Consider the following 57,671-nt stretch of genomic DNA (forward strand, 5'->3'; position numbering starts at 1 on the left):
TGTTTTAATAAACTTAACGCTGCTGACACATTCTTTAAAAGAACCCAATTATAAAGAACATGACGTTGGTAGTATTCTAAATGTTCGTGAAACCGTAGTAAGTCATGATAATAATGTGATGCCGTCTCAACTATCCGAAAAGAAAATAGATTTAACATCACTTGATATGGAGAATTATAAAAACATTTTGCTGGATACCCAGGTTCATATTTATGACGACATCTGGTTATACAGAAATGAGTCTTCACTTACAATACCATTTGAAATGAAATTAGAAAAACCTTCAGAATATAATTCTATTATTTTCACATATTACCTGGAACCTGAAGTGGAGTTAAAATGTAGGTTTGAGTGATTTTAGATCGAGCCATTATATAGCAATGATTATCAAATAAAACTCTGTAATAAAGAGTGATTTTAATCATTTTAGGTTAATTTTTTCTTCATATCATTTCTAAATATTGTATCAAGAAACCCTTATAAATCGCCTTTAAAATCAAAAAGTGCAAGAAGTGGCGTCTTTTCTATATCTAAAAATCAGCGTTTTAGATGCAACTTTGTAATGTAATATTAATGATCAAAAATTAATTGTATTGGTCATTTATTAGTAATCATTTAAAACATTAAAATTATGCGATTTATCACCCAAAAAATTCACGCTTTTTTAGACTATCCTGTTGCGATAGCATTAATAGCACTTCCTTTTTTATTAGGATTAGGAAACTCTAGTTCTCTGGCATTTTCGATCTCTCTTGTCGTAGGAATAGCAGCTTTTATTTTAACGTTACTTACTGATCATGAATTAGGAGCGATCCGTGTTATTCCTTATAAATTTCACCTGATTGTAGACCTTCTGGTAGGTATCTTATTTGTATTAGTTCCTTTTATTCTTGCTTTTAAAGGAGTGGATGCCTACTATTATTGGATCATTGGTGGATCAGTTCTACTTGTAGTAAGTATGCATAAACCAGAAACAGCAAGCTAAGTTTTATATTGTTTAAATATATTTATTAAAAAAACAATCTAAGAGCTAGTTGCTCTTAGATTGTTCTATCATTATTTTAATTACTTCTTTACTAAATGAAAGTTCGTCTGTATCAGACCTTTCCTTTGCCTTTTGATCTAAATAATCTTTACGTTTTTTATTGAGTTCTTTCATCTTTGTAACATTAGACTCTCTTTCTTTTAATAATTGTTTTAATATTTTTTCTTTTTCTGTAATCGTTTTCCCTTTTAATTCTGTGGGTAGTTCATCATCCTTGACAGTATCCAACTTTACTTTTCCTGTTTTATAGTCTTTAATGATTTCTTTTGAACCCATCCAGGAATTCTCTCCTGATTTACTCATTTTATAAGAAGCTCTTGCACTATTCGCAGTTAATGAACTTTTATCATAAACTTCCATAGACTTTGCTTTTTTAGCATTGTTTAGTCGTTGCTCATTTTCGTTACCATAGTATAATCGAGAATCATCTATTTTTTTGGACACCTCATTTATTTCTTTATCATACGGCGTATCAATTACATAATCTGTTGCGTTTTGATCGAGTTGTAAAAACTCACCATTACTACAAGCTGCCATTTTCTTAAAATGTGTAATCGCACTTCTGCAGTCTGTTCCTAACTTAATAGTATTAATAGTAATTCCTTTTTCTGCTGCCTGAGTACAACTGATTGTATAAGGCACATCATCTTTATAATCCATATGCGGGGGACAATCTCCCACTACAAAAATAGTGCGATAGGTATTTTCATTACTTGACCAGGCCATATCATTTACAGATTCGTTCAATGCTTGATTAACACTTTCTGGAGAATCACCTCCTCCTCCTGCTCCAATCTCTAAAAGATCTGCATATACGCTATCAAGATCTGTGGTTAATGGTATTTGCCTTGTTATAAAAGCATCACCTCTATCTCTGTAAAATATCATTCCCATTTTTAGAGTATCCACATCATTACTAGCAGCTAGATCAGAAACGATATCCCATATTTTTTCTTTAGCCGTACCGATAAGTCCACTCATACTACCAGTAGCATCCAAACAAAATACTATTTCTACATTTCTATTTTTTGTCGTTGTAGCCGAAACTAACTCTGCAAGTTCGGTAAAATCGCTATTTCTAAGTTCTGTCGAATATGCTTTACTGTCTATACAGTTAAATACAATTAAGATAACAAGGTAAAATGTGATACGTTTATACATGATTTTTTGTTTAAAACTACATCAGATCAAAGATGGGTTCAATCATAATTGAGCGAACCCCTATTTTTAAATGAGTGAAATACCTCTTACATTGAGTGAATAAGAAATCCTAATTGTACTTATTCATTGATAAAAGAAAAAACCATCCAGTTCTTTTAAACTTGTTTCGATCTGATTCAATACATTACTAAAATTTAATTATATTTAATCTCCCCACTTTTTATAATCTTTATTATTATAAACTTGTAGTTTTATCGATCAAGCATCGGTAACTCTTAATAGAACCTGATTAAAAAACATACCATGATTCAAAGTGCAACGACTACACAACATAATGATCGAATTAAATTACCCTTCTCCTTTGATGTTGAGAAAATGTCAAAAGAATATGAAGCTCTAAAATTGAAGAAATTTGAATATTACAGTGTACTTCCGTTAAGAGCTCCGGCACATATTGTTGATCCTTCATTGCCTTTCCCTCCTCCTGCAGGTGATTATGCAGATGGTTCCTGGACAGAATGGTCAGATACTCCAGAACTTAAAGATTCTCCTTACCTAATGAGTATTGTAGATATGTTTCGAGAGCATACTAAGGTTACTTTGGTTAGATTATTACGCTTAGCACCAGGAGCTGTAGTAAAAGAACATACAGATCCTACACTTGCTCTTGAGATAGAAAGATCTGTTATTAGACTCACCATTCCTGTTCTTAAAAATGATAGTGTTGAATTTTTTCTGAACGGAATTCCAGTACCAATGCAGCCAGGAGAATGTTGGTATTTAAAACTTATCGATCCACATAAAATACATAATTTGGGAGATACAGAACGTGTTAACCTAACTATTGATATGATTCCTAACGATTGGGTAAAGAAAATGATTGAGGATAGCCAGCTTATAAAGTAAACCTGTTTAAGCAATTAAAAATCTTCTTAATTTTAATATAACCTATTGAAAGCCCAAAAAACATATCTAAAAGGAAAATCAATTTTTGTAGTCTCTTTACTGGTAATTGGAGTTACTTTTTTAACAGTTTACCTAACCGGGTTACAAGCTCACAGAAGTTTAACCATAAACCTATATGTTTCTCTAACAATAATTGCATCTTCTCTTTTTATATTCATGGTATATGGCCTTTACAAAGGAGTTGGATTAATTGATGATTTTCCTAAGTTTATGAAGTTTAAAAAAGGAGACTATATTGATCCAGGAGAAATTAGTACTGAGACAGCAAATCTTGATATTGATGTAGGTGATGGAATTGGGGCATTAGTATTATCCATACTCTTATGGATTGCCGTAACGATATTGTTTGTGTTTCTTTTAATCTTATTAGAAGCGATTTTATGGTTTTCCTTTTTTATTATTCTTGGAATGTTATACTGGTTATTTTTCAGAGCGTTAAAATTTGTTTTTAGTAAATCATCTGACACCAAAGGGAAAATAAGGGTTTCTGTCTTGTATTCTATTAGTTATACAACGTTATACATAGGTTGGATTTTTGGAATCGTATACATAACTCAGCTTATAAAATAAAAAACTTAAAGAGGTTTTCTCAACAAATGTAAATGAGATAGTAGAATACGGTTTATAATTTTACAGCATTAATTTAAATCAAAAAAATGCAAAACCATTTCGACCTTTCAGACCCTATTTTTGAACAACAATTTGCAAATTGTCAATTAGATCCTACGCTGTTTAGTCACGAAGCACATCTTAGATTGGCCTGGATACATATTGATAAATATGGTATCAGAAAAGCTGTAGAAAATATAGGATCACAACTTAAAAAATTTGTAGTTCACGTGAGGGCAACAGATAAATATCACCAAACCATCACTATTACTGCCATACAAGCTGTGAATCACTTTATGAAGCAATCAAAATCTGATAATTTTAAAGATTTCATTATTGAATTCCCACAACTTAAAAATGATTTTAAGTCTCTTATTAATTCGCATTATACAATGGACGTTTTCAATTCAGAAGTAGCTAGAAAAGAATATATAAAGCCTGATCTTATCCCTTTTTAAATGATTCATCATCTTTCTTAAGGTAAATTTAAATTCGGTTCCTTTATTTCTGTTATAATAAACAAAGTTTTTAAACCTGATGATATCATCATTAATCAATGTATTTTGCACAAAGATTTACTATATTTATCCCAGCTTTAAAAAAGCATTCATCATCATAAAAACAATCAAATCATGGCTATTAAACTTCCAATTATAGTCCCAGTATTACCTACTGCAGATTTACAGAGAGATCTCGAATGGTATAGTGCCAAAACTGGATTTAAACCTCTTTTTGTTCACGATATGTATGCAGGAATTAGAAGAGGAGATCTTACAATACACTTACAGTGGCATGCCGATACTGAGGATGATCCTTTGCTAGGAGGATCTGTTATTAAAATTTTTGTAGACGATGTGCAATCAATCTTTGATGAATTTGTAGCTTTGGGCACTGTGCCTCAAGATAAACTCAGACGTAATACTCCCTGGAATACTCATGAATTTGGCTTCTATGATTTAAATAAGAATGCTATTTTCTTTGTACAAGGCGCGGATTAAAATAATAGTAAACCTAACCCCCCATACCTAAAAATAATTAAATGAAAAAAACCATCGCCCTATTGCTTTTTTGTGCAGCTTTTGTTTCTGTACAAGCACAAGAAAGTACAGATAAATTTGCAGAGAAAGTTTCCACTTTGGATAGTACTATAGAGACATTATATGGAGTTATCTCTGGAGAAAAAGGAGAAGAAAGAAATTGGGAGTTATTCAAATATCTTTTTAAGCCAGATGCAAAGTTGATTCCTTCTGGAAAAGCTAGTAAAGGTGGATATCAGGTAAAATATTTGTCGCCAGATGATTATATCAACTCTTCTGGACAATGGTTAGTACAAAACGGATTTTTCGAAAAAGAAATTAATAGAACTGTAAATACCTTTGGCAACATTACCCAGGTTTTCAGTACCTACGAATCTTTTCGAAGCGAATCTGATAAAGAACCCTTTATGAGAGGGATTAATAGTATTCAACTACTCAATGATGGTAGTAGATGGTGGGTTATTAATATCTATTGGACCCAAGAAAGTAAAGAAAACCCAATTCCTGAAACATATTTACCTAAACAATAATAAGAATGTCGAACAGTTCGAATATGAATGCCGTTTCGGTTATTCTTATCCTTTTAGGAATTATTACTTTTACAGTAGGATGTTTATTTAAAATTATGCATTGGCCAGATATGTTTAAAGGAATTATTTCTGGTGTAATACTCTTTACCATAGGAATTTTAATCCGAACCCTTAAAAAAAAGTGAATTTATGAATTTTAGAGAGGCTACTCAAAAAGATCTATCTACAATCATTCGTATGATTGCAGATGATGATTTAGGTAAGACTCGAGAAAATTATCAGAATCCACTACCTGATTCATATATAAAAGCCTTTTTAAATATCAGTAAAGATCCTAATCAGGAGTTGATTGTTGTAGAAAATGATGACCTGAAAATTATCGGGACCTTGCAGCTATCCTTTATTCAATATCTCACCTATCAAGGAGGAATCCGTGCGCAAATTGAGGCAGTCAGAATACAAAAAGATCAGCGTGGCAAAGGCATAGGTCTGCAAATGTTTGAATGGGCAATTAATCGAGCCAAAGAACGAGGAGCACATCTTTTGCAACTCACTACTGATAAAAAACGACCAGAGGCTCTTAATTTTTATAAAAAGCTTGGTTTTAAGGATTCTCACGAGGGTATGAAATTGCATTTTTAGTGTTTTTTATAATTATAATAGCTATTTCAGTACAAGCAAACATCCAAAATATTACAGATATTGTTATAGGAAAAAAGATAACTACCAAAGTAACAAAATGACAAAATAAAAACTCACTCTCAGATAAACCTCTCAATAATGAAAGTACTAAATATTCATAAGAGAATAATCAATCAACCAAAACAACAAGTAGCAAATCTACTTGGCACATTAGCTTCTCGTGAGGATAAGATATGGCCTTTTGAAAACTGGCCAAGAATGAAATTCAAAGAAGGGATACAACCAGGAGCTAAAGGAGGTCATGGTCCTATTAGATATAGTGTAGAAACCTATGATCCCAATGTTCTAATTCAATTTCGGTTTTATAAGCCTAAAGGATTTAATGGTATTCACAAATTAGAGATCTCAGAGATAGATGAAACTCATACAATGCTCAAACATACAATTGATATGCAAACCTCAGGAGTAGGCATTTTCTCTTGGTTTTTTGCCATTCGATGGTTACACGATGCATTGATTGAGGATGCTTTTGATAAAGTCGAAAACAATTTTGGTACCACTTCCAAAAAAACCAATTGGAATCTATGGGTTCGCTTTTTAAGAAAAGTACTTAAATAACTAAAGATTATACCAGTGCTTAAATGGTATTAGGCTTTTTTAAGGAATATTTAATACAACCACAAGCTTACAATTTCTATATTTCAGAATCGTCAATCAATAATTACTTACAAATGAGAAGAATTACTCTATTGCTGTTTCTAGCTTTTCAAATGGCTATTGGTCAAGAAACTTCTAAAGTTCTTCCAGCTTTCTCAGAAATCATATCTCAATTTCCTACCGTAAGAGATTTTACCATTTCTCCCAATCAGGATGAAGCATATTTTACGATTCAGGGATATATGGGAGATCTATCTACAATAGTTAAAATTACAAAAGAGGGTACTACGTGGTCTACTCCCAAAGTTGCTCCTTTTTCAGGTCAGTACAGTGATCTGGAAGCGATGTTCTCTCCAGATGGATTAAAACTGTTTTTTGTATCTAAACGTCCAGAAAATACGACATCGACCAAACCCAAAGATCACGACATTTGGTATATCCAAAGAGTCAATACTACTTCTGCCTGGTCAACTCCTATAAATATAGGAAGCCCTATAAATACTGAAGGAGATGAATTTTATCCTTCTATCGCCAAAAATGGAAACCTATATTTTACCAGTACAGGTCAAGGCACCAAAGGGAAAGATGATATTTTTATAAGTAGTTTAGAAAACGGAAAATATACAACTCCCAAATCTTTAGGCAACGCTATTAATTCTGTAGGATATGAATACAATGCTTATATCGCTCCAGATGAATCTTTTTTGATCTTTGGAGGATATAAAAGAAAAGACGGATTAGGAAGTGGTGACTTATATATATCCTATCATAAAGACAATACCTGGTCAGAAGCTAAAAACCTTACTAAGGCGGTGAACTCTGATAAAATGGATTACTGTCCTTATTATGATCTAAAAACCAAAACGCTATACTTTACAAGTAAACGTTATAATATGCCTCAAGGTTTTGAACAACCTCAAGACCTAAAGCAGCTTTTAAAGCATATGAATTCTTATGAAAATGGATTAAGTAGAATCTATAGTACCTCGATAAAATTATAGAATTCAAAAAAAGCGATTAATTACCCCTTATTTTTAAGCAAACTAGTAAAGGATAAAACAATACAAATCCCTATTTTTGCACAAAATTTGTAGATCTAGGGTGAGAATTCTGTTTTCCATATTATTATTTACTGCTTTTGCTCTTAGACCAGCTATGGAAATCAGTACCATTATGTATTACCAACTCAATATCGATTATATTGTAGAGAAATACTGTGTAAACAAAGAAAGACCAAGTCTTAACTGTAACGGTAAGTGTTATTTAATGAGTCAGATGAAAGGACAAACACAATCATCAGACGATTCTGATAAAACAATAGTGATTACCGAAGCTTTTGTCCCTCTCTTTTTTCAAGATCAGGATATCACCATAGAAAACAAGAACAATTTTATTCTTAATACACAACATAACTGGAGACATAAATACTTCCTTATTTCTGGTTTTGAAAAGAATATCGATCACCCTCCTGAGTATAAAGAATTCTCATAAAATGATTGCAGGCAATTCTTAGGCACTGCTCAAATACACTAAAATCAATTTAAATAAACAATCTCTTTTTTTGATAGAGAGGTTAATTGGTGTGGTTATATTTTTTTATAAAGTGAAGTAAACTCTTTTGATTCAGACAAGATCAACCAAAAGAAGAAGCCAGTTAATTGTGCTGGTTAGTTTTTTTGATCAATTGAAAAAAGTGTAAAACCACTTTCATAAAGAATATGGCTATTACTCATATTAATTATTTTCAAAATGAAAAATATTTTTGTAGTAGTACTGCTCCTATGTTTTGGAGGTACTATTTACGCACAGCAATCCTATACAGGAAAAATAATCGATAATTTTAATAATCCACTTCCCGGAGCAACTATAGTTGATATCAGTGACAAAAATAACGGAGTGATGAGTGATTCTGAAGGTGTTTTTACAATCACCCTTCAAAATTCTAATGAAGTATCGATTCGTTTTATTGGGTATATCACTCAAAAAGTAAAACTAAATAGTTCTATTAATGTGATCAGGTTATCAGAGGACAATGTAACTCTCGAAGAAGTTCTGGTCACCTCTGCCAGTCGGGAAGTTCAAAAAAGATCAGAAGTACCAGGTTCAATAGCTACGATTAATTCCCAAACTATTAATGAAGCAAAAGCCTTTGGTCTGGACCAGTTAGTAAACCAGGTACCAGGCGTATTTATGTCAACATCCAGAGTAGCCAGTAACGAGCAGCATTTTATGGCCATCAGGTCTCCAATTTCTACAAAAGCTTTGTTTCTGTATCTCGAAGATGGATTACAAATACGACCTACATCGGTTTTTAACCACAATGCATTATTAGAGATGAACAACACCTCTTATAATCGTGTCGAAGTATTAAAAGGTCCGGCGTCCAGTATCTATGGTAGTGAAGCTATTGGTGGTAGTTTTAATTTTATCACCAAAAGCCCCACCGAAAACTTAATCGGAAGTATTGGTTTTCAAATCAATGACTTAGGGTTAACCAGATACGAGTTAGAAGTCGCTGATCAAACCTCTGATAACTTTGGTTTCTACATTGGAGGGCATTATATACAACGAGAAGATGGTCCGATTGAACATAGTGATTATGAGAAACTAGCATTTACCTTTAAAACAGTATATGATTTTAACGCTACTACACAATGGACTACAGTTCTGGATGCGATTCAATATCGCTCAGATATGACCGGTTCACTAAGTGAGAATGACTACAACAGCGGTAATTATGAAAGTGATCAAACTTTTACAGAAAGAGATGCCATCGCTTTTAGAGTAAGAACAACCCTCGATAAATTCTGGAATGATCAAAACAAAACCTCTTTTAATGCAATTATAAGAGACAATAGAATGGATCAAAACCCTTCGTACCGTATTCGTCAATTCAGAAATCAGGGGCAGCTCACCGGTTTTGGATCTGGAGAAATAAACTCTAATCAGTTTAAGAGTTATGTAGGTTTGATACAACATAAAACGGATTTCAATTTTGCGCAATCCTCTTTAATTTTAGGAGGAACCACAGATTACTCTCCACAAAATTATATAGCAGAAACAATCGATATCTTTGTAGATCCCGAAACCGGAAGAAACACAGGTTTCAATATCAATGCCGGAGAATTTATCCTTAACTATGAAGCAGATATCTTTAACTACGCAGGTTTCTTTCAATATGAAATCTCACCAATAGAAAAATTAAAGGTAACCGCAGCATTGCGTTATGATGGTTTTGAATATAAATATGATAATCAAGCAGATGGTATAGTAGGTGTAGAAGATTCTGATGACAGCTTTGATAATTGGGCTCCAAAACTAGGATTGAATTACAATTTTGATAAAAGTACTGGTGTCTACGCCAATTATTCTCAAGGGTTTACACCTCCACAAGTTTCTACGTTATATCGCAACAGAAATGAGTTAAGAGGTATCAAACCCAGTCAGTATGATAACTATGAAATAGGTGGATACTTTAACCTCCCGTCAAAATTAAAACTGGATGCTGCTATTTATCTTCTTGAAGGAAAAAACACTTTGATCACGCTGAGAGACGAAGATGATAATTTTTTTAATACCAATGCTGGTAAAACCAGGTCGTATGGTATTGAATATGGTATCACCTGGTATCCTTTAGAAGGGTTATCAATAACACATAACGGAAGCTACGCTAAGCATCAATATGTAGAGTTTTTTGATAGCGGAGTAGATTTCTCAGATACAGAAAGAGAAACCGCTCCTAACCTACTCGGGACCTCTTTAATTACCTATCGCCACAACATTAAAGAAGATTTTGGTTTTACCGTAACTGCAGAGCACGAACTGGTAGGAAGTTATAATACCGGTTTTGAAGGACAAGTAGAAAATGAGGATGGTACTTTTGGAACCGCAACTTATGACGGTCATAACGTATTTAATTTTAGAGCCACTGTTCAATATAAAAAGTTTGAAATCTGGGGACATGCACTCAATATTTTTGATGAGTTATATGCCGCCAGAGCTTCCTTTAATCGTTTCAGAGGTGAGAATAGCTATACCATCGGAAATCCTCAAGCATTTCATCTAGGAATAAAATACAATTTTTAACCAATAAAATCTTTATGCAAAAAATGGGCTGCCATCACCGTAAGCTATGCTGTATTGACGTTACACAAAGCTGTTTTTCTATTATGGGGTAATAGAAACTCATGATGGTGGCCCTAATGCATAATCCGGGTTTAAAATCAAGATATCTATACACATCAGAAAAACTTGATCATTAAAATTTTAAAAATGAAAAAAAATGAAAAACTAAATAAATGGCTCTGGAAATGGCATTTTATCGCCGGTTTGATTTCCTTGCCTTGTATTCTGCTACTATCGGTAACAGGTGCGATCTATTTGTTTAAAGCAGATTATGAGGCTCCCAGACAACAACATATAAAAAATGTTGTGGTTACCGGAGAACCTATTTCATATGAAAAACAACGAGAGATTGCTAATATCAATGCTGTTAAAAAGCCAAATTCCTTAGTCCTTCCACAATCAAAAAATCAGGCTACAGAATTTGTTTCAGGGCGATTTGGAGGAAAAAGTAGTATATACATCAACCCATATTCTGGTAACGTTTCTGGAGAGATCATATCTAAAAAAACAGATATGTTTAAGATCAGAAAACTACACGGAGAATTGTTAATGGGCAAATTTGGGACCAAAATAGTAGAACTCGTTGCCAGTTGGATGGTGGTATTGATTCTTACCGGTTTATATATCTGGTGGCCTAGCCGAGGCTGGAAACTCAAAGGATTCTTTATTCCCAGGATAAAAGAAGGTAAAAGAACGTTTTTTAGAGATCTTCATTCGATTACAGGATTCTGGTTCTCTGGATTACTACTATTGATTCTGGCAGGAGGATTTCCGTGGACCGATGTGTTTGGAGAAAATTTTAGGCAAGTTCAAAAAATAACTAATACCGGATATCCTGCTACCTGGCAAAAGTATCAGCTAGCGTCAAAACCTGAAGATAATACTTTATCTCTAGATCAGATCGTTGTTCAAACCAAAGCACTTAATCTTCCCGGTCAGGTGACGATTAGTTTTCCTAAAGGGCCAAAAGGCGTGTATAGCATATCTAATCAAAATCCATCAGATTTAGGATCACAAAAGAAAATACATATCGATCCATATTCTGGCGATCAGCTTCTAGCCCATAATTGGGAAGATGTGGGAGTTCTAATGCGTGGTCGTATGTGGGTGATGGCCTTTCATCAGGGAGAATTTGGGTATTGGAACTGGTTACTTATGCTTGTAATAGCAATAGCATTGGCGATTATGAGCATCTCAGCATTGGTATCCTATATCTTAAGAAAACGAAAGAACCATTGGGGTGTTCCCAAAGTACCTGCCACATTTAAGGTAGGATATGGTCTTATTACTATCATCCTACTATTAGGAATCATCTTCCCGCTTTTCGGGATCAGTATTCTACTCATATGGATGAATGAAAAAGTTAAATCATATCGTTTACCCCACTCATTAAAAACCCCTGAATAGTAAATAATAATATGGATTAATATAACAAATACAGTAATTTGAAACATTCAACAAAGTTTTATCGAGTGATTATACTGACGTTCCAAAGCAGAGCTTTGAAAATCTTTTTTCACCAGTGTAAGATTTGTTTTGCGTTAAAAATCTTGAAGCCTTGGAAAGATTTTAGCAAAACAAATCTGATTTTCAGTGAAACTGAAAAACACCTTGAAAAAAGCGCCTTTTCTTTTGTTTCGTTTTCTCTGGGCGAACAAAGAAAATGAAAAGAAGGTTAAATAAAAGCTGTTTAGTTTAAATCAAGTGTTTTTAATCCAATCTTGATTTAAGAAAATTCACGTCAGTTTAAGTGTTTTTGTAATAGCAAAAATATATCGAAAACAAGTAGTTGTTTCACCCCAAACTCAAGTCAAACAATAAAAAACATACAAATGTTAACATATATCCTAGTCATAGCCATTGCCTTTTGTTTCTATCAAATCATTCTACAAAGTCGTAAAATGAATAAAATCGGAGCGCAATTCAAAAATCAAAAAAACACCGCAAGCAATAAGATGAAATCAGTAGAAAATAATCTTTAAAAACACTAATTTTGAATTTATAAAAACCCTATATATGAAATGAGTATAAATAAATTTAATCATTAGTATAAGAACCAATATGATTAAAATTTTTTATGCGAATTCCTGAAAGTGCAGAAATTTTTAGTTTCTTCATTTTCAGCAAACTAAAAAAACTAAAAAGATGAAAACTATTCTAACAACCATAACAGCTTGTGTAACCATACTATTAATGTCATCCTGCAATCAACTTTCTCAACAAGAAGAAGAATTTGATACATTGATGCACAAGATCATAGGAGTGCACGATGAAGTCATGCCAAAAATGAGCGAAATGAGTACTCTTATTAAAGAACTCGAATCCAAAATTGATACTACCACTACCGGAAAATCACATGCAAATGCGCAGCAAGACCTTAAAGACTCTTATGATTTTATGATGACCTGGATGGGAGATTTTAGTACTAGCTTCCCTCACGGAGAAGAAAATACCTTTGAAGATGAAGAGAAGTTCAACTCCAAAATGAAAATACTTAAAGAAGAAGAAGTTAAAGTAAATAAACTAAAAGAACAGATCAATTCTAGTATCGATAATGCCAAAAAGCTTTTAGAAAAGTCATAACAGGCAATTATCTGGTAATTTGTAAAAAAGTTTTACTTTAGCACCGCAACAAATCATGAAACCGATGAAAAATATTATTTTATTAGCCGCTGTATTTGTGTTAACAATATCCTCTGTTCAAGGACAGAAAAAAAAGGATTTGCTGGCAGAAATTGATCAGCTAAGGCAAGAGTTAAAAGTGACCAAAGGAGAATTAAATGACTCTCGACAAAAAGAGAAATCTACCTTGGCTCAGGTGCAATCTATGGAGACACAGGTAAAAGATCTAAAAGAAACCAATGCCTCTCTTTTAACCAACATGAGTAATTTTACTCAACTCTCTAACCAGAAGGCAAAGAACATCCAGAAATCTCAGGAGATTATACAGGCAAAAGACAAACAGCTTAATACGATCAATGAATCGATTAGTAAAAGTGATTCTGTAAAACTGGCTGTGCTTACTGTTTTTAAAAACAGCTTAGGTAGTGAAGGTAGTATTGTTTTTAAAAATGGTGAAATATACATTACTGTTGCCAATACCCTATTGTTTGGAGAAGATGATAAAAACACTAAAGTAGAAGATAAGGCAAAAGGTATTTTAGGTAGAATTGCTAAGACACTTAATGACAATCCAGATATCAAAATTACGGTTGAAGGTAATAGCAACGCCTTAAAATTTGATGGTAAAACGATGATTGATAACTGGGATTTAAGTACCCGACAAGCAGCTGCCATTGTAAGAACCTTACAAACCGAATTTGAGGTAGATCCAAAACGTATGAATGCTTTGGGAAAAAGCGAATACGGTTCTCAAAGTATCGAAACTGCGACCAGGATAATTATCGATCCAAAATTTGATGATTTCTATGTTCAGATCAAAGAAACGATGAAAAACGCCTCCAAAGACTAAACAAAAAAGCGTTAATCTAAGTATCCTGAACTCGTTTCAGAAGATATCAAGAAGAGCTTTTTAATACGATAAAAATAAATTCCCTCCTTTGTAAAAAGAGAGGGAATTTTTATTTACCAAACCCACATCGGTTTTAGACCACAAAAAATTCATTTAAAGAATTTATTGCTGTTTCAAAGCAGAGCTTTGGAATCTTTTTTCATCAGTGTAAAATTTATTTTTCGTTAAAAATCTTGAAGCCTTGGAAAGATTTTAGAAAAATAAATTCGGTTTTGTTGAAAACAAAAACACCTTGAAAAAATGCCCTTTCTTTTGGTTCGTTTTCTTTGGGCAAGCAAAGAAAATGAACAGAAAGTTAAATTAAAGAAGGCTGAATGAAAAACTTAATAAACATTAAGCTATGAAAAACAAATTCCCTCCTCTATAAAAGAGAGGGAATTTTTTATAAGTAAAAAACACATCGGTTTGAGTGATTTTTTTGTAGCAAAGCGAAGAAAAATTATATCGAAAACTAGTGTTTTTACAATAGCAAATTAGCCTGTCCCCAACTCGATTGGGGTATCGAAGACTAGTGAATTTTCAAGCAAAGACTTCTTACTTTAAACTTATCAAAAAGCCTAATTCTCAAAAACCTTTACCTCTAGCCGTCACTACAACTTGTGCTTTCGAAGAAATTTACGTTTCTTTAAAATCGATTAATTACAAAGTAACCGCAGAATATACGTGTATTATACGTTTGTAAACGGTTAAATATGGTTCGGATATACTTAACGGTACGTATATTCCTAAGTTGTGCTTCATTCCCAAACTGAAAAAATAATGAGTCGAAAAAAATGGACATCTGAAAGAATATTCACTCGACTGCTGAATAATAAAACTGAACAAACTTTTTGGGACAACATATCTGAATTAAGGAAAAGACCCAATAAAGAAGTTTATAATCAAGCGTTCAATCTTGCTAAATCTGAAAGTGAAAAAGAAAAAATTATTGGAATTTATGTTTTAGCCCAATTAGGTTTTAACCCAAGATATCAACAGAATAAAACAGTTGACTTATATTTCGAATTATTGAACAATGAAAATTCCCCAAAAATTATTTCGGCAATTTTATCATCAATAAGCCACAATAATGAGAATCTTAGCGAAAAACAGATTTCAAAATTAATAGAATTTAAAGACCATAATGATTCAAATGTAAGATTTGATTTGACTCTCGCTATTTCCTGCTTAGAAAATGATGACGCCATAAAAACATTAATTGAATTATCTGATGATAAAGATTCAAATATAAGAAACTGGGCAATTTTTGGACTTGGAACCCAAATCGAAAATGATTCAGAAGAAATTAGAACTGCTTTGTGGAATAGAGTTAATGATAGTCACTTTGAAACTAAATCTGAGGCTATTGTTGGATTAGCCAATAGAAAAGATAAGCGAATTAAAGATCTTATTATTTCTGAATTAGAAAATGGAAATTATGGAAGTTTATTATTTGAGGCTATTTTGACTTTTAAAGACAAAGATTTTTTGCCACTACTAAATAATAATCTAAAAAAAGCAAAAACAAACGAGGTTGATATTAAGAACGGTTGGGTTTTGGCTTTAGAGGAAACAATAGATGAATTGAAAAAATAACGAACGTACAACAATTTGTATATTGCATATGCTGCTTTCAGCGGGTAAACGCAACATACAAGAGACGTTACTCACAATTTACGAAAACCAAAAAAATGCACAAATAGACTAAAGTGAAAGAACCTAAAAAAAACAATAATATCGAACCTTTAGAGAGAATTGATGGCAAGTACATATGGAATGAAATTAGTAGTGTTCTAAACTTTGAAAAAGGACTGTTTTACACAATAAGAGAATTATTTATTAGACCTGGTCGAACAGTAAGAGAGTTTATACAAGAAGATAGAAATCGATTAGTTAAACCAATCATTTTTATAATAATATGTTCATTAGTTTATTCCATTTTTCAACAAATCTTCAATTTTGAAGATGGATATGTTGGTTCCTCATTTGTAAAAGAATCAGCAATAAATTCAATTTTTGATTGGGTTTCCAAGAATTATGGGTATTCAAATATATTAATGGGAATCTTTATTGCATTTTGGATAAAAATCTTCTTTAGGAAGTATAATTATAATTTCTATGAAATACTAATCCTTTTATGTTTTGTAATGGGAATAGGAATGTTGCTATTTGCATTATTTGGAATTGCTGATAGCCTAATTGATTTAAAAATAATCGACAAGGGATACTTAATTGGGATTATTTACATTTTATGGGCAATCGTACAGTTTTTTGATAAAAAGAAATTTATGAACTATCCAAAAGCCATAGTTTCCTATTTTTTAGGAATGATAACATTTATGATTGGAATTCTTATTTTAGGAACAATCATTGACTTGATAATATAAAAACTGTGGCTAGCTAGCACAGTATAAAATTAATTGTTTATTGTAGTTTACCCCTGAAAATCCTCGTAACTTCTATCTGTGATTTATTCTCTGACTTTAATCATTAAACCACGTAACTAATCTTATACCAACCGTTAACAAACATGAAGTCAAACCTAAAAACATGTTAGTTTCTCAAAAACTTTTACTCCTACTCATCTCCATAACTTTCACTTTCAGAGAAATTTACGTTTCTTTAAAATCAATTAATTACAAAAATAGCCGTAGATTATACGTGTACTATACGTTTGTAAACGGTTAAGTATAGGTTGGATATACGTAATGGTATGTATATTCCTAAGTTGGCAGTAATAAAACAAAAAAATTATGACAACAAAAGAAATTCTAAAGGAGCTTCAAAAATATGGAGATGAAAGAACCAAAAATACACTAATGAATCATGGAGCTAGAGAACCCTTTTTTGGTGTAAAAGTGGCAGATCTTAAAAAGATACTCAAGAAGACCAAAAAGAATCATGAACTTTCATTAGAATTATACAGTACTGGAAATTCAGATGCAATGTATCTGGCTGGTTTGATGGCTGACGAAAAGCAAATCACGAAGGCACAACTGGAAGATTGGGTAGACAAAGCATACTGGTCTTATTTGAGTGAATATGTAGTACCTTGGGTTGCCGCTGAAACAGAATATGGATTTGAACTTGGCCAAAAATGGATCAAGTCAGACAAAGAGACAATTGCTTCTGCCGGTTGGGGAACATTGGCTTATTACGCAGCAGTAAATGAAGATGAAAAGCTGGATACCAAGGTCTACATCGAATTACTCAATACAGTTAAAAAGGAAATTCACGGTGCCCAAAACAGGGTTCGATATACCATGAATGGCTTTGTGATTGCTGTAGGGACCTATATAGAGACGTTAACTGAAAAGGCAAAGGAAGTAGCAAAGGAGATAGGTAAAGTTAGTGTGGATATGGGAGGAACTGCTTGTAAAGTGCCACTCGCAGATGAATATATAGATAAAGCTATTGACAAGGGCCGGATTGGTAAAAAGCGGAAAACAGCAAGATGTTGAAAACGAATACTACCGCCAACACCGTGTATAATTCATTGCTAGTACTCGCCTACTTAAGAGAGTCCTCGCGGACTTTCTATCTGTGTTTTATTTGCTAACTTTTATGCTTAAACACGCAACGAAATCATACACAAACAGGTTAACAAACATGAAGTCAAACCTAAAAAACATGTTAGTTTCTCAAAAACCTTTACTCCTACTCACCACCACTTGTGTTTTCGAAGAAATTTACGTTTCTTTAAAATTGATTAATTATAAAATAACCGTAGAATATACCTGTATTATACGTTTGTAAACGGTTAAATATCGTTTGAATATACGTAACGGTACGTATATTCCTAAGTTATCTACAATTATGAAAAAACGAATAAAAATACAATACTCCATTATAACTTTATTACTCATAGGCCTAAGCTGTAAAGGGCAGCAATCAACAAACGATAAAATTATTGAATTAAAAAAGGTTATTGCCTCTGATAAATATCCCAACATCGATGGCATTGTTGTTGCCAAAGATGATAAAATAATTATCGAAGAATATTTTAACGGTTTTGAAAAAGACAGTTTACACGATACACGTTCTTCATTCAAATCAGTGACAAGTTTGCTCGCTGGAATAGCAATTGACAAAGGGCTTTTCAAAGTAGAGGACGAAATACAACAGTTTATATCCGAATGGAAAAATGACCCAAGAGGAAAAATTACTGTTAAGAATCTGTTAGAGATGAAATCTGGCTTAGCGTGTGAAGGCTTTTTTGGAATTGGGCCTGATTGTGAATCCGAAATGTGGGAAACAAAAAACTGGTTGAAATATATTCTCAATATTCCGTTAAGACATAATGCTGGATTGAATTGGGCTTACACTTCGATGGAGCCTGAACTGGTTGGTATCATAATTTCAAGAACAAGCGGTATGACGCTAATGGAATTTGCCAAAACACACTTATTTAAACCATTGGGTATAGAAAATTACAAATGGTATATAACCCCAAATGGTGGAGGGTATGCCGCTGGCTCTTTTAATATGAAGCCAATCGATATGTTAAAAATTGCTCAATTGGTTTTGAATAAGGGGAATTGGGGAGGTCAACAGATTGTTAGTGAGAAATGGATAGATGAATCAACTAACTGTAAGATAGATGTAGAGATGTCCTTTGTGCGTTTTGCAAAAATACAGAATGCAAAATATACAACAGCCAACTACGGCTATTTGTGGTATCGTGAATTACTGCAATACAATGACATTAAAACTGAAGCTCTATTTGCTTCTGGAAATGGCGGACAGTATATGATGATACTTGATGATTATAATACAGTTATTGCTTTTACAGGTAGTAATTATGGAAATTGGAGAGGTAAATTACCATTTGAAATTGTGTTAAAATATTTAATTCCAATATTGAAAGAAAAAAAATAAAAGCAGATAACAATTTGTATAATGCATATGTGCCCTACGGGACGCAAACGCACCATACAAGAAACGTTCTCTCAAAGCATAAAAATTAACATCACATTAAACCTTTACATGCTTTCATAGTCTAAATGAGAACAAATAAATCTGAAATAACAATATAATATACTGATGGTGAATTTTAAATATTTCATAATCCCAATGGCGCTGTTACAATTCACATTAGTTTTTGGACAAACTGATGTCCAAAATAAGGCGACTTCTTCAAGTCCACTTGCTGAACAAAAGCAGTCACTGCCAGAGGCTCACAGTAATCTTATCAGAAAGAACGATTCCTTTTTGACAGGTAATCGTGAAAAGATATTCAGTCAAGAATTAGAGCACTTTAACTTAATAATTGATTCTTTGGAGCAAACCGTGCAGAAACTGGTCAAGAAGTACGAAGGGAATTTTGAAGAAATAGATTCACAAATAATTGATAGCCTATTGACTGAAACAAAATTCAAACACAGACGATATCGGTTGTTGTATCCACAAAACTATCATCGTTTCTCTGGTTTTAATAAAAAAGCAACCGTTTCCAGTGACTATTTTGAAAATGTAATGAAGGGAAGTTTTAATACCCCATCCTTATTGCTGTTTAAAGAATATCGAAAATGTATGAATTTTTATTTTGACATTCTTTCTGCTGGAGAATACAAGTTTTCACACCTTGAATATGTTCCTGTAAAGCGTTTGGACAACCGTTATGATGCCATAGTTGAGTTGGACGCTCAACAGAGCGTTAAAGATTTTTTTATCAAGGAGCATTTTACTTCCAATATCTGGACCTATCGTGTCGAGGCTTTTGATTACGCTTTCGCGAAAGTTTTGGATGATGTCAAAAATCCAGCGTATGTAAAGGAAATTAAGGATACCTACAAAATGGGTAAAGACAGAAGGAATGATGCCAGCGAAATAAAAGTGTACAAAACTGTAAATGGTATCACCCTTAATGCTCATATTTTTTACCCAAAAAATCACGATAAAAGTCAAGCAAAACCTGCGCATCTGTTTTTTCACGGTGGTGGTTGGGCGATTGGACTACCTGAATGGAGTTATGGCGCTTGTAAGGGTTCTGCAGAAGAAGGAAGAGTTGCTATCACCTTCGATTATCGTCTTAGGAATATTCACGGTACAGATGTGAAAGCTTCGGTAAGTGATGCGCTAACTGCGATAGCCTGGGTAAGGGAAAATGCGAAGGAATTAGGCATTGACCCAAACAAGGTTTTGGCGGACGGTTTTTCTGCAGGTGCACATTTAGCTTTGGTTTCAAGTATGATTGAAAACCCTGAATATTTTGGAGTGACTTCAAAATATAGCTCAAAACCTGATGCCATAATTTTGGGTTCTTGCCCATACGATATTGCAGGTAGAGATGTTTACAACATCAATTACGACACAAGAACAATCTCACCACTTTATCTTATGGATAAAAACCTTCCACCCATTCTCGCTTTCCACGGTGAGGACGATGGTATGGTCAAATTTTCTGAATTTGAAAAATTCAGGGATGCCATTCAAAAAACCAAGAATAGTTTCACTTCACGTTCATATGCTGGTGCAGGACATTTTTATTTTAGAGGAAGCTCTCAAAAGGATTCGGATGAAAGAAGAAGACTTACTGAAGAATTTTTGCTAAAAAATGGTTTTAAAGTGGAATAAAGCCTGCAGAGAACAATGTGTATAAGTAATAGCGGTTTAAAAGACAAAATACAAAACAAAGGTTAGTGCAAAACCTAAAGGTTGGTAAGTAGAAATCCGCTACTACGCATATGCAAGACCGTTAACAAACATGAAGTTAAGCCTAAAAAACATGTTGGTTTTTCAAAAACCTTAACCCTATCCTACTCCACAACTTGCATTTTTGGGGAAATTTACGTTTCTTTAAAATCGATTAATTACAAAATAACCGTAGAGTATACGTGTATTATACGTTTGTAAACGGTTAGATAAAATGTAGTTGTACAACATGTTAAAAATCAAGAAGTATGATGAATATTTTTAAAACAAAACGAAAAAAAATAACGGACGATACTCTTGGAACCCTAACATTTAAAAAGTCTAGCAGAATTGATGAATCTTATTGGAACCTTGATCGTAAAATAAATTCTATAAATGAATTAGTGGAATTTTATATTTACAACAATGTTGATGGAATTAATGACAAACAAAAACAACTTATCCTGTTAATTGAAAGTAAATACCCTGAACTAATTGACTCATTACAAAGTTTTTTAAATGAACAAATAAAAAAAATTGACTCTGACCATTCAAGTATATACATTGAAAAAGATTTGGATGTTAGCTTTATAAATATTCCTCAAAATCCAACGGAATTGAATAAATGGGAAATAAATTATGTGGAAAAAAAAGGATTTACTATTTACGGAATTGAAATTGAGAATTGGAGTCCTATTGATTTAGGAGTTTCCGCATAAAAAACGTTGTACAACAACATATATGTGTTCATAGCAGTTTAGTAATGAATAGAATGGTTGTTGTATTTTTGGTAAGGCGCAATGCCTGCAGAATGGAAAAGTTAGCAACCAATGCGCAGAAAAACCGAAAAGCAAGGTAACAATTTGCTCTGCTACGACACATATATTAAACGATATACCACATTGGTATATGCAATTGTTGGCTGGCATTAAATAAAACAAACAGATGAAAATAAATAAGATAAGTGTTGACAATCTTTTCGGAGTATTTAACCATTCAATTAAAATCAATAATGAAGTAGGAATAACAATTATTATTGGCGAAAATGGTTTAGGTAAAACTGTAATGTTAGAAATGATTGAAGCATTTTTCAAGGGACATTACCTCTATTTCACAAATGTCACGTTCGCAAAAATGACATTCGAATTTGAAGATAAAATTACTTGGGTACTTACCAAAGAAGAAAAAAATGAAGACCTTCCAATGTTAAGCCTAACCCAAATAAATAAAAATGGTAAAGAATATAATCCCATAAAGTTATTTGAATTTGGTCAAGACCATTTACAAATGTTAGCGAGGAGAATCAGTAGAAACTCACCATACTTAAGAAGAGTACATCCAAAATATTGGGAAGACCGCAGAACAGGCGAAAGAGTACATATCGAAGAATTAATATACCGATATGGTGATAGGCATCAATTAGAATTAAATTTTAATGATGATGATAAACCAAAATGGTTTACTGACAAATATGAAAATATAAATGTTAGCTTAATTGAAACCCAAAGATTAATATCCATTGAGAAAAGAGAAGATAATAATCAAGAAAAAACAGTAGAAAAATATTCTAAAGAATTAAGTCGATTAATAAAAAACTATCTAACAGAGTCCACCGAATTATCTTCCAAGCTAGACAGAACTTATCCAAATCGGCTAATTGAACGCCTTAAAAATTCAACAAATATTTCAAAGGAAATTTTGAATGAACAATTAAAGAAATTAGAAGAAAAAAGAGAAACACTTGATGTTGCTGGTTTAATCGAAATTGAGAAAGATTCAAATCTACTGGACATAGAAAATCCTGGAAATGAAATTATTGACGTATTAATGTTATATGTTGAGGATAGTTTTGAAAAGATTAAAATATTTGACACAATTTCAAAAAAGATAGAAATTCTTCTTGATATTATAAACAAAAGATTTAAGCACAAAAAGTTGATTATCGACAAGGAAGAAGGATTTCTTTTTAAATCAACAATTATAAAAGATGAAGAAAACAATTTTCAAACCATCAATGTAAATCAATTGTCTTCTGGAGAGCAGAATGAACTTGTACTTTTCTATTCTCTATTATTTAAAACTAAAAAAGATTCTCTGATTTTAATTGACGAGCCTGAAGTTTCACTTCATATATCTTGGCAGAATTCCTTTATTCACGACCTAAAAGAGATAACTAAATTAAACAATCTTGATGTTCTTATAGCCACACATTCACCAGATATTATTGCAAATAACTGGGATTTAAAAGTGGAATTAAAAGGTCTTGAATAATGGAAGAGTTTATCACACCTGAGAGAACAGCAAATGCTATAATGCAAGACAAAAGTTTTACTGGACATTATTTACTAGTTGAAGGAAATAAGGATGTCAAACTTTATGGAAAATTTATCAACCAAGACAATGTTAGAATAAAACCAGCATTTGGAAATGAAAAAGTAAAAAGCATCCTTTCGATTTTAGAAGATAGAGGCTTTGATAAAAAAATAGGGATTATTGATTCTGACTTCAATAAAATTCTTGAAAATGAAATAAGTATTGATGGTTTGTTTATGACTGATGACCACGATATTGAAGTTATGATAATAAAAACAACCGCTCTAGAAAATGTCATTAGGATTTTTTGTAGCAATGCTCAAATAGTCAAATTTGAAAAAGATAACAACACAACAATTAGAGACTCTTTGCTTAAAGTTGGAAAAGAGATAGGGTACTTAAAACTCGCAAATAGTATTCACGATTTAGGTATGATTTTTAAACCTAAGAAAGCTGATGGAAATTTAATAAAGTACTCAAAATTTACTTGTGACAAAACTCTTAACTACTTGGGAGACGATAAACTTATTGATACAGTAATTAATTACTCAAGAACAAAAAGTCCTTCTTTAAAACCTAAACCTGAAATTGAAAGTTCACTTACCAAAGTTAGACAAGATGAGTTTGATTTAAATCAACTTATCAACGGACACGACCTCTCTAACTTACTTTACCTATTAATGAAAAAGGTTTTGAAAAGTAGAAACAAAATGCTTGTAAACAGCAACAGTGTTGAAGATAGCTTGATTCTTTCATACGAATATGACTTTTTCAAAAAGACTGATTTATATGCTAGTTTGAAAAAATGGTCTGATGATAGAAAATTGGAAATATTAAATTAAAAAAACGCCAGCTAACAATGGCTATAAGTAATTGCTTATTCTCGTCTACTTCTGAAAATCCTCGCGGATTTTCAGCTTGGTGTATACTTGCAAAGTTAATCGCTAACCCACGCAACTACTCATAGCCGAGACCGTTGTGTGCAAGACCGAAAAAACCAAACTAACTGAATGGAATTTTTACAATTACATTATTTTTTAAAGGATGAACTTCATTCAGTTGATGCGTTTCTAAACAATAAAGCCGAATACGAATTACTTAGAATTTTTAAAGAAGTAACCTCAATTCTTGAACTCGAAGGACAATTACAATTCGAGACAATTGCAATCGAAGAAGGTGGAATAAAAGCTTTTTACAAACTAATTTCAAAGAAAAAGAATAAGCGAAAAATAAAAAACGCTTTGCTTTATTTGGCTGGAATTTTATCTGTAATAATTTCAGACGTAGCATCTGAGCAGATAAAAACTGACCACGAATATGAAAAGTTGAAAAAAGAAGAAATTCGTTTAAAAATTGAGCAACTTAAACGTGATTTAGAAGATGAAGAAACCGCAGAAAAAGATAAGACTCTAATTATTCAAAATCTTTCCGTATTTATTGCAGAAACTAATAAGGTCAAATTATTTAAATCCAACTTCTACTCTACTCTCTTAAAGGAAGAAAAAATTGAACAAGTATCCACTCAAAGGTTAAATGAAAACTTAGAACCGATAACTAATGAAAACGTTGTTCCGAGAAAAGACTTTGACAAATTCATTCTTCACTCTGTAGATATTGACCCTGATTTTAAAGAAAGTGAAATAATCGAAATTGTATCACCAGTTCTGAAGAAAGGAAATATGAAATGGAAAGGAATATATAATGAAAAACCTATTAGTTTCTATATGAGAGATGGAGAGTTTTTAACTTCAGTTATTAATAAAGAAATAAGTTTTTCGAACGGAACGAGTATAATAGCTGATATAGAGTTTGAACAAAAAATGAATGATGACGGAGATATTGAAATTGGAACTATATCAATTTTTAACGTTACTGACGTATTTGAGGACTCTAATAAAATTGAGACTAAACGTAAAAAAAGAAATAGAGAATTAAAAAATCAAACGAAGATGGACTTTGATAATGAAGATGAATAAAAAGTCCTGCACACAACAATGTCTATAGTTAATACAGGGTTTGTTGCTAAAACGAAAGTTTGAGTATATTTATTAAGCCCGCCAAATCTTTTTGATCTGGCTTTAAAATGAAAAAGATAAAACAAAATAAAAAAATTTGGCTAAGTGCTTAATCTGGAATTAATCACTTTTTAATCCGGTACTAATCATTGCTAAGCGTTAGTGACAATAAAAAATAATCAATTACGTAAAATAGCTGCGTAGCTTGAAAATAAATTTGTCGAAAAAACATGAAACTAATTCAAGAAAGTGCTTTTATATCAGAAATAATTTTCCAAGCTGATCTTGTATCATATGCTAATGATCGTTTAAAAAAATCCGTAGATGCATTTGAAAATATTGGAGTATGGTCAGCTATTCAATCTATTTTAATTTCATCAAGTAATATTTCCAAAATCCTATGGCCAAAAAGGAAATATGAAGAAAGAGGTCAAGAACTAAGGGATCTAATGAAAATTGATTCTGAATGTGTTCTAAAAAGTAGAAAGTTCAGGAATAAATTTGAACACTATGATGATTTCATAAGTGATTTTTTTGAAGACAAGGTTATTCACTCGTATTGCGATTTTGTTATGAATCCATCATTACAATCATTTGGTATAGAATCTTGCCATAGAGGATATAATTCTTATAATAATACTCTTCTTATTCAGGGTGAAATTCTAGATTTAAACAGCATAATAGATACTGTAAAAGAAATAAGACTTAAGTGTAAAAACTTATTCCTACAATAGGATAAAAATATTAAAGCTGGAAACACTATGTTTAAGTAATAGTGCTTTAATTAATAAAACTAAAGCAGGATAACAATTTACTCTGCTATGGCACATATATTAAACGTTAACTGTAATTAAAAGATGATTAGCATTAAATACGAATTAGAAAATGCCGGATGGGCATCTGTCACCATTGGAAATGGGACAACTCGTGAAAGATTTGGCGTTTCTTACTTACATGATAGTTTAAAGGAATTAGCAGTTTCTGCTATTAGCATAAAGGAAAAAACCGATGAATCTGTAATATTCATGGAAGAGCCTGGAGAAATTAAATTGCTATTGAAACGGTCACAGGAAACTAAATTGAATTTTGAATTGAGATGGTATAAAGATTGGGCAAGTTGGGATATTATCAGTGAAAACGATTACCAAGTAATAATGACCGGAGAAACAACTATTCCTTCATATTTCAATCAAGTGCGAAATATTTTAATAAAAATTCATGATGAGATTGGTCCTGATTTATATAAAGAGAAATGGATTGAACATGAATTCCCTATAACTGAATACGAAAAATTAAAATAAAAAACACAGCTAACAAGATGTATAAAATTATAATGGCTCCTCCACAACGATTCATACACGTAACGTTAACAAACTTGAAGTCAACCCTAAAAAACACGTTAGTTTCTCAAAACCTTACCCTTATCCGACCTCACAACTTGCATTTTCAGGGAAATTTATGTTTTTTTTAAAATCAATTAATTACAAAATAGCCGCAGATTATACGTGTATTATACGTTTGTAAACGATTAAGTATAGATTGTCTAAGGATACATATATATTCCTAGGTTAAATATCATTGAATGAAACGAAGTGTCAACATAGAAGATGAATTAAAAAGATTAAAGAATTCTTTCCCTAAGATTTTGGAGAATGAAATTGAAAATCTTTTATTGTTGATTAAAGTTAATTCGGAACATAATGCTCACTGGGGTTACGAATTTTATCTCAAAAACAATCCCCTTGAAATGCCTTCAAGAATTTATTGGGAAGAGCATAGATTGATGAGATCGTATAATTTATCAAAAACTGCAAGAAAAATTTTGGCCTGCATATTGACTAGACATCATAATGGTTATATAAGAGAAAAGTACCTAAAACAAATAATAGATAGTAATGAATATTGGACGTTACCATATTTAGTTCAATTGCTTGGAGAATATGTGGCTGAAATACTTGATTCTGTTTGGGACAATTTTGATTTGGTAAACTCAAGTCATTTAGTTGAATTTATTCAAGAAAATGAGATATACTGGCATAAGACGAAACAAAGAATTGCTAGTTATTGGGATTGTTATCATAGATATAAAAATCTTCCAAAAGAGGATTATGTAGGATTCAAGTTGATAAATAGAATTGATGAATTAATAAAAAAGAAAAACGATACCTAACACTGTGTAAAAATGTATTAAAACGCATTTTACACTAATCATTGACAAACATTTTTAAACTAAAAAGCTAAATACTTTGTATTTAATCTAAATTAGATAACAGTTTTTTAAGTAACATTTTGAGTTGCTCTTTTTCTTGACTATTCATTATAGAAGTAGAATTATTAGCCTCTTCAAAACGTAATTTGATTGCGTTATCTATAGTATTAATTCCTTTATTGGTTAATACTGCACGTCTAATCCTTTTATCTTTTTTATCGACTATTCGATAAATCAATCCCAGTTTAGTCAATCTATTCAACAAAGCTGTCATAGAACCAGAAGTTATTAATACAGATTTCATTAACTGTTTTGGAGTTAATTCATATGGTTTCCCAGAACGCCTTAAAGTAGCTAGCACATCTAAATCCGTATAATATATTTGACAATCTTGTAAAGCTTTTCCAGCACTCTTTTCTAGTAATTTACCTAACCTTATGACTCTACCCACAATTTCCATAGCAGACGCATCTAATTCAGGTCTTTCTTGATTCCATTCAAAAATTAAATGGTCTATAATATCATCACTTTGCTTTATCATTTGATAAATATATATAAAATATCTTTACATCAAGATAATTTATATATCTTTACATCAAGATAATATTAAAATTATGAAAACTAACTGTTCAATAATACTATTATTGCTTATTGTTTTGATGAGCTGTCGATCAACTAAACTGCATCAATTACCCTTAGATACTCAAAAGCAAATAGGTTCAGAAGGAGAATTGCCCATAGACATTCAACAACAAACTCAAAAGCGAATAGATTTAGGATATCATTTAAACACAATAATTGGAGTAGTAGATAAGAATGGAATGCGTTTTTATAGTTACGGGCAAATGTCATTGACTAATACAGCAAAACCTGATGAAAACTCATTTTTTGAAATTGCCTCTAATACTAAACCATTTACTACTACGCTTCTTGCGGATTTAGAACTAAATGGGAAAATTAAAATCAACAGTCCAATTGAACTATACTTACCGGTTTTTAAACAGGTATTGTCAAAAAGCAATAGAAAGGTTACTCTAGAAGATTTGATAAATCATACTTCAGGACTTCCACGAGATGCGTCCAATGTAACAATCAATGATTCCAATCGCTACTATGATTATACCCCAGAAAAACTAAATGAATTCTTATCTAATTATAAAATTAATTCTAAGAAAGAGTATTTATATTCAAACCTTGCATATGTAGCACTCGAACGTGCTATCGAAGTTAAGATGAATGAAAGTTATGAGTCTCTTACCAAGAAAAGAATCTTAGAAGTTTTAGATATGAATGATACTTATTTTAAAGTGCCTAGCAAAAAAAGAGGAAGATTAGTTACCCCTTTTAGAAAAGGAAAACATGTCACAGAATTGGATATGGGAATATTTCCTGCAGCTGGAGGCTTAAAAACAACTGCTAAAGATATGTTACGTTTCTTAGAAGCACAATTTGGTCAATATCCAACATCTTTAGATAATGCATTTCAAATTACTCATAAAGAGCGATATTCAAACAAAGAAGAAACATTAGGATTAGCCTGGAAAATTATGAAAAGAGAAGAATCTGGAAAAAAACTTCTTTTTCATAAAGGAGGATCTAATGGTTTTGTAAGTTTTATAGGGTTTAATCCTGAAGACCAAATTGGTGTAATTGTCTTTGCTAGTGGAAATGGTTGGTTTAGCGATTTAGGGTTTAAAATTTTGGATCCTTCTTATCCTCTAACCTTAGTAAAAAAGAGTAATCAAAAATAAAACAATTGCCAACACTATGTATAGTTAATTGCTTTGGCCGTTGTACGTAATTGAAGTCAAACTCTTAAAGTCTCATCTAGACACAGTTTTCTGCGTAAATGTCATAAGAATGTCGTATCAAATACATTACTTAAATTTGATAGAAATTAAAGATTGATTTAATCTTGCATCGAATTTGAAGAAATGAAACAACCACAATTAGGTAAAAAAATATCAGAATTAAGACTTGCCAAAGGGTTAACACAAACTGAACTCGCTGAAAAGTGTAATATAAGTTTAAGGACGATTCAAAGAATAGAATCTACAGAAGTTACACCAAGAAGTTATACGCTTAAGTTAATTTTTAAGGTTCTGGATTTTGATGGTTTTAGTTCGTCAAATAAAAACTCTTCCATAAGATCAGAAAACTCAAATAATTCGAGAAAAAATTTAGTTAGGACTATCCTTTTACTTTTAACGACTTCTATTGTTTCTATTCTTATTTCCAAACTTGTTTCTAACTCTAATAAACAATCAACCAAAGAAGTAACTGAAATCATACATAATAATCAATCAAACATAAAAAGATGGATGAACAACAAACAAGTTGATTCAGTACTCACAATATATGATGATAATGCTTGTATTTTAAATTCAGTGTGTGGGAAGATTCAAATTCGCCAAATGATGATTAACGTTGTGAATAATAATTATGAATTAATTGAATATAATTCTATATCCCTAAATGTTAGTGACAACATTGCTGTAGAAAAATATAAGAACACTTATAGGTACAAAGGAAAAGTTAGCAATCAAGTAGGTATTACAGAATGGCATTTTCAAAATGGAAAATGGTTGATTACAAATGATGTATTTCACGATTAACAGACTATTAAAACAAAAACATGAGAGTAAAACTAGTCTTTATATTATCCTTAATAATACTTACACAAAGTTGTAAAAATATAGATTATGAAAAGAATAAAGAATACTACTTGCAAGAACAATTAGAATTTGCGAAACCAATATCGAATTTTATTAAAGGAAATAAGTATTCATTAAATATTCTAAACCAAAATGATTTTACACAAAAGATAGATTCATTACAGTCCATCTTTACTAAATATCTTTACAGTAATAAAAATAAATTAGACAAGAAAACCTTTAATGAAGAAACTGTATTAATTAAATTGGCTTTCGACAAGTTTATTTTAGAATACCCTGAACTTCATAAAAGATATACAGGTGAGAATATTTCCTTATCTAAAACAAATGAATCTAAACTGAACGAGAACTTAAAAGTCTTTAATGACACAACATTTTTTTCAACTCGAGAATTAAAAGAATATATAACTTCATACATAAGAATTGAGGCTGACAAAAAATTAAGAAGTGGTGTTTTTATCAAATCAAATAATCAGCAATTACAAGCAGACTGGAATATTATAGATAAAATATTCACTAATAATAAAATTGGTGATTTTTGGAAACACAAATATCTAAACTACCACATTAACAATTTTGGAATAAAAAATATAGAAAAAATTTATTCAAGTTTTATGGCTTCTTGTAAAACAACTGAATATAAAGAAAGTATAAGCAAACTATATAATTCTCATAAATTGGGAAGAGAAAATCATGTTATAGAAACTTATAAAGAAGTAGATGGTTTTAAATTAGATATGCATTTGTTTATACCAAATCCTGAAGAATTCAAAGGAAAACGACCTACAATAGTAAAATTTCATGGAGGTAGTTGGTCAGAAGGTAAACCTGACTGGTTTTTTAGTACAGCAGAATCATACGCCAAACAAGGTTGGCTAGTTGCTGTTGTTGAATATCGAATAAAAGGAAGACATAATACTTATCCGTTTGAATCTGTTAAAGATGCAAAATCTGCAATGCGCTGGATAAGAGAAAATGCGGAAAAATATAACGTAGATTCTAATAAAATTATTGCTACAGGAGATTCAGCTGGAGGTCATTTATGTTTAGCAATAACACTTGTTGAGGATTGGAATGAGAGTACAGATAATCTTAAAATAAGTGCGACTCCAAATGTTATTATAGTGAATGCTGGAGTTTATGATTTAACTACTCGAGAAACTAATTGGATTACTGAACAGTACGAAAATAAAGAAATATCCAAAGAAATTTCACCAAACCACTTATTAAAAAAGAGTCCCGTTAAAATGCTTTTAATACATGGAGAAAAAGATAGAAATTGTCCCTATGACACCGCAGTATCTTTTCATAAAAAAATGAAAACTTTAGGAAATGATATTCAGTTTCATACTATTAAGGATGCTGATCATTGGATATGGTTTGGCAAACACTCTGCAGAAGTCTCAAATATCACAAGTGAATTTATAAAAAGTCTAAACTTTTAAAAACTACGTGCAACGGCATGTACAGTCAATTGTTACTGCTTGTTAAACGAAGGATTTTTTCCTACAATTTACTATATTGTATAACGGAAAAATAATCGCGTACTTGCACGCAACTAACTATACACGAAGACGTTAGCAGTAATACAATCTCTTACTGATAAATAAATGACAGAATTTGTCCGTTTACAGAACCTTACAAGGAAATAAATTACGCTTCTAAAATAATACTCGTTTTTGAAGCACCATACGCTGCAATTTTTTCAAGAAAGGAAATAAGATGCTTATTGTTTTTAAAATAACCTAAAACGCATAAGCAATCATCACCAGTAATTCTATGACAACTTTGCACTTCTTCCATTGCTTGTATTTGTTTTTGAACATCATTTGATCCCGTTGGTCCTCGGTGTATTACTAATGTTATATATGCTTTAGTCTCAATGCCTAATTTTTCATGATTCAATTTTAGAGCATAGCCTTCGATTATACCTTCTTCTTCCATTTGTCTAACACGTTTGCCTATGGCAGGAGCAGACAATCCTACTTCTTTTCCAATATTAGCGAAGCTTTCTCTAGCATTAATTTTTAGCATTTCAAGTATCTTTTTATCTAACACATCCATTTACAATCGTAACTTTAAAAACATTTATTTGATTATATCGAATTTAAATATACAATTATTAATTCGATTATAAACTAAAAATGAGATAATACATTCTATATTTACTTTACAGTATTTAAATAGGATAGTTTCCAATATAAATTAATCAAACACAGAAAAAGATAAAATATGAGTCCGTTTTTAATTGATAGTATTGGCTACGCAGCTCTGGTCATCAATTTATATTCTATGTCTACCAAAGGCGAATATAAACTACGTTTAATATCACTAATCGCAAATACAGGGTACATTTTATATGGCGCATTAATTAGTGCTACACCAATAATTCTAGGCTGCACAATTGCTGTATTACTTCATGGGTATCATATAAGAAGATTACGAATAAATAAAAATAATGATGATTAAAATAAAAATAGCTACAAAAGCAGATACAGAGGTTTTAGCACTTCTAGGTCGATTCACCTGGGCTGAATCTCATGGTCATTATATCGAAGATAAAAACGATGTATTAAAATACCTTAACGAGAATTTTTCGGTCTTTAAAACGAAACAGAATATAAGCAACCCCAATCAACTTTTCTATATTATTTATGCAGATGATTTACCTGTCGGTTATTCAAAATTAGTGGTAAATGCGTCAAACAAAAATATTACATCACAAAACAGTTGTCAATTAGAACGGATTTTCATCCTAAATGATTTTATACCTTTAAAAATTGGACTACAGTTACTAACTTTTGTTGAAGAGCAAGCCAAAAAAATGCAATTGGATACCATGTGGCTCTCCGTTTACATAAAAAACAATAGAGCCATTAGATTCTACGAAAAAAATGAATTTAAAAACGTTGGAGAATTAAATTTTATAGTTAATGGAAAAGGCTACAAAAATATAGTTTTCTCAAAAAAAATATAAATATGCAAGCCTACTGAAAATCCAGGAATAGAAGAAAAACTACTGCCAACAATACATAAAAAACAAGGGATTTTGGATTTAATTAAAAGGTCTGTATTGATATGTAAAGTCTCTGCTCCCTTCTGCCCTTTGTTAGTGGCACCAAAGATTTTCAGCAATAAAAAAGAGGATACCTATAAAGTCATTACATCCTATATGTCAGTCTGAGCTTGTCGAAGACATTTTTAGTGTCGGCAAGTTAAAAACTTCGACAAGCTCAGTTTGACATTGAAATTAGATTTTCCAGACATCCTCCGCTCTCGACAGCCTCTGGTTAGTGGCACCAAAGATTTGCAGCAATAAAAAAGAGGATACCTATAAAGTCATTACATCCTATATGTCAGTCTGAGCTTGTCGAAGACATTTTTAGTGTCGGCAAGTTAAAAACTTCGACAGGCTCAGTTTGACATTGAAATTAGACTTTCCAGACATCCTCTTTTCTTCACACCTATTTCTTACTTATTCCAATACACTGAAGTTTGTCCGTATTGAAAATGAATTGGGATTAGTGCTGGATCTCTTTGAAACATATATAATTCTTGTGGTGGTTTTTCAAACAACATAATGATATCAGAACCTCCGAATTTAAATTTTCCAAACTCTTGTCCTTTTACTACCGTTTGTCCCTGTAGTTCGGTATACATATCTACCCCAGATACCTGGCACATCCCGATCGGTAAAATAGCCACTTTTCCTACTTCTGACCCGGCATCCATAATCAACAATCCACGGGATTGTGTAAATTCGTACCCATCTTTACCTCCATCAGGCGCATCAAACTGTCCATTAGAAGCCATATCCACATTTAGATACACTTTTCCCTGAACAGGAAGAATCTCTAACACCTCGCCACTTACTGGTGTATGAAAACGATGATAATCAAACGGACTTAAGAAATAATGAATAAAGGTACCGCCATAAAAGCTCTCTCCGTATTTGCTATACTGCAAGAGTTCATCAACTGTACCAATCGTATGCGTACCTTTTAAGGTGATCTTTTCATTTACATTTCCATCTTTGTCGATAGGATAATACGCTTTAAACGTGCAATCTGCCGGAGAAACAATGGTGGTATTATCATCAGGATCTGCTATAGGACGCAACGGAGAGATTCCGGTTTTGGGATCTGCTTGATTAAATTCTCTGTAAAAGAACTGGTTGAACGTAGTCCAGCTTTTTTCATTATCTGCATACAAAGGAAAATTATATACACTTTCGCCATGCGCATTAACATCGTCTTTAAACGATTGCAAGCTTTTCTCCGTCAGGGAAGCTTCGGTATCTAAAAACGTTCCCCACGCAGTGGCAAAACTCACCAACCAATTGGCAAATTCAGGATAGCTTTGCATGGTGTTGCCATTGGTATCCGGTTGATCCACCAACCAATAGGACTGGCAAAGCAGGTCATATACTTTTTGGTTATATCCGTTTTTGGTTCCATCACTGGTCCAGGCCGTAGGGTATTCGGGGTCTCTACTTTCGTTCGGGACCATGCGTACATACAGATCCAAGTAGTCATAATAGTCTTCTACGGTTTTCGGCCATCCTTTGCCATTAAACTCTTTGTCAATAGCTTTATACAAGTCTTCGTTTAAAGGAGGAACATTGTCGTCAGGATTACCATTTTTTGCCAGATCTACCGCTGCTTTGAGGGATTCTCCCAGGCTATTTGCCATATCCGGATTGCCATCCAGAATAGTTTTTAGTTGTTCAACAACTGCTTGGTGAGTTTCCATAGTTGTTTGTGCTTCCATAGCTAATTGATTTTTTTAGATACCTCCTACTCTTTTACAACAGGCTTTTCGGATACCGCCTTTGCACACCACTATGGAGTGCCTAACAAATATCTGACGATCTGTTAAGTTTTACTAGGGTATAAATACCTGATTACAAAAAAAATAAGTTGAAAATTCCCTTAAATGATTAGAAATAACTGATAAAATTACTTGTCATTTATAGTATCACATTGTCATTCCGTACCTAATGTGGAACCCATTTTGCAGTACTTTGCATTATGGATTTCCGCCTACGAGGGAATGACATTGCTAAACAAAAGGTTCTCAGAGAATTGAATACTAACCTAAAACATATCCCTGCTAGCGACAGTTTGCAACTGGTGCTTGTATTATTTCGTCCTGACACATATTTCTAAGTTACTTCAAATAGCTAAAAAAACAGCGCATACTACAAAAACCAGTTCAGTAACAATGAATCATTGTTTTGTTTCTCACTCTTCTTAATTCTTCCTTAGTTTTATTAAATTTTTCCTGCATTCATAAGAAACGAGTTTTTTAAGGACTATAGTGGCTATAGTTTTGAGGTAACATTAAATCTATTTACCATGAAAAACGAAAAAAAAGAACTCCTGTTTTTAAGAACATTTGCCATTACTACATCCTTAGGTATATTAGCATTTGCTTCTATAGCCTTTAAGCAAGCAGGGAACAAAAGATTTGGAACCATTGATGTTGAACGTATTAATATTATTGAAAAAGATGGAACCACAAAAATGATCATTACCAATGTAGCCGAGTTTCCTAACGATAAAGACTCTATTAATCATAGACCTACAAATGTAAAGCGTAAAAAACGTGCTGGAATGCTATTTTTTAACGAAGATGGTATAGAATGTGGCGGTTTGATATACGATGGAAAAAGGAAAGAAAATGAACATAGTTCTGGTTTATCCTTAACTTTTGATAAATATGATGGTGATCAGGCAATGCAACTTCTACATACTGATTCAAAACGAAACGGACAAAGAAGGCTTAAAAGTTCTATACGCTTTAATGATTTGCCAGAAAATTCAACACAAGCAACTACTGCAAAAGCCCATGAAGAATTGGATAAAATAACAGATAAAAAAATCTGGAGAAAAACATATAATGAATACGTAAAACAAGGTATTCTGGGGATCACAAAAAGAATGGAAGTCGGAAACCTGGGAAAAGGTAGACCAAATGGTATGTTTTTATATGATGATGAAGGTAACATGAGGGCTATGTTTTGTATCGACTCAAAAAACAATGTTCGATTAGAAGTATTTGATCAAAAAGGAAATAAAGTAAATTCCTGGCCTACCAAAAAGTAACCATTACAGATGCTATAAGGATTTTAATAAAATCCTTATAGCAATTCTTTATATTTACCATCATTATATTATAAAATAAGCCAGAATAATCAGTTTGATACCTACCGATATGATTACTTGGCAATTCCATCTGACCATTAAAAAACAATAAACATTAATAGATGACAAAAATAATCCGGTTTGTAAAAGGTAATACAACCTTTATTCTCTTTATTTTTATCTTTAGTTGGGTTTTTACACTCAAAAATAAAATTGGATTTGCAAATTCCTGGGATGATTTTGTTTTCCATCCAGATACCTCAGTATGGGTTTTTATAGAAGCTCTTTTTATATTTGTGTATATCAATTTTATAAAAAAGAGAATCGATAAAACTACTCCCGACACGATTCCATCTCTTAGTAAGTATTTGTTCTTTTTTGGAATAAGCTTTGTTAGTTATTTACTTCTCAAAAACATTTTTGGAGTATTAATTTCAGTAGTTTTTGATACTTTTTCCCGGAACTTCAGCTCGTCTTATCAAATAACCTATAGAATTTTTAATCAAATCATTGATTTTATCATTTTTGGAGGTTTTTCTTTAGCCTATTTATATTCTAAAGAAAGTACAAGCTATAAAAAAAGACTGATCAGCTATGAATTAAATAATTCTAAAAGTAAAATACAACAACTGAAAGCCCAGTTGAATCCTCATTTTTTATTTAATAATTTAAATATTCTTGACCAGCTTATTGAAGAGAATCAAGAGAAGGCCTCTGCTTTTTTAGGTCAGTTTTCTGAATTGTATCGTTATGTTCTAGGAAACGCTAATAAAGAACTTATCACTATCCAGGAAGAAATAGTATTTGCTCAAAACTATTTTGATTTAATGGAAAAAAAATATCAAGGGTATTATCAATTAGTTATTGATGACGCTATCAAGGCCACAAACACTATAGTACCTCCTTTTTGTTTACAAGTATTAGTAGAAAATGCTATCGTACATAACCTGGGAACCCTTAAAAAACCAGTAATAATTAATATTTCAGTTAAAAACGGAATAAAAGTAACCAACAATAAAATAACGCCTACTAGTAAGAAAAAAGGCAATGGTATTGCCTTAAAAAACTTGTCTGAGCAATTTCAGTTATTAACAAATTCTTCGGTAATAATAAACGAAACCAAAGATGTTTTTTCAGTTACTTTACCTTTTATAAAAACCACTAGCAATGATTAGAGTCGTAATCTTGGAAGATGAGGCACCAGCAAGAAAAAAACTAAATACCTTTCTCCAAAAAACAGAAGAATCCTTTGTTGTAGTAAAAGAAATTGAAACGGTTCATGAAGCACTAACTTTCTTTAATACAATATCTGAAATAGATCTAATTCTATCAGACATAGAGCTACGAGATGGTAATGTTTTCGAAATTTACAATCAAATAAAAGTTACTGCTCCTATTATTTTTGTAACCGCCTATGATCATTTTTGGATGAATGCTTTTGAAACTAATGGTATTGAATATCTACTAAAACCGTATTCTTTTTCTCGTTTTGAAAAAGCATTGCAAAAATTTAATTCATTAAAAAACAATTTATCGGCCACACATAATGATATATTTCAAAAAATAGACGCCTATTATCAAAGTAAGATAGAGACTCAACCAACGTATAAAGAATATATTCCTGTAAAATCGACAGGTGGTATTTACTTTTTAAAAGTTACAGATATTACTTTTATTCAATCAGATTATGGTGTTATTTTTGCTTTTGATTCCAGTAATAAAAAACACCTGTTAAATCAAACATCACTCAAAGAAATTCAAGAAATACTTAACCCAAACGTATTTTTTAAAATTAACAGAAGTGAGCTTGTTAACAAAAGTTATATCGAAAAAATAAATCGTTATACCAAAAATACCGTTGCCATTCATATTAAAGCTCACATACTAAAAACAAGTCAAAACAATACCGCCAGTTTTAATTCTTGGATAGGGATAAAATAATAGTGATTTATACATCTCCTCTAAATTAAAAATCAACAAAAGAATTAATTTTTATTACCCCGCATAAACACATCTCATATAATTTATTCCTAGTTCTGAGGCATTTGAAAGCACAAGCAAATTTCTATTCGGTTTGTATTTGTTAAATTAGTTGCTGAAATACGTAACAAAGCATAGCTGTCATTTGGTTCAGAAACGTTTGTTATATTTAACGTTTTGTGCCATAAAACACGGAACTTTAACCTATGTAAAAATGAAATAAGTATTCTAAAATCGAGATAAAAACTTAAGAACCTGTTTTTTTGATTTTTCTCTTTGTTATAAACCAATTTTAAAAAATGCATACCCAATTTATATCCTACATTCAAAAGCATTCGAAAACTCCGATTAAAGCAAATGAGATAGAACTGATCAAAAGAGTCTCTATTCCTAAATCTTTGAAAAAAAAAGAGTTCTTTCTTGAGAAAGGTAAGATATGCCGACATCTTGGTTTTATTGTAAAAGGAGCAATGAGACAGTATAGCGTTGATGATCGCGGAGTGGAACATCTAGTTCGGTTATCCGTCGAAAATTGGTTTGTTCAAGATCGTGAGAGTTTTACATTGGAGCAGCCATCATCATATTTCATCGATGCTTGGGAGAATACAAACTTACTAGTAATTACGAAAGAAAGTCTTGATAAATTAATGACTATTCCAGCCATCGCAGAAATTAGTACTTGCCTGGATGAAGTCTTTGCGATGCAAAGAAGAATAAATGCTACAATAAGTATGTCTGCCTTTGAGCGCTATAAGTATTTTGAAGATAACTATCCTGAATTCATAGGAAGATTCCCCCAACATATCATTGCATCATATTTGGGCATCACTAAAGAAACACTTAGTCGTGTTCTTAACAAAACCAAGTTTCCCCCTTTAATGTGATTTTATGTTATTGATATCTCAGACAATTGTTTGTAAAAAATGAAGGTCCGACATTTTTTTTACAATTTACTTGAGATGATGATAAGAAACACACATTCTATTGCCCTTTTTCACCTAGAAGAAAACACTAATCAGTAATAAAACATAGTTATTTCAAACATTCTACATGCTTTAGTTTGCTCGGTTTTACTAAAATTGAGTAAACCCTTTGTTAGCGCCTTTAGAAAAATTTTACTTTCTCACCTCTTCTTATTGGTTTCATAATGTTCAAATGAATTTCTTAGTTTGATTTTCAGTGGATAAAATGCTTTTATAAAACAGAAGTCATAAGATTGACAACACTCTAGTAGTATTTCATTAAAAAAATAATGTGTTTCGTTGACAAATGTCATCGTTTTTTTGTGGTGAGCTTTGATAGTTTTGCATACTAGGTATTAGTCCTATAGCTAAAATTTTGAGTAAGATAAATTTAAAGAACCAATGAGCAAAATACTAGATAAAAAGCCAATCCAGTTTCCTTGGGAGGCAGTTGATCCATTTTTAATGTGTGTGCATCATGAAGACAATTATCCCATAGGTAATGAAAATCTTGGAGTTGATTCCTCCGAACTAAAAGGTAGATCATTAGGAAATGATTTTATTAAAAAAGATGGGTATAGAATGTATAATGGAACTACTGTCCCAGGATTTCCATATCACCCTCATAGAGGATTTGAGACAATTACTCTTTTAAAAAAGGGATATATAGATCATTGTGATTCTCTTGGTGGAGCTGGAAGGTTTGGATCAGGTGATGCTGAATGGATGACTGCCGGAAAAGGAATATTACATTCAGAAATGTTTCCATTGCTTGATCAGGAAAAAAGAAACCCTTTAGAGCTCTTTCAAATTTGGATAAATCTACCAAAGAAAAGCAAGTTTGCTGATCCTCATTTTAAAATGCTTTGGAAAGAAACTATTCCTAAGATTGAAGAGGTTGATAAAAACGGTAAGAAGGTACATATCGAAGTTTATGCTGGAGATTATAAGGGAAATAAGGCCCCACAGCCAACACCAAATTCCTGGGCATCAACTCCAGAAAATGGAGTATCAATTTTTACCATAAAAATGGAGAGCGGTACACAATGGGAGCTTCCTGCGTCACTAGTACCATCAGTAAACAGGACGTTATATTTTTATCGGGGCAATTCAGTTGTGATAGATAATCAAACTATTTTAAAGAATCATATGATTCGATTAGACCCAAAAAGTCCCATTGTAATTCAAAGTGGAGTTGAAGACACCTATTTTCTTTTACTACAAGGCAAACCGATTAATGAGCCTGTAGTTGCAAAAGGACCTTTTGTTATGAATACAGAAGCAGAAATTGAAGAAGCTTATGCTGAGTTTCGGAAAACACAGTTTGGAGGGTGGCCCTGGCAAAAAGCTGAGTTGGTTCATGACCGGAAAAAGGGACGATTTGCACTATACGAAAATGGAGAAGAAGAGCTTAAATAATAGCATCTCTTGTAAAGTGTCAAAACAAAAATCTTAACCACTAAAAAATAAAATATTATGAGTCAACGAAATCTGATTAAGAATGCTAATCTAATTACAATGGCAGAAAATCAACCTATTGCAGGTCTGAACCAAATTTTAATAGAAAATGGACGTATTGCAGCAATAGATAAAGATTTAGGTATATCGGATACACCTGTTATTGATGCTCAGGGAGCAATAGTAATGCCCGGTATGGTTGATACTCATCGTCATGTTTGGCAATCTCTCTTACGTGCACAATTGGGAGACGGAAGCTTATTTGATTACATGGCAAAGATACGCTTCGGTTTCGCTCCTCAATTCACGGCTGAAGAAGCCAAATTAGGAAATTATGTTGGAGCGCTAGATGCTCTTAATTCAGGAGTTACTACAGTTGTAGATCATGCACACTTGATTAGTACACCAGATCATGCGGATGCTCTTCTATCAGGGCTGGAATCAGCGGGAATACGTGCAGTCTTTTGTTATGGTTTTGCTGATGTTTTTGATCCTGGAGAAGTTGCAGATGAAATGCGCTCATATACAACAACTTGGCGACATGAAGATGCAAAAAGAATTCGAGATTCCCGTCTATCGTCAAATGACGGACTTATTCGTTTCGGAATTGGAGGAAGTGAATTCCTTTTCGCTCCCTTGAAATATACAGAGAACGAAATTAATATTAGTCGTCAACTTGATGCGCATTTATTCTCCGTCCATGTTGCCAACGGACCATTTGCTCGTGGTACACGTTATGTATCTAGACTACTAAAACAAAGATTAATTGACGAGCGAACGCTTTTGGTCCACGGGAATGTATTAACTCAAAAAGACCTTAAACAGCTTTCCAAAGTTGGAGCATCTATATCTACTACACCTGAGACAGAGGTTCAAATGGGAATGGGTACGCCAATATGGCCAATGGCAAAAAAATCTAGAGTAGCCTGTGGGTTAGGTGCAGATGTTGTTTCTGGTAACTCTGGGGACTTATTTACTCAAATGCGACTTGCTCTTGCGACTGGAAGAATGGCCGAAAATGATAAACTTGGTAAGAGGGGAATCATGCCGGATAAATTAAACTTAACTGCAGAAGATGTATTAAGAGCCGCTACAATCGAAGGAGCCCGTGCAGCTCGTTTAGATAAGGAAATTGGTAGCATTGAAGTTGGAAAACAAGCAGATCTAATTTTTATAAAAACGGATGGCTTGCACATAGCACCGAACTTTGATCCAATTAAAACAGTTGTTATGCAGGCTGGAGTTGCTGATGTTGATATGGTTATGGTAAATGGACGTATCCTAAAATCTAAAGGAAAACTTACAATAGACAATCAACAGGAGCTAAGTGCAAAAGCTACCCAAGCTGGCTTTAGAATTGTAGAGGCTACATCAGATAAAACCATTAAAGATGCCTACATACATAATGCGACTTCCTTTCCACTTACGAGGAAAGCAGCCCTAGGTGCGCGCTTTGCAGCCTGGGCTCTTAGAGTTCCTGGATTAGATGAATTTATATTTAAAAAAATCCACTCTCGATCAAGATAAAACAAATCAACTGTTCTTTCATTTCAATTCTACTGTTAGGTATAAAATATCAATGAATTTTCAACGCGTAGGTTAAAACCCAACACGGCACACAGTAATGAGTATATAAGCAAGAGCGATTTAGTGCTTCAACTCAAATTCTGTATTTTTATCAAAATATAGTAGTTGATAGAAATAATAAGTGTTTAAATTCTGCTATTACGCTTATACAAAACAATGTAGAATATTAAATCATAAAACAAAATGAAAGTATTAGGAGTTACAATCAATGTATTTTCAATAATTGTTTTGGGTATTCTATTCTTACTTTATAGTAGTTGTAAAAAGGCGTCAACACCATTTAAAAAATTAGTTTTTGAAGAGAATAATATATCTACTGAAGCAATAGAATATGCTTCAAGCTTTTCGCCTTCAGGTACAGAAGTTTACTTTTCAAAAAGTAATGACAAATGGGGAAAAGGTAATATTAAAAGCTCAATATACTTTTCGGTTAAAAAAAACCAACAATGGTCAAAGCCAAAATTAGCATCTTTTTCTGGTCAATATGACGACAGCGCTCCCCATATTACCAATAACGGAAAAACGCTGTATTTTATTTCTCAAAGACCTTACGATGGAGTCCAACAAGCTTCACAAGATATATGGAAAGTAGAAAGAGATAAAAACAACAAATGGGGAATACCAACCAGGTTAGACACCCCTATTAACTCTTTACAAAATGAGTATTGCATCCGGACTGATAAATATGGTAACCTGTATTTTGCATCTGATCGCAATATGGGGTACGGTCAGGGCGATCTCTATATTGTTAAAAAAACAAATAACACCTATGGTTCACCAATAAATTTAGGAAATCCCTTAAATACAGAAAAAGGAGAATGGAATTTAGAAGTGAATAAAGAAGGGAATATTATCATCTTTGAAGCTTCAGAAAGAGTAGAGAACCTCTCACCTTATGGTGATCTATATATAAGTTTCAAATTAGATGGCGACTGGTCTTTTCCTCAAAATATTCAAGAAATTAATACTACGGGGAGCGACCTTTATCCAGAGTTACTTGAAGATCATAATATCTTATATTTCTCTAGTAGCGATAGCCTGAACAGTACTCAAACAAATATTTATTCTATTAAATTTGAGCATATTTATGATAAGTACAAAAAAAGTGCTGTTTTTATAAAAGATTAAAAACTAACTTGTTGCAACAAAGTGGTTAATTAATTGCCATGTTCATACAACAGAAATTTCTAACTCATTTCCTGCAAAAAGCCATACACAAATTGTTAGGAAACCAGAAGACAACTCTAAGAATATTTTAGTTTCTCTAAAACCTCTACCTATCTTTCTTCGCAACTTGCACTTTCAGAGAAATTTCCTTTTCTTTAAAATCGATTAATTATAAAATAGCCGTAGATTATACGTTTATAAACGGTTAAGTATAGGTTGGATATACGTAATGGTATGTATATTCCTAAGTTGGCAACAATTTTAGTGAAACAGTAGCCAAACAATAAACAACAGAATAACGCAATGAATAAATTAATTCTTATTGTATTTCTAACTTTTGTCATTATTTCTTGTAAACAACAACCTGAAAACACAAAAAATCAAACGAAAGACTATACATCAATAAAAGATTCTTTAACATCAAAGTTGGATATTGCAAACAGTGATGGCAAAATCGTTGGGTTCTCCGTAGCAATGGTCGACACAACAGGAATGCTATACAGTAATAGCTTTGGTTATTCTGACTTGGCCTCAAAAAAAGAATATTCAACCAAGACAGTTCAATATGTTGCTTCTGTTTCAAAAACCTTGATTGGCATTTCACTTTTCAAAGCTCAAGAATTAGGCAAACTGAATATTGATGAACCGATTAACAACTATTTACCATTTGAAGTTATAAATCCAGAATTTCCAAAAATTCCCATTACAATAAGACAACTTGCAATTCATACATCATCAATTAGGGATTCTGATATATTTTGGGAGAACAATTATTTTCTTGTCGAAAAAGACAATTTAAAAGACACAGATATTCCTGAATATTTCAACCAACCTAAAAGTAAAATTTCCATTTCAGAATTTCTTGGAGAGATATTCACCAAAAATGGAAAGTTAAATAGCAAAGAAAATTTTTCTAAAAACAAACCCAATCAAAAATTCAATTACTCAAATGTTGGTTCTACACTATGTGCATTAGTTATTGAAAAAACAACGGGAATCCCATATCAAGAATTTACTAAAAAGCATATTCTTGAACCTTTAAATATGAATTCATCGAGTTGGACAATTGAAGAGGTGGATTCAAAAAACCGTTCTACATTGTACGCGACGAATCAACAAATAATGGCAGATTACACCACAATTGACTTTCCATCGAGCGGATTGATTACATCGAATACCGATTTGGGAAAGTATTTAACTGAACTTACTAAAGGATATTCTGGAAAAGGTGCTATTTTGAGTAAAAGTAGCTACAATGAGTTATTCAAGAAACAATTAATTCCAAGTCAACTACCTGAAGGAGTGAATGCTAACGTTGGAATTTTTATGGATTATTCAAAGAGAGGAATTGGATACAGCGGTTATGACCCAGGACTTATGGCTTATATGTATTTTAATCCGAAGAGCTTAATTGGGAAAATTGTTATTATAAATACAGATACTGATTTTGATAAAGAAGTTCGTCTAACTTTAGACAAAATTTGGAATATTTTAGAGCAATACGAAACCGAACTAAACTAAATTAGAAACCAAAGCAATATGAACAAACCAATTTTATTACTAATGATTTCAATACTGGCCATTTCCTGTCAGACAAATAAAAATGAAAGCAAGAAGGGTCAGAAAATCAATCTAAACGGTAACTGGGAATATCTTGGATTTGGAAAAGCAATAACCATTGGAGACAGTATTGTAAATAGTTATCATACGTCTGTAGTTGGTAATGTTCAAACTTCTGATAACCCTACGATAGATTTTTTTAAATATTACACAGTTGACAGCTTGTCCAATGATACGATTCTGTTAAAGGACGGTGTAAAAACCTTTAAACTTTTTAGAAGCAACAAGGATTTTACAAAAAATTTAAATAAAGAATTAGCAAACGACCCTAAATACAATTTTGAGGTATTGTGGAACACATTTAATGAACAATATGTTTACTTTAAAGAACGAAATATCGATTGGAATAATATTTACAAAATATACGAGCCTCAAGTAAATTCAGATACGAAGCCTTTGGAGCTTTTCTTAATTTTCGAGAGAATGCTTGGAGAAATAAATGACAGTCATATTTCTATTGATGTGCCAAGAGAGATAGAAGACGAATATGAAAACCAGCTTTCAAACAATGAGGAAGATGAAGATGAAATTCCAGATGATTTAGATAAAAAAGTTAAAAGCTTAATTATAGACAAACATCTAAAAAAGGAAAATCATTATAACCGAGGAGATTTAAAATGGGGAATGATAAATGAAGATATTGCCTATTTACAAACCTCAAATATGATAGGTTGGGCTCATTATAATATTGCAGATAGTTTGTCAATAAAACAATTTTGGGGAGAATGGTGGAATAACCTCAACAAAGCAGACAATCATCACAATGATGTTGTAAAAGGCACTCGCTTTATAATGGATTCAATTATCAGAACGATTGGTAATCCCAAAGCCTGTATCATTGATTTAAGATTTAACGGTGGTGGATTTGATGATGTTTCAGTCGAGATACTTAACCACTTCGTAAATAAGGAAACTGACATTTGTGCTAAAAAAGTAAGATTAGGCGAAGGCTATACAGAAAAACAAACTATGACACTTTTACCATCCGAAAACATTTTTAATGGGAAATTGTACATTCTAGCCAGTCACGAAACAGCCAGTGCAGCAGAATTACTAGTTTTGGGTAGTATGGAAATTCCAAATTCAAAAATTATCGGCTCGACCACAGAAGGTGTTTTTTCGGATATTTTACATAAGAAACTTCCAAATGGCTGGAAGTACGGATTATCAAATATGGTGTACGAAAGTATGAACGAGGTAAGCTATGAAGATGTTGGAATTAAACCTGATTATGAACTCGATTATCCTGAAAATTCAAAAGACTTTTACGAGTATCTTTTTGAGGATTTAAAAGATGGAGATGATGCTATCGAAAAAGTAATTGAATTAACAGAAACGGAATAAAAACTGTTGCCAACATTGTATATAAAACATAGCAAATATAATCTTTTCGAAAGGTTTGTTTGTATTTACCTATAACGCCAAATTTTTAAATTTGGCTTAATTAAAAAGAGCAAAGTAATTAACAAAAATAAAAAATCAGCTCGTGATTAATCCGAAATGAAAGTGTTTTTAACACGCTACGTTTCATATACGGAGCCGTTAACAAACATGAAGTCAAACCTAAAACAGGTTAGTTTCTCAAAAGCCTTACCCCTACTCATCACCATAACTTGCACTTTCAGAGAAATTTCCTTTTCTTTAAAATTGATTAATTATAAAATAACCATAGACTATACGTTTGTAAACGGTTAAATATAAATTATATATACCTAACAGTACATATATCTCTAGGTTGTAGCTAATTCAAGAAAACTCTATATGGAATTAAAATACTGTCAAATAGATACATTTACAGATAAATTATTTGGAGGAAACCCAGCTAAAGTTGTACAACTTGAAATATGGTTGGAAGATGAATTACTTCAGAATATAGCCAAGGAAAATTCTGTAGACGCCACTGCGTTTTTTGTTATAGATGGAGAGGATATTGAATTAAGATGGTTTACCCCTGATTTGGAATTGGATTTATGCGGGCATGCTACATTGGCAACAGCCCACGTATTAACAGAATTTGGATTTGATAGAAAGACGATAGAATTCAACACAAAATGCGGAAAGTTGTATGTGCACGTGGAGAACGATTTGTATGTGATGAATTTACCTCAAAGAAAACCTGTAAAAGCTGAATTACCCAATTTTATAAAAGATTCATTAAACAAGCAGCCTAAAGAAGTTCTAAAATCGAGGGATTATATTTTAGTGTATGAGAAAGAAAATGATGTTAGGAACATAAAGATTGATAAAAATATATTTGATAAAGAAAATATTGATCCTGGTGGTGTTGCAATTACAGCAAAAGGTAATGAAGTTGATTTTGTATCTCGATTTTTTATTCCTCAAGCAACAATTTTTGAAGACCCTGTAACAGGCTCGTTACATGCCTCATTGACTCCTTATTGGAGCGAAACACTAAACAAAAAAGAAATGATAGCGTTCCAACTATCATCACGTCAAGGAAAACTATATTGTACGAATTTGAAAGATCGAGTTTTAATTGCTGGTAAAGCAAAAACTTACTCAGAAGGAGTAATAAAACTGGCTACAACAATGTAGAAAAAATCGAAAAGCAGGGTAACATTTTGCTCTACTACGACACATATATTAAACGTTGTACACAAGCAGAAAACTATGAAAATTAATATAACTCTTTTTTTAGTATTGATTTCCTTGACTTTATCTGGACAAAGTGAAGTAGGAATAGGTATTGTATCAATCAATTTTGACGACAAAACAAAGATTGATTTTTATGAAAGTTCAGATTTAAACAAAATTCTTAAAACAGTAGAGTTTTTTAATGATGAATCAATTAAAAGTTGGAATATCAAAAATATACAAAGTCATAAAGACTGGCTTAGACCTGAATCAATGTGGCTTGACTACGGACAATTTAGATTTAGGTGTAAAACTAAAAAGATAGATTCTTTTGAAGTTTACGTATCTGAATCTCAAACAATGTGGATTAAGATTCAAAAGTTCTGCGAATTTAAAAGTTGGGAAGATTATTTAAAAAACATGTTCAGTATTGAACGAACTGACAAGAGTACTCAGAAAATCTATTCAAGACCATTTACTAAGTCGGAAATATTAGAATCTAAAAGTGACTGTTTTAAAGTCAAACAAATGCGCAATGAATGGATTGAAATTGAAACAGCTTCTCATTGCAAATCGAAAAAGAAAATATCCGGATGGATAAAGTGGCGAGAGGGAAATAAAATTTTAATAAATTATTATACAACAAGTTAAAAAAGCCAGCGTACAACAACATATATGTGCCATAGCAGCCTAGTGATTAATCCAATGGCTGTTGTATTTTTGGTAAGGCGCAATGCTTGCTCTAAAGAAAAGTTAGCAATAATTTAAATAAACTACACGAAAGAGGAAATAATTGATTGATTTGCATTAGGGAATCATTCCAGAGGAATGAAGATACTGGTTTGCAATATAGTATCAACTATTTTGAAGGATCAGGGTCAATGAAATAGCGTTGAATTTCTTCAGCAGCAAGCTTATGGGCAAGTTCATTTGGGTGCGGATCGTTTTGGTTAACCGTTACATCTTCATCTGAATATGATTGATAGATCGGAAATAGATCTAAGTGATGAACATTTTCACTTTTCCAAAACTGATTTAATTGCTCGTGGACATCGGTAAACTTATAATCGCTATTTAGTTGAGTTAAAAAAGGAAAAGTAACCACTCCTAGTTTTCCCTTTGCCTGTTCAATGGTTGCTTTCAATTCAAGAAGATTTTGCTTCTGCTGCGTCCAATATATATTAAAATAACTCGGGACAAGGTAATCGTAGTAATTACCCACACCACTATTAGTTTTCATAAATAAACGTGCTTCCAAAAAATTTATCAGATAGCTGTTATTTCCAAAGAAACCTAAACTCTTCTGATGAGCATTAACACGATCATATAACTCATATGTTTCAGGCAATAAATATGCAATATCATTCAGATTATAGACCAATATGACTAAGTCAAACTGATAGCCCTGGGAAATCAAGCTTTTAACCAAATCAAGATGATCAATCGTTTCCAGGCCATTTATAGCCATCACGTGAATTTCAAGTTCTGGATTATTTTTTCTAATTAGGTTAGCAAAACGCTCATCAACATTCTTAACACCATGACCTATAGTAAAAGAATCTCCGATAAAAGTAATTCGCCTTTTTCCCTGAGTAACTTTATACTGATAATCTATATTATCTCGGGCTTTCATATTATTTAAATGATAATAACGTTTGAACCACTTTTTCGTAACTTTCGTAAGAGCAAACGAATCCGTAGTATCCACATAAAATCTATAATAGCTCTCACCAATAATAAAAATGAATGAAACTAAAAAGGCCAAAAGAGTTACGTTCCATATAATCAATTGTATTGTTTTATACTGATTTAACCTTGATCTTAAATGAACGAGTAAATAGAGTATAAGTAGAAAAAGCAAGCATATAAGTAATGCTGAGATAAAGAAACCATCAAATCCTCCCATGATAGAATCAAAAATATAAAAATGATTTGACTCAAGGCAGTCAACTCCACTATTTTCACAACATTAGTTTTTATAACCATTTTTGCTGTTAAGGAATTTGAGTTAGGAGTACGAAAAAAATTGACACTGACCCGATTCACAAAAGGAATTAAACAACTACTAACAAAAAATAAAGCTAATACTTTCTAGCTCTCAATTGTAATTGAGACTTCAGAGCACTATCTTTATTAACAATTATCGAGATACTCGGATTATAAATATTTTTCTAAAAGTATGGTATTGGAAAATATTCAGAACAAATAAAAATATCTTGCCTACAAAATCGGAAATGGTAAATCCAAAAATGGAATATGAGACTATGTCAGGAGCTTTCATATGGGAAGATGAAGGTTTGTGGGATACTCACCATCATTTTGCTTGGACATTTAGACATGTGATTCACCATAGGACTAAATTAGTTATGGGGCCACAAAATAATATCGAATCTTTAAGCTCTGGTAACTTTGACAAACAAGTATTTGAATTAGCCAAAAAGTATTATCCTGACTGGATTGGATTTGATGAACCGAGATGTTCATATAACCCTAAATTAGCTGAAAGAATGATAAGGATCATAAAAGTTGCTAATTGGAGAATTGATAAATTAATGAAGAAGATAAAAACAATTGCTAAAACTATGTAAAAATGCATTAAAATGCATTTTATACTAACCTTTGACAGCAATTATAAAGTAAGTTAAAAAATGGAATAGATTACCTAATAGAACTTTAATATTATATAAAAATTAATAAAATTGATTTATAGTGATCATTCGATAGCAAGTGCAATTATTCTTTTTGGTGCACTGCAAGGAATGTTACTAATTTTATTCCTTCTTAAAAAAATAGAAACCCATTAACATATAGGTTTTTCTCATTATTTTTCTTTTCATTGGTATATCTAAATTTATGGTACGCCTTATATTTTATGGGGATACAAGAAATTTATGGATTATCAACAATTGGTATTCCTTATCCCTATGAATTTTTAATAGGTATTGGGTTTTATTTTTACATAAAGAGTTATGAGAAATCTGAACCTTCTATTTACAAAAAGGAGTTTTTTTGGTATATCCCTGCTCTTATCTAAGCGCTATTAGAGGTTTATTTCAATTCAATTTTCAAAAAACATACGGGTATAACATCCTATGAATATAAAAAAAGGTTATAAAAAAGTGCAGGATTCTTCTTTCTGGACTTCTAGCTGTCTTTTTCATGGGGTAATTCTGTTTGCGCAAATTACTTTTGAGCCATTAATACTTTACACTATGAAAAAAATAATTTATTTCTCTTTAGCCTTTATTGTCATGCTCTTATCATTTGCGCAATGTAAACGTAGTACCAATTTGGCAAATCAAGAAATTGAACAAAACTTAACCGTTCAAGACAGTATTCAATTTTTTTCTGATAGTCTATTTTCCATGTTAAAGGAAAACTATCTATATAAAGATAAGGTTCCTTGGAATGAGATAAAAACGCGCTTCGAAAAAAATGCCTCAAAACATACTACATTCGAAAATTCTCTTAAAGAGAGTAGAGATGCCTTTGATTCTATTGGATGTGACCATTGCATGCTCTTTTCTGAAAACGGATACTACCCTGCGAGCCCAAAAAAACAGCTCTTATATAAAGATTATAGCTATGAATTTAGTTTAAAACACTCAGAAGGAGTTAAATTCTCTGTTTCCAAGCTAGGCAATACATATGGCTATATCGAAATGCCAGGAATGCTTTTATTAGATCTATCTCAGGAGGAACTTAATGCAAAAACACAAGAGATGTATGACCAAATTGTAATGCTAGACAAAAACAACGATTTAAAAGGCTGGATTATAGATTTAAGATTCAACACTGGAGGAAACTCTTACCCCATGATTAATGCCCTACATTATTTATTGGGAGATAAAGTAATATACAATGAATTAAATATTAATAAAGAGATTGAAAAGGTGAATAAACTAGAAAATGGAAAGTTCTATTCTGGAGAAAAAGTGGAAACCGAAATAAAGACAACCAGCAAAAACCCTGATGTTAAAATTCCAGTAGCTCTAATCATAGGGAATTGGACAGCCAGTGCTGGAGAAACGGTTATTCTAGGATTCAAAGGTAGGGAAAATGTAATTACAATAGGAGAACCTACCTATGGCCACCTCACCGCAAATAGTTTATTTGAATTGCCTTTTAAAGTCCAGGCTCCTTTAACAACTGGGTATTTAGCAGATATGTATGGGGATTATTCTGAAAATTTAAGCCCAGATCTTCATGTAAAAGAAGAAAAAAACAATTTTGAAAACCTTCTAGAAGATCAAAATATTATTGAAGCTATTAAGTTTATTGAATCCAAAAATTAAAAGCTGCCAACAACGTTTATAAGTAATAACGATTTGAGTCTTAACTCGAGTCGTTATTCTTTTTATTTTGTAATTTACTGTCCGAAAAGTAAAGAATATAAACTCGCTACTACTCATACATAAGGCCGTTGTAGGCTATGAAGAATAAAAATCAAATCTATATTCTGCTGTTTGATTAAATAATGAATAAATGAATCAACCAATAATTTGTTTTGAAGGTCCAAGTGGAATAGGGAAAACAACAATGTGTGAATTGCTATCAAGCAAATACAATACAGTTCCTGAAGTGAATTCGCTCTTTAAAAGAACTGATAAAGAGCCAAGACTCTGGTACTATGAAAGACAGTTAGACAGGTATAGGTTATGTGAAAAATCAAATAAAAAATCAATTTTGGATGGAGACATCTTCCAACCAATATGGTACAATTGGGTTTGTAATTATCCATCAAATTTTGCATCTAAAAAAGAAACTCATAAATTCTACAAGACTAAATTGTCCGAAGGTGAAATTGCTTTTCCAGATTTATACATAATATTCTATTGCGACGAAAAACAACTGCATATTAGAAAAGAAAAGGACAAAACAAGGAAGCGAAGAAATTTTGAAAAACATTTAAAGATTATAGAGCCGCTAAAAGAATATTATAGATTCTTACAAAAAGAAACTGATTTAGAAATGGAGTTTGTTGAATATGATAATATTGAAATGGTAGAAAAAAAGATATTGAGTTATATTAATAATTCTTATAAATTGAAAATTGAACCATTGAAAACATTTCAACAGATAGAAAATTGGATAAACTCAAAGAAAAAATAACACAGCCTACAACAACGTGTATGTGGGGCGTTAGCAACAAGGAAAAGAAGATGTTTGTTATAAAACCACGAGAGATTAAAATGGAATTAAAAACAGAAAAAATTCTCCTTCGAGAAATTGAAGATTCAGACATTAACAATATTTTTAACGGACTGTCAAATCCTGACGTTATAAAACATTACGGAGTTAGTTTTAGTAGTTTAGAAGAAACAAAAGAGCAAATGAAGTGGTTTGCAAACACCAAACAGAAGTGGTTTGCAATATGCTCAATTGACAACAAAGAGTTTTATGGTGCTGGCGGCCTCAATGACATTTCTAAAGAACATAAAAAAGGAGAAATAGGACTTTGGCTTCTCCCTGAATATTGGGGAAAAGGCATTATGAAAGAAGCAATGCCACTTATCTGCAATTACGCATTTGACAATCTAAAACTTCATAGAATTGAAGGATTTGTTGACTCTGAAAACAAAAATTGTAAAAGAGCAATGTCCAAACTTGATTTTGTATTTGAAGGAACAATGAGAGATTGCGAAATAAAGAATGACAAGTTTATCAGTGTAGATATCTTTGCAAAAATAAAAAAATGAGAGTTCTGTTCTTTGAGCAGGCTACACCAAAACAAAGTTTTGACGTTTATTGAACTAAAAATTAAAAGTAAAAATGTTTTTTTTGACTTAGTGTAAATCTGATAGTTAGTGCTTCAAGTCTGCTCTACTTTACATACACAGAACGTTACAGCCAATCATCCGAAACACTTTACAGTTAGTCAAGCCACACTAAAATGAGGAAAAAAATAAAAATTATATTTCTTACAATACTTACAGTAGTTTTGGTACTCTTGGGACTTCTTTCTATTCAATATACACCTACCTACGTTTATCGACTCATAACAATGAATGTAGCTGATGTTTATGATTATAAAAAATTTGAAAATCATAAAGTTCAAGCAGCAGAAAGTGCCAATACATTTATTGCGCAGCCTAAAGAGAAATATATCGAATCATTATTTGAGGAACTAGTAACTAAAACTGGATTTAATAGCTTCGAAGAATGGGCTATTCAATCTCAAACTACTGCACTTATTGTTATACAAAAAGATACAATCATTTATGAAAAATATTATAACGGTTTTAGTAGAGATTCCTATTTCCATTCTCAATCTGTAGCAAAATCGTTTATATCGTTTTTGATTGGAGCTGCGATTGATGATGGCATAATCAAAAGTGTAGATGACCCAATAACAAATTATATCCCTGAGTTATTAGAGCGAGATTCGAGCTTCAAAAAAATAACCATCAAACATTTACTTGAAATGCGTTCTGGGCTTGAATACAATACCAGTCATATACCCTTCACTAACATTCATTCTCCTTGGCATGATGAAGCGGTTGGATACTACCACCCCAATGTTAGAAAGTTATTACTTAAGAATGTAGAAATTTCATCCGAACCAGGAAAAGATTTTCAATATTCTAATTACAATACAAGTTATTTGGGATTGATTCTTGAAAGAGCAACTAATTTAACTGTATCCAATTATCTGGAACAAAAATTGTGGTCAAAAATAATGGAATATGATGCACTTTTTTCTATAGATAGTAAAGAATCTAGTTTTGAATATATGCCAAGTCGTTTGATTGCCAGAGCGATTGATTATGCACGTTTTGGTCAGCTTATGCTCAATGAAGGAAATTGGTATGGTAATCAGATTATATCAAGAGATTGGGTACGGGAGTCTACTCAAGAAAATAAATCTATTCCTAGAGATGTTTATCCAAAATGGTTTGGAAGAAGCGACAAAAGAATTTATTACAATTACCAATGGTGGGGTCATGTAAATAAAGATGGCACTTTCCATTTTTATGCAAACGGAAATCTCGGGCAGAATATTTATATTATCCCGCATAAGGAAACTGTAATTGTCCACTGTGGTAATTCACTTCAATATTATAGTAGTGATTTTGATTTATGGAATGTTGCTTTACTATTGAATTAGGATGAAAATAAAAACTGGTTGTAACAATATGCATAAATAATAGCGGTTTAAGTGATAAAGCCAAAGTATAAACATAAAACAAGGTCGATCATTGCTAAACTAAACTCTATTATTCAAAGAATCGCACGTTCAAAAAATATTACTTCTGTGTTAAACACTTTTCAATTTAATAACCAGGCTTTCATCTATAACGAAGACAATAGTTTTTTAACAAATGGTTACAATTTAATGGATGATGTAATGACGGAACTCCATAGAAATTAAATACCTCACTATTATATCGTTGATGAAATTTAGGTTTCTGCGTGTATAATGACCTTACTCTACGTTTTTTCTTTTTGATTTTATTAGAAGTAATTTATCTAAAATCAAACTTAAGAAGTATATAATTAATTGTCTTATTCATACAACAAAAATCCTGACTGATTTTCCACAACAAGCCATACACAGACCGTTATGAGAAGTCACAAATGGATATCACTGAAAACAGTGTAGTCTACAATAATTAAATTCGCTTCTTTTGAGACAAACAATTTAAAAAATGAGTACTTTAAAAAATGAATTTGAAATTTCATTAAAAAACTATACTGGAAGTAAAAAAGAGTTATTATCAGTTGATCATTTTACTTCTATGCTTTTAGAAGAGCTTCCGGTTCACTTTAAGAATTGGATGAATCCAGAACTTACTGGTGAACCTGCTATAGAACCTATTTCAAAAATTGGAATTGAAGTTGATAGCGCTGGTTATGTATACTCCTCTTTATATAGCGAAAAAGGATTGTGCATGGTTAGTGAGGGTAGCAGTCCTAATTTGTTTGATTGGGGATTAGTCAGTGTAGATGAGGAAGATTATGCATTTGAAAAAAGGCAAAACCTAATCGCTCAATTTTTAGCCCTTTGTTATAAAAAAGCATTACCAAAAGCTTGTAAATCGCAAGAATTTTTAAACCTGCCTCGTGCAGAAAAAGTACTTTTTAGTGTGGGGGCACATTCTGGTTGGGAATGTGATGAATTGTATACCTATGAAGGAGAAAGAAATGAAATAGACTATGGAAATATAAGGTTAAAACGATTGCATAATGCTGCATATTGTTACACCCAACCAGGAACAATAGAAAATAAATTTATGAATCATTTAAATGATATTGATATTCATAAATGCTCAGATGAATTAATACCTGTTTTTAAAGAATTTTTATCCTGGTTGTCTGAACAACAGATAAAACCCGTAGATAGAATAGCTATTGCCTGGTCATCTAACTTTGATAAAGAAAGTGCCTTTGGTGGTATTTCTGAAAAAACTGTATACAAGTGGCCTTCTACTTTTAACTTTTCGAAATGGTTTTCTAATGAACGTCCTAAAAATTTAGATGATGATAATCTTACTAGTGTTAGACATGCTGTTACAAATAAAATTGCAGAAATTGCGTGTTTAGCAGCAGAGAGCTTCACTGAGTTAGATGTTTTTAAAAACCTATCAAAAACTGATCAGTTCATAATGAGAGTACAGAATCGAACTGCTGGAGCTCCACCTATTTTCTATCCGTTTAAATAAATCTAAAAATTAAAATTTTAATTGAGTAAATATGTATTGGATACTAATGAGCGAAAGATCGGATGAGAAAGAATTAGAAATAGACGGAATCCCAAAAATTGTTGAAGACTTGGATTTAAACTTTGATTACGGTATTAATATGAACAAATCAATCCCCGTCATAGATATATTGTATTCAGTAAATGGTGGCAAATCAAAAACAGATAATATTGTTGTAGCTCCTCGTATTGGTTTATTAATTAATAAAAAAGTTAGAGATATATTAGATTCATTAAACATCAATAATATTGAATATTACTCCACCAGACTTATTAATAAAAGTAATGATGAAATTGACGAAGATTATAAAATTGCAAACATTATAGGGCAAATTGAGTGTGTTGATAAAAAAAACTCAGAACTCGAATTTTATGCAGATGGTGAAATTGAATTTATTGATAAACTCGTTCTTAATTTAGAAAAAGATAAACATTATGGGCATATATTCAGGTTGAGTGAATTTTTGCCTTTAATAGTTATCAGCAATTCGCTGAAAACAAAAATAGAAGAAGAAAAAATTACAGGATTTAAAATATATGCACCTAAAGATTTTTGTTTATAAAAACTTCGTTAGTTTGAGTATTTTTATATACTGTATTATTACGCTAAGCTTATAAAAGTTCTTATTCTCAAAAACCCCTACCCTTACCCATTTTCACAACTTGCACTTTCAGAAAAATTTCCTTTTCTTTAAAATATTAATTACTGAATAACTTTAGATTATACACATATAAAGTATTATATCTACTTGTGTACATATTCCTATGTTAGATCTAATTTAAAATCGTAAAAAAATGAAGGTTACAGCTGAAAAAAACGAAAAAGTTGCTAATATGATCTTTGCATCTATTTACCCTCTTTATTGGAATAGATTGGAGAAGCATGGTAGAACAAAAGAAGAGTTTCATCAAGTAATTGAGTGGTTAACTGGTTTTGATGAAGATAAATTACAAACACTTATCGAAGATAAAGTAACGTTTAGAACGTTTTTTGAAAAAGCAAATATCCATCCCAATGCACACATGATTAAAGGCGTTGTTTGTGGTTATCGAATTGAAGAAATAGAAGATGAATTTGAAGTGTATAAACAATGTAGACGTATGGAAAAGCTGATTGATGAATTGGCAAAAGGTCGTAAAATGGAGAAAATTTTGCGAGAAGAAAAGAAATAAAAACTAACGCTAACAAGTTGTATAGTGATACCTTGAGGAATACGCGCCATACACAAACGTTACACACAATTTGCAAAAACATGAAGTCGATTCAAATACTAGTTCTGATTTTATTACTTCCGTTAACTGTAATTAGCCAGAATAAAAAATACAC

The 57,671-nt window shown here is 32.0% G+C and carries 58 protein-coding genes (2 of these 58 running past the window's edge); 53 read left to right on the plus strand and 5 right to left on the minus strand.

The genetic code is table 11. The features are described from left to right. Nucleotides 1-355 carry the 3' portion of an SAM-dependent methyltransferase gene (locus U0D62_RS17535; protein WP_322288627.1) on the plus strand. 641 nt of this gene lie to the left of the window's left edge, so the window shows 355 of its 996 coding nt (coding positions 642-996); its start codon lies off the left edge, out of view; it ends in the stop codon at nucleotides 353-355. Nucleotides 356-631: 276 nt separating this feature from the next. Beyond that, on the plus strand, nucleotides 632-985 hold the full coding sequence (locus U0D62_RS17540) for an SPW repeat domain-containing protein (RefSeq protein WP_322288628.1): 354 nt from the start codon (nucleotides 632-634) through the stop codon (nucleotides 983-985). 45 nt (nucleotides 986-1,030) lie between these two features. On the opposite strand, the gene U0D62_RS17545 is transcribed toward U0D62_RS17540, so the two are convergent. Continuing rightward, nucleotides 1,031-2,206 carry a vWA domain-containing protein gene (locus tag U0D62_RS17545; protein WP_322288629.1) on the minus strand — a complete coding sequence of 392 codons (1,176 nt, stop codon included), beginning with the start codon at nucleotides 2,204-2,206 and terminating at the stop codon, nucleotides 1,031-1,033. Between the two features lie 303 nt (nucleotides 2,207-2,509). On the opposite strand from U0D62_RS17545, the gene U0D62_RS17550 reads away from it, so the two are divergent. The 26 genes from U0D62_RS17550 to U0D62_RS17675 all read left to right on the plus strand — a co-directional run bounded on the left by U0D62_RS17550 (nucleotide 2,510) and on the right by U0D62_RS17675 (nucleotide 27,414). Then, nucleotides 2,510-3,112: an aspartyl/asparaginyl beta-hydroxylase domain-containing protein gene (locus tag U0D62_RS17550; protein WP_322288630.1), complete on the plus strand. Its 603-nt coding sequence runs from the start codon at nucleotides 2,510-2,512 to the stop codon at nucleotides 3,110-3,112. A gap of 45 nt (nucleotides 3,113-3,157) precedes the next feature. After that, nucleotides 3,158-3,742 carry a hypothetical protein gene (locus tag U0D62_RS17555; RefSeq protein ID WP_322288631.1) on the plus strand — a complete coding sequence of 195 codons (585 nt, stop codon included), beginning with the start codon at nucleotides 3,158-3,160 and terminating at the stop codon, nucleotides 3,740-3,742. A gap of 86 nt (nucleotides 3,743-3,828) precedes the next feature. After that, nucleotides 3,829-4,239, plus strand: a complete 411-nt coding sequence (locus tag U0D62_RS17560; protein ID WP_322288632.1) for a hypothetical protein — start codon at nucleotides 3,829-3,831, stop codon at nucleotides 4,237-4,239. Nucleotides 4,240-4,413: 174 nt separating this feature from the next. Continuing rightward, nucleotides 4,414-4,779, plus strand: a complete 366-nt coding sequence (locus U0D62_RS17565) for a VOC family protein (protein WP_322288633.1) — start codon at nucleotides 4,414-4,416, stop codon at nucleotides 4,777-4,779. Between the two features lie 41 nt (nucleotides 4,780-4,820). Beyond that, nucleotides 4,821-5,348, plus strand: a complete 528-nt coding sequence (locus U0D62_RS17570; protein WP_322288634.1) for a hypothetical protein — start codon at nucleotides 4,821-4,823, stop codon at nucleotides 5,346-5,348. 5 nt (nucleotides 5,349-5,353) lie between these two features. Beyond that, on the plus strand, nucleotides 5,354-5,533 hold the full coding sequence (locus U0D62_RS17575) for a hypothetical protein (protein ID WP_322288635.1): 180 nt from the start codon (nucleotides 5,354-5,356) through the stop codon (nucleotides 5,531-5,533). 4 nt (nucleotides 5,534-5,537) lie between these two features. After that, on the plus strand, nucleotides 5,538-5,990 hold the full coding sequence (locus U0D62_RS17580; protein ID WP_322288636.1) for a GNAT family N-acetyltransferase: 453 nt from the start codon (nucleotides 5,538-5,540) through the stop codon (nucleotides 5,988-5,990). A 138-nt stretch (nucleotides 5,991-6,128) separates the two neighbouring features. After that, a complete protein-coding gene (locus U0D62_RS17585; RefSeq protein WP_322288637.1) occupies nucleotides 6,129-6,608 on the plus strand; it encodes a hypothetical protein in 480 nt (159 codons plus the stop codon). A gap of 113 nt (nucleotides 6,609-6,721) precedes the next feature. After that, on the plus strand, nucleotides 6,722-7,648 hold the full coding sequence (locus U0D62_RS17590; protein ID WP_322288638.1) for a TolB-like translocation protein: 927 nt from the start codon (nucleotides 6,722-6,724) through the stop codon (nucleotides 7,646-7,648). A gap of 100 nt (nucleotides 7,649-7,748) precedes the next feature. Beyond that, nucleotides 7,749-8,138, plus strand: coding sequence for a hypothetical protein (locus U0D62_RS17595; protein WP_322288639.1), 390 nt, complete (start codon nucleotides 7,749-7,751; stop codon nucleotides 8,136-8,138). A 258-nt stretch (nucleotides 8,139-8,396) separates the two neighbouring features. Further along, nucleotides 8,397-10,733, plus strand: coding sequence for a TonB-dependent receptor (locus tag U0D62_RS17600; RefSeq protein ID WP_322288640.1), 2,337 nt, complete (start codon nucleotides 8,397-8,399; stop codon nucleotides 10,731-10,733). A 186-nt stretch (nucleotides 10,734-10,919) separates the two neighbouring features. Beyond that, nucleotides 10,920-12,179 carry a PepSY-associated TM helix domain-containing protein gene (locus U0D62_RS17605; protein WP_322288641.1) on the plus strand — a complete coding sequence of 420 codons (1,260 nt, stop codon included), beginning with the start codon at nucleotides 10,920-10,922 and terminating at the stop codon, nucleotides 12,177-12,179. Nucleotides 12,180-12,917: 738 nt separating this feature from the next. Next, nucleotides 12,918-13,355, plus strand: coding sequence for a hypothetical protein (locus U0D62_RS17610; protein WP_322288642.1), 438 nt, complete (start codon nucleotides 12,918-12,920; stop codon nucleotides 13,353-13,355). A 64-nt stretch (nucleotides 13,356-13,419) separates the two neighbouring features. Next, nucleotides 13,420-14,244: an OmpA family protein gene (locus tag U0D62_RS17615; protein ID WP_322288643.1), complete on the plus strand. Its 825-nt coding sequence runs from the start codon at nucleotides 13,420-13,422 to the stop codon at nucleotides 14,242-14,244. A gap of 819 nt (nucleotides 14,245-15,063) precedes the next feature. Continuing rightward, nucleotides 15,064-15,879, plus strand: coding sequence for a hypothetical protein (locus U0D62_RS17620; RefSeq protein ID WP_322288644.1), 816 nt, complete (start codon nucleotides 15,064-15,066; stop codon nucleotides 15,877-15,879). A gap of 113 nt (nucleotides 15,880-15,992) precedes the next feature. Further along, entirely contained in the window at nucleotides 15,993-16,670 is a 678-nt protein-coding gene (locus U0D62_RS17625; RefSeq protein WP_322288645.1) for a DUF3667 domain-containing protein, read from the plus strand. Nucleotides 16,671-17,036: 366 nt separating this feature from the next. Next, nucleotides 17,037-17,744 (plus strand): DNA alkylation repair protein, encoded by a 708-nt coding sequence (locus U0D62_RS17630; RefSeq protein ID WP_322288646.1) that lies wholly within the window; start codon nucleotides 17,037-17,039, stop codon nucleotides 17,742-17,744. 355 nt (nucleotides 17,745-18,099) lie between these two features. Then, the gene (locus tag U0D62_RS17635) at nucleotides 18,100-19,161 is read left to right on the plus strand and encodes a serine hydrolase domain-containing protein (RefSeq protein WP_322288647.1); all 1,062 of its coding nucleotides are present in this window, start codon (nucleotides 18,100-18,102) and stop codon (nucleotides 19,159-19,161) included. 195 nt (nucleotides 19,162-19,356) lie between these two features. After that, on the plus strand, nucleotides 19,357-20,859 hold the full coding sequence (locus U0D62_RS17640) for an alpha/beta hydrolase (protein WP_322288648.1): 1,503 nt from the start codon (nucleotides 19,357-19,359) through the stop codon (nucleotides 20,857-20,859). A 326-nt stretch (nucleotides 20,860-21,185) separates the two neighbouring features. After that, nucleotides 21,186-21,635: a hypothetical protein gene (locus tag U0D62_RS17645; protein ID WP_322288649.1), complete on the plus strand. Its 450-nt coding sequence runs from the start codon at nucleotides 21,186-21,188 to the stop codon at nucleotides 21,633-21,635. Nucleotides 21,636-21,861: 226 nt separating this feature from the next. Continuing rightward, on the plus strand, nucleotides 21,862-23,187 hold the full coding sequence (locus U0D62_RS17650) for an AAA family ATPase (RefSeq protein ID WP_322288650.1): 1,326 nt from the start codon (nucleotides 21,862-21,864) through the stop codon (nucleotides 23,185-23,187). Then, nucleotides 23,187-24,071, plus strand: coding sequence for a DUF4435 domain-containing protein (locus U0D62_RS17655; RefSeq protein ID WP_322288651.1), 885 nt, complete (start codon nucleotides 23,187-23,189; stop codon nucleotides 24,069-24,071). The genes U0D62_RS17650 and U0D62_RS17655 overlap by 1 nt, the downstream gene beginning before the upstream one ends. 168 nt (nucleotides 24,072-24,239) lie before the next feature. Beyond that, nucleotides 24,240-25,205, plus strand: coding sequence for a hypothetical protein (locus tag U0D62_RS17660; RefSeq protein ID WP_322288652.1), 966 nt, complete (start codon nucleotides 24,240-24,242; stop codon nucleotides 25,203-25,205). Between the two features lie 269 nt (nucleotides 25,206-25,474). Continuing rightward, nucleotides 25,475-25,978 (plus strand): hypothetical protein, encoded by a 504-nt coding sequence (locus U0D62_RS17665; protein WP_322288653.1) that lies wholly within the window; start codon nucleotides 25,475-25,477, stop codon nucleotides 25,976-25,978. Nucleotides 25,979-26,101: 123 nt separating this feature from the next. Beyond that, nucleotides 26,102-26,545 carry a hypothetical protein gene (locus U0D62_RS17670; RefSeq protein WP_322288654.1) on the plus strand — a complete coding sequence of 148 codons (444 nt, stop codon included), beginning with the start codon at nucleotides 26,102-26,104 and terminating at the stop codon, nucleotides 26,543-26,545. Nucleotides 26,546-26,826: 281 nt separating this feature from the next. Next, complete coding sequence (locus U0D62_RS17675) at nucleotides 26,827-27,414, plus strand: hypothetical protein (protein ID WP_322288655.1); 588 nt, start codon at nucleotides 26,827-26,829, stop codon at nucleotides 27,412-27,414. An 82-nt stretch (nucleotides 27,415-27,496) separates the two neighbouring features. On the opposite strand, the gene U0D62_RS17680 is transcribed toward U0D62_RS17675, so the two are convergent. Then, on the minus strand, nucleotides 27,497-27,994 hold the full coding sequence (locus U0D62_RS17680) for a MarR family winged helix-turn-helix transcriptional regulator (RefSeq protein WP_322288656.1): 498 nt from the start codon (nucleotides 27,992-27,994) through the stop codon (nucleotides 27,497-27,499). A 73-nt stretch (nucleotides 27,995-28,067) separates the two neighbouring features. Between U0D62_RS17680 and U0D62_RS17685 the strand changes: the two genes are divergently transcribed. From U0D62_RS17685 to U0D62_RS17695, 3 genes are all read left to right on the plus strand, one after another. Then, nucleotides 28,068-29,204: a serine hydrolase domain-containing protein gene (locus U0D62_RS17685; protein ID WP_322288657.1), complete on the plus strand. Its 1,137-nt coding sequence runs from the start codon at nucleotides 28,068-28,070 to the stop codon at nucleotides 29,202-29,204. A gap of 183 nt (nucleotides 29,205-29,387) precedes the next feature. After that, nucleotides 29,388-30,068, plus strand: coding sequence for a helix-turn-helix domain-containing protein (locus tag U0D62_RS17690; RefSeq protein WP_322288658.1), 681 nt, complete (start codon nucleotides 29,388-29,390; stop codon nucleotides 30,066-30,068). 20 nt (nucleotides 30,069-30,088) lie between these two features. Next, the gene (locus U0D62_RS17695) at nucleotides 30,089-31,573 is read left to right on the plus strand and encodes an alpha/beta hydrolase (RefSeq protein WP_322288659.1); all 1,485 of its coding nucleotides are present in this window, start codon (nucleotides 30,089-30,091) and stop codon (nucleotides 31,571-31,573) included. A 208-nt stretch (nucleotides 31,574-31,781) separates the two neighbouring features. On the opposite strand, the gene U0D62_RS17700 is transcribed toward U0D62_RS17695, so the two are convergent. After that, nucleotides 31,782-32,192: an Lrp/AsnC family transcriptional regulator gene (locus U0D62_RS17700; RefSeq protein ID WP_322288660.1), complete on the minus strand. Its 411-nt coding sequence runs from the start codon at nucleotides 32,190-32,192 to the stop codon at nucleotides 31,782-31,784. Nucleotides 32,193-32,360: 168 nt separating this feature from the next. On the opposite strand from U0D62_RS17700, the gene U0D62_RS17705 reads away from it, so the two are divergent. Further along, the gene (locus tag U0D62_RS17705) at nucleotides 32,361-32,597 is read left to right on the plus strand and encodes a hypothetical protein (protein WP_322288661.1); all 237 of its coding nucleotides are present in this window, start codon (nucleotides 32,361-32,363) and stop codon (nucleotides 32,595-32,597) included. Next, complete coding sequence (locus tag U0D62_RS17710; protein WP_322288662.1) at nucleotides 32,590-33,105, plus strand: GNAT family N-acetyltransferase; 516 nt, start codon at nucleotides 32,590-32,592, stop codon at nucleotides 33,103-33,105. Before U0D62_RS17705 ends, U0D62_RS17710 begins: the two co-directional genes overlap by 8 nt. A gap of 494 nt (nucleotides 33,106-33,599) precedes the next feature. Here U0D62_RS17710 and U0D62_RS17715 read toward each other — a convergent pair whose 3' ends face one another. After that, nucleotides 33,600-34,898 (minus strand): phosphatidylserine decarboxylase, encoded by a 1,299-nt coding sequence (locus tag U0D62_RS17715; protein ID WP_322288663.1) that lies wholly within the window; start codon nucleotides 34,896-34,898, stop codon nucleotides 33,600-33,602. A 587-nt stretch (nucleotides 34,899-35,485) separates the two neighbouring features. Here U0D62_RS17715 and U0D62_RS17720 point away from each other — a divergent pair. The 11 genes from U0D62_RS17720 (at nucleotide 35,486) to U0D62_RS17770 (ending at nucleotide 48,294) form a co-directional block, all read left to right on the plus strand. Beyond that, nucleotides 35,486-36,235: a hypothetical protein gene (locus tag U0D62_RS17720; RefSeq protein ID WP_322288664.1), complete on the plus strand. Its 750-nt coding sequence runs from the start codon at nucleotides 35,486-35,488 to the stop codon at nucleotides 36,233-36,235. Between the two features lie 161 nt (nucleotides 36,236-36,396). Beyond that, on the plus strand, nucleotides 36,397-37,449 hold the full coding sequence (locus U0D62_RS17725; protein WP_322288665.1) for a sensor histidine kinase: 1,053 nt from the start codon (nucleotides 36,397-36,399) through the stop codon (nucleotides 37,447-37,449). Further along, nucleotides 37,442-38,215, plus strand: a complete 774-nt coding sequence (locus tag U0D62_RS17730; RefSeq protein WP_322288666.1) for a LytR/AlgR family response regulator transcription factor — start codon at nucleotides 37,442-37,444, stop codon at nucleotides 38,213-38,215. Before U0D62_RS17725 ends, U0D62_RS17730 begins: the two co-directional genes overlap by 8 nt. A gap of 338 nt (nucleotides 38,216-38,553) precedes the next feature. Continuing rightward, the gene (locus tag U0D62_RS17735; protein WP_322288667.1) at nucleotides 38,554-39,138 is read left to right on the plus strand and encodes a Crp/Fnr family transcriptional regulator; all 585 of its coding nucleotides are present in this window, start codon (nucleotides 38,554-38,556) and stop codon (nucleotides 39,136-39,138) included. Nucleotides 39,139-39,618: 480 nt separating this feature from the next. Then, the gene (locus U0D62_RS17740) at nucleotides 39,619-40,635 is read left to right on the plus strand and encodes a pirin family protein (RefSeq protein ID WP_322288668.1); all 1,017 of its coding nucleotides are present in this window, start codon (nucleotides 39,619-39,621) and stop codon (nucleotides 40,633-40,635) included. A gap of 57 nt (nucleotides 40,636-40,692) precedes the next feature. Next, nucleotides 40,693-42,201, plus strand: coding sequence for an amidohydrolase family protein (locus tag U0D62_RS17745; protein ID WP_322288669.1), 1,509 nt, complete (start codon nucleotides 40,693-40,695; stop codon nucleotides 42,199-42,201). A 243-nt stretch (nucleotides 42,202-42,444) separates the two neighbouring features. Next, nucleotides 42,445-43,389 carry a TolB-like translocation protein gene (locus U0D62_RS17750; RefSeq protein WP_322288670.1) on the plus strand — a complete coding sequence of 315 codons (945 nt, stop codon included), beginning with the start codon at nucleotides 42,445-42,447 and terminating at the stop codon, nucleotides 43,387-43,389. Nucleotides 43,390-43,731: 342 nt separating this feature from the next. Further along, on the plus strand, nucleotides 43,732-44,949 hold the full coding sequence (locus U0D62_RS17755) for a serine hydrolase domain-containing protein (protein WP_322288671.1): 1,218 nt from the start codon (nucleotides 43,732-43,734) through the stop codon (nucleotides 44,947-44,949). 18 nt (nucleotides 44,950-44,967) lie between these two features. Then, on the plus strand, nucleotides 44,968-46,392 hold the full coding sequence (locus U0D62_RS17760) for a S41 family peptidase (protein WP_322288672.1): 1,425 nt from the start codon (nucleotides 44,968-44,970) through the stop codon (nucleotides 46,390-46,392). A 417-nt stretch (nucleotides 46,393-46,809) separates the two neighbouring features. Beyond that, entirely contained in the window at nucleotides 46,810-47,604 is a 795-nt protein-coding gene (locus U0D62_RS17765) for a PhzF family phenazine biosynthesis protein (protein WP_322288673.1), read from the plus strand. 75 nt (nucleotides 47,605-47,679) lie between these two features. Next, on the plus strand, nucleotides 47,680-48,294 hold the full coding sequence (locus tag U0D62_RS17770) for a hypothetical protein (protein ID WP_322288674.1): 615 nt from the start codon (nucleotides 47,680-47,682) through the stop codon (nucleotides 48,292-48,294). Nucleotides 48,295-48,502: 208 nt separating this feature from the next. Here the strand turns inward: U0D62_RS17770 and U0D62_RS17775 are convergent, their stop codons facing one another. Beyond that, nucleotides 48,503-49,276, minus strand: coding sequence for an SGNH/GDSL hydrolase family protein (locus U0D62_RS17775; protein WP_322288675.1), 774 nt, complete (start codon nucleotides 49,274-49,276; stop codon nucleotides 48,503-48,505). 583 nt (nucleotides 49,277-49,859) lie between these two features. On the opposite strand from U0D62_RS17775, the gene U0D62_RS17780 reads away from it, so the two are divergent. From U0D62_RS17780 to U0D62_RS17820, 9 genes are all read left to right on the plus strand, one after another. Next, nucleotides 49,860-50,231: a hypothetical protein gene (locus U0D62_RS17780; RefSeq protein ID WP_322288676.1), complete on the plus strand. Its 372-nt coding sequence runs from the start codon at nucleotides 49,860-49,862 to the stop codon at nucleotides 50,229-50,231. A 624-nt stretch (nucleotides 50,232-50,855) separates the two neighbouring features. Then, nucleotides 50,856-51,938: a S41 family peptidase gene (locus U0D62_RS17785; protein ID WP_322288677.1), complete on the plus strand. Its 1,083-nt coding sequence runs from the start codon at nucleotides 50,856-50,858 to the stop codon at nucleotides 51,936-51,938. Between the two features lie 190 nt (nucleotides 51,939-52,128). Next, nucleotides 52,129-52,755: a hypothetical protein gene (locus tag U0D62_RS17790; RefSeq protein ID WP_322288678.1), complete on the plus strand. Its 627-nt coding sequence runs from the start codon at nucleotides 52,129-52,131 to the stop codon at nucleotides 52,753-52,755. Next, nucleotides 52,731-53,342: a GNAT family N-acetyltransferase gene (locus tag U0D62_RS17795; protein WP_322288679.1), complete on the plus strand. Its 612-nt coding sequence runs from the start codon at nucleotides 52,731-52,733 to the stop codon at nucleotides 53,340-53,342. The genes U0D62_RS17790 and U0D62_RS17795 overlap by 25 nt, the downstream gene beginning before the upstream one ends. A 194-nt stretch (nucleotides 53,343-53,536) precedes the next feature. Beyond that, nucleotides 53,537-54,751, plus strand: a complete 1,215-nt coding sequence (locus U0D62_RS17800) for a serine hydrolase domain-containing protein (RefSeq protein ID WP_322288680.1) — start codon at nucleotides 53,537-53,539, stop codon at nucleotides 54,749-54,751. A gap of 541 nt (nucleotides 54,752-55,292) precedes the next feature. Next, on the plus strand, nucleotides 55,293-56,306 hold the full coding sequence (locus tag U0D62_RS17805; RefSeq protein ID WP_322288681.1) for a hypothetical protein: 1,014 nt from the start codon (nucleotides 55,293-55,295) through the stop codon (nucleotides 56,304-56,306). Nucleotides 56,307-56,352: 46 nt separating this feature from the next. Next, complete coding sequence (locus U0D62_RS17810) at nucleotides 56,353-56,907, plus strand: imm11 family protein (protein WP_322288682.1); 555 nt, start codon at nucleotides 56,353-56,355, stop codon at nucleotides 56,905-56,907. 232 nt (nucleotides 56,908-57,139) lie between these two features. Further along, nucleotides 57,140-57,517, plus strand: coding sequence for a DUF2200 domain-containing protein (locus U0D62_RS17815; RefSeq protein WP_322288683.1), 378 nt, complete (start codon nucleotides 57,140-57,142; stop codon nucleotides 57,515-57,517). Between the two features lie 80 nt (nucleotides 57,518-57,597). Continuing rightward, nucleotides 57,598-57,671: the 5' portion of a leucine-rich repeat domain-containing protein gene (locus tag U0D62_RS17820; protein ID WP_322288684.1), read on the plus strand. It continues 844 nt past the right edge of the window; only the first 74 of its 918 coding nucleotides appear in the window; its start codon is at nucleotides 57,598-57,600; its stop codon lies beyond the right edge, outside the window.

This window comes from Aquimarina callyspongiae (genome assembly GCF_034322225.1).
GTDB lineage: Bacteria > Bacteroidota > Bacteroidia > Flavobacteriales > Flavobacteriaceae > Aquimarina.

Bases quoted from the DNA above. Each gene is read 5' to 3' on its own strand.
- U0D62_RS17735 (WP_322288667.1), top strand. From the start codon at position 38,554: ATGCATACCCAATTTATATCCTACATTCAAAAGCATTCGAAAACTCCG.
- U0D62_RS17745 (WP_322288669.1), top strand. From the start codon at position 40,693: ATGAGTCAACGAAATCTGATTAAGAATGCTAATCTAATTACAATGGCA.
- U0D62_RS17760 (WP_322288672.1), top strand. From the start codon at position 44,968: ATGAACAAACCAATTTTATTACTAATGATTTCAATACTGGCCATTTCC.
- U0D62_RS17700 (WP_322288660.1), bottom strand. From the start codon at position 32,192: ATGGATGTGTTAGATAAAAAGATACTTGAAATGCTAAAAATTAATGCT.
- U0D62_RS17575 (WP_322288635.1), top strand. From the start codon at position 5,354: ATGTCGAACAGTTCGAATATGAATGCCGTTTCGGTTATTCTTATCCTT.
- U0D62_RS17710 (WP_322288662.1), top strand. From the start codon at position 32,590: ATGATTAAAATAAAAATAGCTACAAAAGCAGATACAGAGGTTTTAGCA.
- U0D62_RS17775 (WP_322288675.1), bottom strand. From the start codon at position 49,276: ATGAAAGCCCGAGATAATATAGATTATCAGTATAAAGTTACTCAGGGA.
- U0D62_RS17665 (WP_322288653.1), top strand. From the start codon at position 25,475: ATGAAACTAATTCAAGAAAGTGCTTTTATATCAGAAATAATTTTCCAA.
- U0D62_RS17730 (WP_322288666.1), top strand. From the start codon at position 37,442: ATGATTAGAGTCGTAATCTTGGAAGATGAGGCACCAGCAAGAAAAAAA.
- U0D62_RS17755 (WP_322288671.1), top strand. From the start codon at position 43,732: ATGAATAAATTAATTCTTATTGTATTTCTAACTTTTGTCATTATTTCT.
- U0D62_RS17740 (WP_322288668.1), top strand. From the start codon at position 39,619: ATGAGCAAAATACTAGATAAAAAGCCAATCCAGTTTCCTTGGGAGGCA.
- U0D62_RS17635 (WP_322288647.1), top strand. From the start codon at position 18,100: ATGAAAAAACGAATAAAAATACAATACTCCATTATAACTTTATTACTC.
- U0D62_RS17805 (WP_322288681.1), top strand. From the start codon at position 55,293: ATGAGTACTTTAAAAAATGAATTTGAAATTTCATTAAAAAACTATACT.
- U0D62_RS17810 (WP_322288682.1), top strand. From the start codon at position 56,353: ATGAGCGAAAGATCGGATGAGAAAGAATTAGAAATAGACGGAATCCCA.
- U0D62_RS17550 (WP_322288630.1), top strand. From the start codon at position 2,510: ATGATTCAAAGTGCAACGACTACACAACATAATGATCGAATTAAATTA.
- U0D62_RS17770 (WP_322288674.1), top strand. From the start codon at position 47,680: ATGAAAATTAATATAACTCTTTTTTTAGTATTGATTTCCTTGACTTTA.
- U0D62_RS17690 (WP_322288658.1), top strand. From the start codon at position 29,388: ATGAAACAACCACAATTAGGTAAAAAAATATCAGAATTAAGACTTGCC.
- U0D62_RS17685 (WP_322288657.1), top strand. From the start codon at position 28,068: ATGAAAACTAACTGTTCAATAATACTATTATTGCTTATTGTTTTGATG.
- U0D62_RS17750 (WP_322288670.1), top strand. From the start codon at position 42,445: ATGAAAGTATTAGGAGTTACAATCAATGTATTTTCAATAATTGTTTTG.
- U0D62_RS17585 (WP_322288637.1), top strand. From the start codon at position 6,129: ATGAAAGTACTAAATATTCATAAGAGAATAATCAATCAACCAAAACAA.
- U0D62_RS17715 (WP_322288663.1), bottom strand. From the start codon at position 34,898: ATGGAAGCACAAACAACTATGGAAACTCACCAAGCAGTTGTTGAACAA.
- U0D62_RS17640 (WP_322288648.1), top strand. From the start codon at position 19,357: ATGGCGCTGTTACAATTCACATTAGTTTTTGGACAAACTGATGTCCAA.
- U0D62_RS17645 (WP_322288649.1), top strand. From the start codon at position 21,186: ATGATGAATATTTTTAAAACAAAACGAAAAAAAATAACGGACGATACT.
- U0D62_RS17660 (WP_322288652.1), top strand. From the start codon at position 24,240: ATGGAATTTTTACAATTACATTATTTTTTAAAGGATGAACTTCATTCA.
- U0D62_RS17615 (WP_322288643.1), top strand. From the start codon at position 13,420: ATGAAAAATATTATTTTATTAGCCGCTGTATTTGTGTTAACAATATCC.
- U0D62_RS17600 (WP_322288640.1), top strand. From the start codon at position 8,397: ATGAAAAATATTTTTGTAGTAGTACTGCTCCTATGTTTTGGAGGTACT.
- U0D62_RS17605 (WP_322288641.1), top strand. From the start codon at position 10,920: ATGAAAAAAAATGAAAAACTAAATAAATGGCTCTGGAAATGGCATTTT.
- U0D62_RS17565 (WP_322288633.1), top strand. From the start codon at position 4,414: ATGGCTATTAAACTTCCAATTATAGTCCCAGTATTACCTACTGCAGAT.
- U0D62_RS17815 (WP_322288683.1), top strand. From the start codon at position 57,140: ATGAAGGTTACAGCTGAAAAAAACGAAAAAGTTGCTAATATGATCTTT.
- U0D62_RS17610 (WP_322288642.1), top strand. From the start codon at position 12,918: ATGAAAACTATTCTAACAACCATAACAGCTTGTGTAACCATACTATTA.
- U0D62_RS17570 (WP_322288634.1), top strand. From the start codon at position 4,821: ATGAAAAAAACCATCGCCCTATTGCTTTTTTGTGCAGCTTTTGTTTCT.
- U0D62_RS17630 (WP_322288646.1), top strand. From the start codon at position 17,037: ATGACAACAAAAGAAATTCTAAAGGAGCTTCAAAAATATGGAGATGAA.
- U0D62_RS17680 (WP_322288656.1), bottom strand. From the start codon at position 27,994: ATGATAAAGCAAAGTGATGATATTATAGACCATTTAATTTTTGAATGG.
- U0D62_RS17590 (WP_322288638.1), top strand. From the start codon at position 6,722: ATGAGAAGAATTACTCTATTGCTGTTTCTAGCTTTTCAAATGGCTATT.
- U0D62_RS17580 (WP_322288636.1), top strand. From the start codon at position 5,538: ATGAATTTTAGAGAGGCTACTCAAAAAGATCTATCTACAATCATTCGT.
- U0D62_RS17765 (WP_322288673.1), top strand. From the start codon at position 46,810: ATGGAATTAAAATACTGTCAAATAGATACATTTACAGATAAATTATTT.
- U0D62_RS17650 (WP_322288650.1), top strand. From the start codon at position 21,862: ATGAAAATAAATAAGATAAGTGTTGACAATCTTTTCGGAGTATTTAAC.
- U0D62_RS17695 (WP_322288659.1), top strand. From the start codon at position 30,089: ATGAGAGTAAAACTAGTCTTTATATTATCCTTAATAATACTTACACAA.
- U0D62_RS17540 (WP_322288628.1), top strand. From the start codon at position 632: ATGCGATTTATCACCCAAAAAATTCACGCTTTTTTAGACTATCCTGTT.
- U0D62_RS17720 (WP_322288664.1), top strand. From the start codon at position 35,486: ATGAAAAACGAAAAAAAAGAACTCCTGTTTTTAAGAACATTTGCCATT.
- U0D62_RS17560 (WP_322288632.1), top strand. From the start codon at position 3,829: ATGCAAAACCATTTCGACCTTTCAGACCCTATTTTTGAACAACAATTT.
- U0D62_RS17675 (WP_322288655.1), top strand. From the start codon at position 26,827: ATGAAACGAAGTGTCAACATAGAAGATGAATTAAAAAGATTAAAGAAT.
- U0D62_RS17725 (WP_322288665.1), top strand. From the start codon at position 36,397: ATGACAAAAATAATCCGGTTTGTAAAAGGTAATACAACCTTTATTCTC.
- U0D62_RS17800 (WP_322288680.1), top strand. From the start codon at position 53,537: ATGAGGAAAAAAATAAAAATTATATTTCTTACAATACTTACAGTAGTT.
- U0D62_RS17705 (WP_322288661.1), top strand. From the start codon at position 32,361: ATGAGTCCGTTTTTAATTGATAGTATTGGCTACGCAGCTCTGGTCATC.
- U0D62_RS17620 (WP_322288644.1), top strand. From the start codon at position 15,064: ATGAGTCGAAAAAAATGGACATCTGAAAGAATATTCACTCGACTGCTG.
- U0D62_RS17670 (WP_322288654.1), top strand. From the start codon at position 26,102: ATGATTAGCATTAAATACGAATTAGAAAATGCCGGATGGGCATCTGTC.
- U0D62_RS17655 (WP_322288651.1), top strand. From the start codon at position 23,187: ATGGAAGAGTTTATCACACCTGAGAGAACAGCAAATGCTATAATGCAA.
- U0D62_RS17545 (WP_322288629.1), bottom strand. From the start codon at position 2,206: ATGTATAAACGTATCACATTTTACCTTGTTATCTTAATTGTATTTAAC.
- U0D62_RS17790 (WP_322288678.1), top strand. From the start codon at position 52,129: ATGAATCAACCAATAATTTGTTTTGAAGGTCCAAGTGGAATAGGGAAA.
- U0D62_RS17785 (WP_322288677.1), top strand. From the start codon at position 50,856: ATGAAAAAAATAATTTATTTCTCTTTAGCCTTTATTGTCATGCTCTTA.